The 54,471-nt window shown below is 64.6% G+C and carries 61 protein-coding genes, 1 tRNA gene and 1 pseudogene (1 of these 63 cut by a window edge); 43 read left to right on the top strand and 20 right to left on the bottom strand.

The window, feature by feature from the left end; all coding sequences use genetic code 11:
- From H535_RS0111815 to H535_RS0111775, 9 genes and pseudogenes are all read left to right on the top strand, one after another.
- The coding region (locus H535_RS0111815) for an HNH endonuclease signature motif containing protein (protein ID WP_211236580.1) at nucleotides 1-666 on the top strand (666 nt) is incomplete at its 5' end.
- A 158-nt stretch (nucleotides 667-824) separates the two neighbouring features.
- Entirely contained in the window at nucleotides 825-1,061 is a 237-nt protein-coding gene (locus H535_RS25035; protein ID WP_035769318.1) for a hypothetical protein, read from the top strand.
- An 8-nt stretch (nucleotides 1,062-1,069) separates the two neighbouring features.
- Nucleotides 1,070-1,900, top strand: coding sequence for a TlyA family RNA methyltransferase (locus H535_RS0111805; protein WP_026819712.1), 831 nt, complete (start codon nucleotides 1,070-1,072; stop codon nucleotides 1,898-1,900).
- A complete protein-coding gene (locus H535_RS25030) occupies nucleotides 1,897-2,901 on the top strand; it encodes an NAD kinase (RefSeq protein WP_081416629.1) in 1,005 nt (334 codons plus the stop codon). Before H535_RS0111805 ends, H535_RS25030 begins: the two co-directional genes overlap by 4 nt.
- Complete coding sequence (gene recN, locus H535_RS0111795; protein ID WP_026819711.1) at nucleotides 2,898-4,613, top strand: DNA repair protein RecN; 1,716 nt, start codon at nucleotides 2,898-2,900, stop codon at nucleotides 4,611-4,613. The genes H535_RS25030 and recN overlap by 4 nt, the downstream gene beginning before the upstream one ends.
- Before the next feature lie 101 nt (nucleotides 4,614-4,714).
- The gene (locus H535_RS0111790) at nucleotides 4,715-6,421 is read left to right on the top strand and encodes a CTP synthase (RefSeq protein ID WP_026819710.1); all 1,707 of its coding nucleotides are present in this window, start codon (nucleotides 4,715-4,717) and stop codon (nucleotides 6,419-6,421) included.
- Nucleotides 6,422-6,462: 41 nt separating this feature from the next.
- Nucleotides 6,463-7,128, top strand: a pseudogene (locus H535_RS25025) (NUDIX domain-containing protein); the annotation flags it as partial.
- A 123-nt stretch (nucleotides 7,129-7,251) separates the two neighbouring features.
- Entirely contained in the window at nucleotides 7,252-8,235 is a 984-nt protein-coding gene (gene xerD / locus H535_RS0111780; protein ID WP_026819709.1) for a site-specific tyrosine recombinase XerD, read from the top strand.
- 43 nt (nucleotides 8,236-8,278) lie between these two features.
- On the top strand, nucleotides 8,279-8,806 hold the full coding sequence (locus tag H535_RS0111775; RefSeq protein WP_035769316.1) for an 8-oxo-dGTP diphosphatase: 528 nt from the start codon (nucleotides 8,279-8,281) through the stop codon (nucleotides 8,804-8,806).
- Nucleotides 8,807-8,861: 55 nt separating this feature from the next.
- Here H535_RS0111775 and H535_RS0111770 read toward each other — a convergent pair whose 3' ends face one another.
- From H535_RS0111770 to H535_RS25020, 4 genes are read right to left on the bottom strand one after another with little or no spacing between them, the layout of a single operon-like run.
- Nucleotides 8,862-10,010, bottom strand: coding sequence for a bifunctional 2-methylcitrate synthase/citrate synthase (locus H535_RS0111770; RefSeq protein ID WP_026819707.1), 1,149 nt, complete (start codon nucleotides 10,008-10,010; stop codon nucleotides 8,862-8,864).
- Nucleotides 10,010-10,930, bottom strand: coding sequence for a methylisocitrate lyase (gene prpB / locus H535_RS0111765; protein ID WP_026819706.1), 921 nt, complete (start codon nucleotides 10,928-10,930; stop codon nucleotides 10,010-10,012). Before prpB ends, H535_RS0111770 begins: the two co-directional genes overlap by 1 nt.
- 28 nt (nucleotides 10,931-10,958) lie before the next feature.
- On the bottom strand, nucleotides 10,959-12,533 hold the full coding sequence (locus H535_RS0111760; protein ID WP_026819705.1) for an MmgE/PrpD family protein: 1,575 nt from the start codon (nucleotides 12,531-12,533) through the stop codon (nucleotides 10,959-10,961).
- Nucleotides 12,526-13,221 carry a GntR family transcriptional regulator gene (locus tag H535_RS25020; RefSeq protein WP_245580266.1) on the bottom strand — a complete coding sequence of 232 codons (696 nt, stop codon included), beginning with the start codon at nucleotides 13,219-13,221 and terminating at the stop codon, nucleotides 12,526-12,528. The genes H535_RS0111760 and H535_RS25020 overlap by 8 nt, the downstream gene beginning before the upstream one ends.
- 150 nt (nucleotides 13,222-13,371) lie before the next feature.
- Between H535_RS25020 and H535_RS0111750 the strand changes: the two genes are divergently transcribed.
- From H535_RS0111750 to H535_RS29015, 4 genes are all read left to right on the top strand, one after another.
- Nucleotides 13,372-15,291: an acetate--CoA ligase gene (locus H535_RS0111750; RefSeq protein ID WP_026819704.1), complete on the top strand. Its 1,920-nt coding sequence runs from the start codon at nucleotides 13,372-13,374 to the stop codon at nucleotides 15,289-15,291.
- 148 nt (nucleotides 15,292-15,439) lie between these two features.
- A complete protein-coding gene (locus H535_RS0111745; protein WP_026819703.1) occupies nucleotides 15,440-16,264 on the top strand; it encodes a CPBP family glutamic-type intramembrane protease in 825 nt (274 codons plus the stop codon).
- 27 nt (nucleotides 16,265-16,291) lie between these two features.
- Nucleotides 16,292-16,900 (top strand): YdeI/OmpD-associated family protein, encoded by a 609-nt coding sequence (locus tag H535_RS0111740; RefSeq protein WP_026819702.1) that lies wholly within the window; start codon nucleotides 16,292-16,294, stop codon nucleotides 16,898-16,900.
- A gap of 68 nt (nucleotides 16,901-16,968) precedes the next feature.
- Nucleotides 16,969-17,091: a hypothetical protein gene (locus H535_RS29015; RefSeq protein ID WP_425387274.1), complete on the top strand. Its 123-nt coding sequence runs from the start codon at nucleotides 16,969-16,971 to the stop codon at nucleotides 17,089-17,091.
- Nucleotides 17,092-17,131: 40 nt separating this feature from the next.
- Here the strand turns inward: H535_RS29015 and H535_RS0111730 are convergent, their stop codons facing one another.
- From H535_RS0111730 to H535_RS0111715, 4 genes are read right to left on the bottom strand one after another with little or no spacing between them, the layout of a single operon-like run.
- Nucleotides 17,132-18,817 (bottom strand): glycoside hydrolase family 13 protein, encoded by a 1,686-nt coding sequence (locus H535_RS0111730; RefSeq protein WP_051299090.1) that lies wholly within the window; start codon nucleotides 18,815-18,817, stop codon nucleotides 17,132-17,134.
- A gap of 31 nt (nucleotides 18,818-18,848) precedes the next feature.
- Complete coding sequence (locus tag H535_RS0111725; protein WP_026819700.1) at nucleotides 18,849-19,736, bottom strand: carbohydrate ABC transporter permease; 888 nt, start codon at nucleotides 19,734-19,736, stop codon at nucleotides 18,849-18,851.
- Entirely contained in the window at nucleotides 19,736-20,722 is a 987-nt protein-coding gene (locus H535_RS0111720; RefSeq protein WP_026819699.1) for a carbohydrate ABC transporter permease, read from the bottom strand. The genes H535_RS0111725 and H535_RS0111720 overlap by 1 nt, the downstream gene beginning before the upstream one ends.
- 26 nt (nucleotides 20,723-20,748) lie before the next feature.
- Nucleotides 20,749-21,972 (bottom strand): extracellular solute-binding protein, encoded by a 1,224-nt coding sequence (locus H535_RS0111715; RefSeq protein ID WP_051299105.1) that lies wholly within the window; start codon nucleotides 21,970-21,972, stop codon nucleotides 20,749-20,751.
- Nucleotides 21,973-22,161: 189 nt separating this feature from the next.
- On the opposite strand from H535_RS0111715, the gene H535_RS0111710 reads away from it, so the two are divergent.
- Nucleotides 22,162-23,391, top strand: coding sequence for an ROK family protein (locus tag H535_RS0111710; RefSeq protein ID WP_051299088.1), 1,230 nt, complete (start codon nucleotides 22,162-22,164; stop codon nucleotides 23,389-23,391).
- A 6-nt stretch (nucleotides 23,392-23,397) separates the two neighbouring features.
- Here H535_RS0111710 and H535_RS0111705 read toward each other — a convergent pair whose 3' ends face one another.
- On the bottom strand, nucleotides 23,398-24,471 hold the full coding sequence (locus tag H535_RS0111705) for a serine hydrolase domain-containing protein (RefSeq protein WP_026819696.1): 1,074 nt from the start codon (nucleotides 24,469-24,471) through the stop codon (nucleotides 23,398-23,400).
- A gap of 90 nt (nucleotides 24,472-24,561) precedes the next feature.
- Here H535_RS0111705 and H535_RS0111700 point away from each other — a divergent pair, with 90 nt between their 5' ends.
- A complete protein-coding gene (locus tag H535_RS0111700; protein WP_035769312.1) occupies nucleotides 24,562-24,945 on the top strand; it encodes a helix-turn-helix domain-containing protein in 384 nt (127 codons plus the stop codon).
- A 10-nt stretch (nucleotides 24,946-24,955) separates the two neighbouring features.
- Nucleotides 24,956-25,645, top strand: coding sequence for an MFS transporter (locus H535_RS25015; RefSeq protein WP_035769310.1), 690 nt, complete (start codon nucleotides 24,956-24,958; stop codon nucleotides 25,643-25,645).
- 152 nt (nucleotides 25,646-25,797) lie between these two features.
- Here the strand turns inward: H535_RS25015 and H535_RS0111690 are convergent, their stop codons facing one another.
- A complete protein-coding gene (locus tag H535_RS0111690; RefSeq protein WP_026819694.1) occupies nucleotides 25,798-27,120 on the bottom strand; it encodes an MFS transporter in 1,323 nt (440 codons plus the stop codon).
- A gap of 235 nt (nucleotides 27,121-27,355) precedes the next feature.
- Between H535_RS0111690 and H535_RS0111685 the strand changes: the two genes are divergently transcribed.
- On the top strand, nucleotides 27,356-28,078 hold the full coding sequence (locus tag H535_RS0111685) for a hypothetical protein (protein ID WP_026819693.1): 723 nt from the start codon (nucleotides 27,356-27,358) through the stop codon (nucleotides 28,076-28,078).
- Between the two features lie 10 nt (nucleotides 28,079-28,088).
- Nucleotides 28,089-28,847, top strand: a complete 759-nt coding sequence (locus H535_RS0111680) for an alpha/beta hydrolase (protein ID WP_155838666.1) — start codon at nucleotides 28,089-28,091, stop codon at nucleotides 28,845-28,847.
- Here the strand turns inward: H535_RS0111680 and H535_RS25010 are convergent.
- The 7 genes from H535_RS25010 to H535_RS0111645 all read right to left on the bottom strand — a co-directional run bounded on the left by H535_RS25010 (nucleotide 28,844) and on the right by H535_RS0111645 (nucleotide 34,337).
- Nucleotides 28,844-29,821: a COX15/CtaA family protein gene (locus tag H535_RS25010; protein ID WP_081416625.1), complete on the bottom strand. Its 978-nt coding sequence runs from the start codon at nucleotides 29,819-29,821 to the stop codon at nucleotides 28,844-28,846. The two genes, H535_RS0111680 and H535_RS25010, sit on opposite strands and share 4 nt — an antisense overlap.
- Nucleotides 29,822-29,925: 104 nt before the next feature.
- Nucleotides 29,926-30,519 carry a ClpP family protease gene (locus H535_RS0111670; RefSeq protein ID WP_026819691.1) on the bottom strand — a complete coding sequence of 198 codons (594 nt, stop codon included), beginning with the start codon at nucleotides 30,517-30,519 and terminating at the stop codon, nucleotides 29,926-29,928.
- Between the two features lie 2 nt (nucleotides 30,520-30,521).
- Complete coding sequence (locus H535_RS0111665) at nucleotides 30,522-31,133, bottom strand: ClpP family protease (protein ID WP_026819690.1); 612 nt, start codon at nucleotides 31,131-31,133, stop codon at nucleotides 30,522-30,524.
- 186 nt (nucleotides 31,134-31,319) lie between these two features.
- Nucleotides 31,320-32,273, bottom strand: a complete 954-nt coding sequence (locus tag H535_RS0111660) for a phosphotransferase family protein (RefSeq protein ID WP_026819689.1) — start codon at nucleotides 32,271-32,273, stop codon at nucleotides 31,320-31,322.
- A gap of 12 nt (nucleotides 32,274-32,285) precedes the next feature.
- The gene (locus tag H535_RS0111655) at nucleotides 32,286-32,774 is read right to left on the bottom strand and encodes a GNAT family N-acetyltransferase (RefSeq protein ID WP_026819688.1); all 489 of its coding nucleotides are present in this window, start codon (nucleotides 32,772-32,774) and stop codon (nucleotides 32,286-32,288) included.
- Nucleotides 32,775-32,897: 123 nt separating this feature from the next.
- Nucleotides 32,898-33,731: an aldo/keto reductase gene (locus H535_RS0111650; RefSeq protein WP_026819687.1), complete on the bottom strand. Its 834-nt coding sequence runs from the start codon at nucleotides 33,729-33,731 to the stop codon at nucleotides 32,898-32,900.
- 99 nt (nucleotides 33,732-33,830) lie between these two features.
- Nucleotides 33,831-34,337, bottom strand: a complete 507-nt coding sequence (locus H535_RS0111645; RefSeq protein ID WP_026819686.1) for a GNAT family N-acetyltransferase — start codon at nucleotides 34,335-34,337, stop codon at nucleotides 33,831-33,833.
- Nucleotides 34,338-34,433: 96 nt separating this feature from the next.
- Here H535_RS0111645 and H535_RS0111640 point away from each other — a divergent pair, with 96 nt between their 5' ends.
- The 18 genes from H535_RS0111640 (at nucleotide 34,434) to H535_RS0111555 (ending at nucleotide 48,454) form a co-directional block, all read left to right on the top strand.
- Nucleotides 34,434-35,543 carry a winged helix DNA-binding domain-containing protein gene (locus H535_RS0111640; protein ID WP_026819685.1) on the top strand — a complete coding sequence of 370 codons (1,110 nt, stop codon included), beginning with the start codon at nucleotides 34,434-34,436 and terminating at the stop codon, nucleotides 35,541-35,543.
- A 27-nt stretch (nucleotides 35,544-35,570) separates the two neighbouring features.
- Complete coding sequence (locus H535_RS0111635; RefSeq protein WP_035769306.1) at nucleotides 35,571-36,122, top strand: GNAT family N-acetyltransferase; 552 nt, start codon at nucleotides 35,571-35,573, stop codon at nucleotides 36,120-36,122.
- 165 nt (nucleotides 36,123-36,287) lie between these two features.
- Nucleotides 36,288-36,446 (top strand): hypothetical protein, encoded by a 159-nt coding sequence (locus H535_RS29010; protein ID WP_155838665.1) that lies wholly within the window; start codon nucleotides 36,288-36,290, stop codon nucleotides 36,444-36,446.
- 15 nt (nucleotides 36,447-36,461) lie between these two features.
- Nucleotides 36,462-37,235 (top strand): M50 family metallopeptidase, encoded by a 774-nt coding sequence (locus tag H535_RS0111625; protein ID WP_026819683.1) that lies wholly within the window; start codon nucleotides 36,462-36,464, stop codon nucleotides 37,233-37,235.
- Nucleotides 37,236-37,339: 104 nt separating this feature from the next.
- Nucleotides 37,340-38,236: a ParA family protein gene (locus H535_RS0111620; protein WP_026819682.1), complete on the top strand. Its 897-nt coding sequence runs from the start codon at nucleotides 37,340-37,342 to the stop codon at nucleotides 38,234-38,236.
- Nucleotides 38,237-38,250: 14 nt separating this feature from the next.
- Nucleotides 38,251-39,111, top strand: coding sequence for a segregation and condensation protein A (locus H535_RS0111615; protein WP_026819681.1), 861 nt, complete (start codon nucleotides 38,251-38,253; stop codon nucleotides 39,109-39,111).
- Nucleotides 39,111-39,836: an SMC-Scp complex subunit ScpB gene (gene scpB / locus H535_RS0111610; RefSeq protein WP_081416623.1), complete on the top strand. Its 726-nt coding sequence runs from the start codon at nucleotides 39,111-39,113 to the stop codon at nucleotides 39,834-39,836. Before H535_RS0111615 ends, scpB begins: the two co-directional genes overlap by 1 nt.
- A gap of 43 nt (nucleotides 39,837-39,879) precedes the next feature.
- Nucleotides 39,880-41,106, top strand: coding sequence for a pseudouridine synthase (locus H535_RS0111605; RefSeq protein ID WP_026819679.1), 1,227 nt, complete (start codon nucleotides 39,880-39,882; stop codon nucleotides 41,104-41,106).
- A 2-nt stretch (nucleotides 41,107-41,108) separates the two neighbouring features.
- Nucleotides 41,109-42,218 carry a prephenate dehydrogenase gene (locus tag H535_RS0111600; protein ID WP_026819678.1) on the top strand — a complete coding sequence of 370 codons (1,110 nt, stop codon included), beginning with the start codon at nucleotides 41,109-41,111 and terminating at the stop codon, nucleotides 42,216-42,218.
- Between the two features lie 13 nt (nucleotides 42,219-42,231).
- The gene (gene cmk, locus H535_RS0111595; RefSeq protein WP_026819677.1) at nucleotides 42,232-42,924 is read left to right on the top strand and encodes a (d)CMP kinase; all 693 of its coding nucleotides are present in this window, start codon (nucleotides 42,232-42,234) and stop codon (nucleotides 42,922-42,924) included.
- 3 nt (nucleotides 42,925-42,927) lie between these two features.
- Nucleotides 42,928-43,671, top strand: coding sequence for a lysophospholipid acyltransferase family protein (locus H535_RS0111590; protein ID WP_081416622.1), 744 nt, complete (start codon nucleotides 42,928-42,930; stop codon nucleotides 43,669-43,671).
- The gene (der, locus tag H535_RS0111585; protein WP_026819675.1) at nucleotides 43,671-45,227 is read left to right on the top strand and encodes a ribosome biogenesis GTPase Der; all 1,557 of its coding nucleotides are present in this window, start codon (nucleotides 43,671-43,673) and stop codon (nucleotides 45,225-45,227) included. Before H535_RS0111590 ends, der begins: the two co-directional genes overlap by 1 nt.
- A gap of 136 nt (nucleotides 45,228-45,363) precedes the next feature.
- A tRNA-Pro gene (locus H535_RS0111580) sits at nucleotides 45,364-45,437 on the top strand.
- A 118-nt stretch (nucleotides 45,438-45,555) separates the two neighbouring features.
- The gene (locus H535_RS30380) at nucleotides 45,556-45,903 is read left to right on the top strand and encodes a DUF433 domain-containing protein (protein ID WP_425387273.1); all 348 of its coding nucleotides are present in this window, start codon (nucleotides 45,556-45,558) and stop codon (nucleotides 45,901-45,903) included.
- Nucleotides 45,807-46,049 (top strand): DUF5615 family PIN-like protein, encoded by a 243-nt coding sequence (locus H535_RS30375; RefSeq protein WP_035769304.1) that lies wholly within the window; start codon nucleotides 45,807-45,809, stop codon nucleotides 46,047-46,049. The genes H535_RS30380 and H535_RS30375 overlap by 97 nt, the downstream gene beginning before the upstream one ends.
- Before the next feature lie 363 nt (nucleotides 46,050-46,412).
- Nucleotides 46,413-46,952, top strand: coding sequence for a histidine phosphatase family protein (locus H535_RS0111565; protein WP_026819674.1), 540 nt, complete (start codon nucleotides 46,413-46,415; stop codon nucleotides 46,950-46,952).
- Nucleotides 46,953-47,052: 100 nt separating this feature from the next.
- Nucleotides 47,053-47,511: a nuclear transport factor 2 family protein gene (locus tag H535_RS25000; RefSeq protein ID WP_081416620.1), complete on the top strand. Its 459-nt coding sequence runs from the start codon at nucleotides 47,053-47,055 to the stop codon at nucleotides 47,509-47,511.
- A gap of 106 nt (nucleotides 47,512-47,617) precedes the next feature.
- A complete protein-coding gene (locus H535_RS0111555) occupies nucleotides 47,618-48,454 on the top strand; it encodes an alpha/beta fold hydrolase (RefSeq protein ID WP_026819673.1) in 837 nt (278 codons plus the stop codon).
- 74 nt (nucleotides 48,455-48,528) lie between these two features.
- Here the strand turns inward: H535_RS0111555 and H535_RS24995 are convergent, their stop codons facing one another.
- Nucleotides 48,529-49,428, bottom strand: coding sequence for a slipin family protein (locus tag H535_RS24995; protein WP_081416619.1), 900 nt, complete (start codon nucleotides 49,426-49,428; stop codon nucleotides 48,529-48,531).
- A complete protein-coding gene (locus H535_RS0111545) occupies nucleotides 49,425-49,865 on the bottom strand; it encodes an NfeD family protein (RefSeq protein ID WP_026819672.1) in 441 nt (146 codons plus the stop codon). The genes H535_RS24995 and H535_RS0111545 overlap by 4 nt, the downstream gene beginning before the upstream one ends.
- Nucleotides 49,866-50,009: 144 nt before the next feature.
- On the opposite strand from H535_RS0111545, the gene H535_RS0111540 reads away from it, so the two are divergent.
- From H535_RS0111540 to H535_RS0111510, 7 genes are all read left to right on the top strand, one after another.
- Nucleotides 50,010-50,684, top strand: a complete 675-nt coding sequence (locus H535_RS0111540) for a hypothetical protein (protein WP_026819671.1) — start codon at nucleotides 50,010-50,012, stop codon at nucleotides 50,682-50,684.
- A gap of 113 nt (nucleotides 50,685-50,797) precedes the next feature.
- Nucleotides 50,798-51,184, top strand: a complete 387-nt coding sequence (gcvH, locus tag H535_RS0111535) for a glycine cleavage system protein GcvH (RefSeq protein WP_026819670.1) — start codon at nucleotides 50,798-50,800, stop codon at nucleotides 51,182-51,184.
- Between the two features lie 81 nt (nucleotides 51,185-51,265).
- A complete protein-coding gene (locus H535_RS0111530; protein ID WP_026819669.1) occupies nucleotides 51,266-51,751 on the top strand; it encodes an FHA domain-containing protein in 486 nt (161 codons plus the stop codon).
- Nucleotides 51,752-51,754: 3 nt separating this feature from the next.
- Nucleotides 51,755-52,513: a transcriptional regulator FtsR gene (gene ftsR / locus H535_RS0111525; protein WP_155838664.1), complete on the top strand. Its 759-nt coding sequence runs from the start codon at nucleotides 51,755-51,757 to the stop codon at nucleotides 52,511-52,513.
- Between the two features lie 10 nt (nucleotides 52,514-52,523).
- Nucleotides 52,524-53,024 (top strand): bifunctional nuclease family protein, encoded by a 501-nt coding sequence (locus H535_RS0111520; RefSeq protein ID WP_026819667.1) that lies wholly within the window; start codon nucleotides 52,524-52,526, stop codon nucleotides 53,022-53,024.
- 195 nt (nucleotides 53,025-53,219) lie between these two features.
- Complete coding sequence (locus H535_RS0111515) at nucleotides 53,220-53,813, top strand: MerR family transcriptional regulator (protein ID WP_026819666.1); 594 nt, start codon at nucleotides 53,220-53,222, stop codon at nucleotides 53,811-53,813.
- 132 nt (nucleotides 53,814-53,945) lie between these two features.
- The gene (locus H535_RS0111510; protein WP_026819665.1) at nucleotides 53,946-54,128 is read left to right on the top strand and encodes a PspC domain-containing protein; all 183 of its coding nucleotides are present in this window, start codon (nucleotides 53,946-53,948) and stop codon (nucleotides 54,126-54,128) included.
- Between the two features lie 236 nt (nucleotides 54,129-54,364).
- Here H535_RS0111510 and H535_RS0111505 read toward each other — a convergent pair whose 3' ends face one another.
- A protein-coding gene (locus tag H535_RS0111505) for a ParA family protein (RefSeq protein ID WP_026819664.1) crosses the window boundary here: on the bottom strand, nucleotides 54,365-54,471 show its end. 712 nt of this gene lie beyond the right edge of the window; the window shows 107 of its 819 coding nt (coding positions 713-819); the start codon falls outside the window, past its right edge — the gene reads right to left on this strand; the stop codon is at nucleotides 54,365-54,367.

Raw genomic sequence — 54,471 nt, 5'->3', positions numbered from 1 at the left:
CATCCGGAGACGGGGGCGCCGCTGTCGTACGGGCGGGACAGCTATGCGGTGCCGAAAGACTTGCAAAGAATGGTCCGGCTGCGCGACCGGACGTGTCGCGGGTACGGGTGCAACAAAGCCGCACGGTTCTGCGACCTCGACCACACTGTGCCGTACCCGACAGGGCAGACCGAACTGACGAATCTGAAACCGCTGTGCAAACCCGGCCATGCGCTCAAGACCGCGGGACTGTGGCGGGATATCCAGCACCGCGACGGCAGGGTGGACTGGACCTCACCGGCAGGCAGGAAATACTCCAACACTCCCGAAGGCCCGCTACCGGAGATGCGACCCGTACCCGACATCGCCACCCTGCTCAACAAAGCCAAACACCAGGCAAATCCGCGAAAGGGGCCGAGCAAGAAGCCGGCAAAGACGGCAAACGGCTCAAACCAGCGCGGAGCCGCGGGCCAAAAGCACGACACCGGGGTCAAACCGGCAAAGCAGGCCAACGGATCAAGCCGACGCGGCGCCGGCAACGAAAAGCGCGGCACCGGGCCCAAAACGACCCCGAAAGATCCGTGGCAAATACCCAATGCCAAGAAGGACAGCGCTGCCGGCGACGCGACGAACAGGCAGCCATCACAGAAACCACCCGATGACCCCGACGGGCCGCCGCCTTTCTGAATCCGGAGGCAGCAGACGGCGACTCCGGCCAGACCCCGGCCAGACTCCGGCCGGACTCCGGCCGGACGTGCTCAGCCCGACAGGCGGAGTATTGACGGATTTGGTCCCACTGTTGGATAAGCTGGTAACCGCACCCAGTTCGCGGAGAGGACAGCGATATGCACGAAGATGACGGAGCGGATGGCTCCCATGCTGGGCGCCCGTCGTCTGAGGGCCACGGCGGCGCCGGGGAGTGGCCGGAGGAAATCGACAAGACGGGAGATGCTTCCGTCGATGCGATACTCGACCGGTTGCAGGGACTGCCGGATATGCCCACCGCGTCACAGACGCAGGTCTATGGCGAGATTCATGAGTCGTTGCGTTCGGAGCTTGAAGCCGATGCGGACTCGGGCTGAACCTTTTCATGCCCCGACTCGACCAGGAATTGTTGCGCCGCGATCTGGCGCGTTCCAGGACCCACGCGGCCGCATTGATCGCCGAAGGCAGGGTGGTGCTCAGCGGCGGCACGGCTTCGAAGGCCGCGGTGCGAGTCGGCCCTGACGACGAAATCACTGTCTCCACGTCCGGTGCCGAATACGTCAGCCGCGCCGGATACAAACTGGAGGGCGCACTGGAAGCCTTTGACGCCCTTCGGGTCGCTGGGCGCCGTTGTTTGGATGCGGGAGCCTCAACGGGAGGGTTTACAGATGTGCTCCTGCGCAGAGGCGCTTCATCCGTCGTCGCCGTGGATGTGGGGCATGACCAACTGGCAGCGGGCTTGCGGGAGGATCCGCGGGTGCAGGTTTATGAAGGTTTCAATGTCCGGAACCTGCAACCATCCGATATCGGCGGGACCGTCGCATTATGCGTTGCCGACCTGTCCTTCATATCCCTGACTCTCGTGATGGAAGCTCTGGCACGTTCAACAGAACCGGGTGGTGATCTCGTCCTCATGGTTAAGCCGCAGTTCGAGGTTGGCCGGGCACGGCTCAGCAACACCGGGGTTGTTACGTCAGACGCCGAGCGGCTCCGGGCCGTGGGTATTGTTCTCGATTCCGCCCTGAACCAAGGGCTCGGTATCGTGAATCTTGTGCCCAGCACACTGTCTGGCCAGGATGGCAACCTTGAATTCTTTCTGTGGACAAAGGTGCCGAATGAGGAATCAGTCCCTAGGATCGAGACAGAACAGAACAAGACTGTAGCCGAATGGCTGGACGCCTTGGCTCAGAAGATGGCGAAGGGCAGGTGGGAATGAGCCGAAGGATCCTGGTTCTCACGCATACCGGGCGTGACGACGCGATGACCGCGGCTCAACAGGCCTGCACCCAGTTGCATGAATCCGGGCTGATTCCGGTCATGATGCAGGCTGAGCTCAACGAGATCCACGCCGTTTACGGCAACGGAACAGCGCCGGCAGAAGTGTTCGAGGAAGACGTCGAACTGTCCCGGATGGACCTGGTCATGGTTCTCGGCGGGGACGGCACGATACTGCGCGCGTCCGAATTGGTGCGCGGCACGGACGTGCCATTGCTCGGAGTGAACCTGGGCCATGTGGGTTTCCTCGCTGAAAGCGAACGTGCAGACCTCACCCAGACGGTGCAGTGGGTGGTCGAGCGGGCGTACACGGTTGAGGAACGCATGGCTATTGACGTGTCCGTGTGGCTGGGCCAGGACAAGGTGGCTCACACGTGGGCTTTGAACGAGGCCGCCGTGGAGAAGGGAAGCCGGGACCGGATGGTGGAAGTCGCCATCGAAGTCGACGAACGGCCGCTGAGCTCCTTCGGCTGCGACGGCGTCGTCATGGCCACCCCGACAGGTTCGACGGCCTACGCATTTTCTGCCGGGGGGCCGGTGGTGTGGCCGGAGGTGGCGGCACTGCTGATGGTGCCGATCAGCGCTCACGCCCTGTTCGCCAAGCCGCTGGTCGTTTCCCCTGAGTCGAGCATGGCGGTCGAGCTGCTTAATCGGACGGACGCGCCGGGCGTGCTGTGGTGTGATGGACGCCGAACTGTGGAATTGCCTCCCGGGTCCCGCGTGGAAGTCCGGCGTTCCCAAACACCGGTGCGACTGGCGCGCACGCGCCAGTCGCCTTTCTCCGAGCGTCTGGTGCGGAAGTTCGAATTGCCGACCACTGGCTGGCGCGGACCCGTTGAACACCAGCCAGGGGCCGACGACGCCGATGCACCCGCCATTGAACCGGTCACCACGATCGACCCATTCCACAACTTCGATGATTCCGGGGGAGAGGAACGATGATCGAACAGATTCAAATCCGCGATCTCGGGGTCATTACCGATGCCACGTTGCCGCTGGGGCCGGGGTTCAGCGTCGTGACTGGCGAGACGGGCGCGGGCAAGACGATGGTGGTGACCGCCTTGGGCCTGTTGCTCGGCGCGCGATCCGACGCCGGAGTGGTGCGCACCGATGCCAAGGCGGCAGTGGCTGAGGCGATCGTCAATGTCGCCCCGGACAGCGAAGCGGCTCGTACCGCCGTCGACGCCGGTGGCGAGCTGGAGGAGTACGACGGCGGTGCCGAACTGATGCTGGCCCGCACCGTGGGTGCGGATGGGCGCAGCCGGGCCCATGTTGGCGGCCGATCCGCACCGGTGGGAGTGCTGGGACGGATCGGTGGAAGCCTCGTCACCGTGCACGGCCAATCGGACCAGTTGCGCCTCAGAAGCACCGCCGCTCAACGTGAAGCGTTAGACAAATACGCCGGTCAAGAGCTGGAAGAGCTCCTGGGCGATTACACGGCGAAGTACACGCGCTGGCGGGACGCCGCGGCCGAAGTGGAAGAGCTCCGGGCCGCGTCGCGCGAACGGATCCGCGAGGCCGAATCCCTGCAGGCCGCGTTGGAAGAGATCGACAATCTCGATCCACAGCCCGGCGAAGATGAGGCGCTCAAGGCCGAGTCGATCAAGCTGTCCAATATCGAGGAACTCCGGGCCGCGGCGCTTGGGGCAGGGCAGTGCCTCACCGCCGACGTCGACGTTGACACCCCCGACGCCGCAACTCTAGTGGACACTGCGAAGCGCAGCCTCGAACAGGCCGGCCTCCACGATGAAGCCCTGCAGAACGCAGCCGAACGGCTGGCTGAAGTGGGCTACATTCTCGCCGACGTGGCCGGGGAGCTGTCGAGTTACGCCTCATCCGTGGACAGCGAGGGGCCCGGCAGGCAGGCCGAGGTGGAAGAACGCCGGGCCGGGCTATCCGGCTTGATCCGCAAGTATGCACCAACCATTGACGAGGTGCTGCAGTGGGCCGGGACAAGCCGGGAACGACTCGACGAACTGACTGGCGACGACGCCCGGATCGAAGCCCTCGATTCAGAAGTCCAGGATTTGGAGCGGCAGCTGAAGGTCACCTCGGAGAAGATGACGGCACTGCGGGTGGCAGCGGGCAACGAGTTGTCCGGCCGGGTGAGCAAGGAGCTGGCCGCTCTGGCCATGCCTGACGCGGAACTGAACGTCCGCGTTGAGGACGTCGGGCAGCTGGGTCCGCATGGTGCCGACACCGTCGAACTGCTGCTGCAGCCGCATCAGGGAGCCCCGCTGCGGACCCTGGGCAAGGGCGCGTCCGGCGGCGAACTCTCCCGGGTGATGCTCGCCATCGAGGTGGTGCTCGCCGAGGTCGACCCGGTTCCAACGTTTGTCTTCGACGAGGTCGACGCCGGCGTGGGGGGCCGGGCCGCCGTGGAAATAGGGCGTCGTCTCGCCATGCTGGCCAGGCACGTGCAGGTGATTGTGGTGACTCACCTGCCGCAGGTGGCTGCATTCGCCGACCGGCACGTTACGGTTATCAAGACTCCGGGCAATAACGACGACGGCGGAGTCACCGCCAGCGATGTGAGGTTGCTTGAGGATTCGGAGCGGGTGAAGGAACTGGCCAGGATGCTTGCAGGGCAGGAGGACTCCAGCTCCGCGCAGGCCCATGCACAGGAACTGCTCGAAGATGCCCGGGCCGGTTAGCGGCGAGGGGCGAGTCGGGACGACCGGCACTGTGCCGGTTTCATCGGGTTCGCGGTACCGGTGAGATTCCGCCTACAGAATCAAGGTCAACGACAGTAAAGGTGATAGGCTCGAATTCCGTGGCGCAGCAAATAAACTCCCGGTTCTTAAAGTCGTCCAGCACGACAAAACACATCTTCGTCACCGGCGGCGTGGCATCTTCTCTCGGTAAGGGGCTGTCGGCGTCGAGCCTGGGTCAGTTGCTTAAAGCCCGTGGTCTGTCGGTGACCATGCAGAAGCTGGATCCGTACCTGAACGTTGATCCCGGGACGATGAATCCCTTCCAGCACGGCGAGGTCTTCGTCACCGACGACGGTACCGAAACCGATCTGGACATCGGCCACTACGAGCGTTTCCTCGATGAGAATCTCGACGGCTCCGCCAATGTCACCACCGGGCAGGTTTACTCCACGGTGATCGCCAAGGAACGCCGGGGCGAGTACCTGGGCGACACCGTCCAGGTGATTCCGCACATTACCGACGAAATCAAAAACCGGATGCGGCTGCCGGCGACGGGCAGCACTCCGCCCGACGTCATTATCACCGAAATCGGCGGCACCGTCGGCGATATCGAATCCCAGCCGTTCCTGGAGGCCGCCCGGCAGGTCCGGCAGGACATCGGCCGGGGCAACGTGTTCTTCCTGCACGTTTCGCTGGTGCCCTACATTGGCCCGTCCGCGGAGCTGAAGACCAAACCGACACAGCATTCGGTGGCGGCGCTGCGTTCCATCGGTATCCAGCCCGACGCCATCGTGATCCGCTCCGACCGGGCTGTTCCGGACGCCATGCGCGAAAAGATCGGCCGGATGTGCGACGTCGATTCCGACGCCGTCGTCAACGCCGAGGACGCGCCGAGCATCTACGACATTCCCAAGAAGCTGCACGGGCAAATGCTCGATGCGTACATCATCCGTGCACTGGACCTGCCCTTCCAGGACGTGAATTGGACCAAGTGGGACCGGCTGCTCGACGCCGTCCATAATCCGGCGGAGCGGGTGGAGATTGCGCTGGTGGGCAAGTACATCGACCTGCCGGATGCCTACCTGTCCGTTTCGGAGGCGCTGCGGGCCGGCGGATTCGAGAAGAATGCGAAGGTCAGCCTCCGCTGGGTTCCCTCCGACGACTGCGCCACGGACGAAGGTGCGGCCAAGGCGCTGGACGGTGTCGATGCCGTATGCGTCCCCGGTGGTTTCGGTATCCGCGGGCTGGACGGGAAACTCGGGGCGTTGAAGCATGCCCGCGTGAACGAGCTGCCGTTGCTGGGACTCTGTCTCGGGCTGCAGTCCATGGTGATCGAGTTCGCGCGCAATGTCGCCGGGCTCGATGGTGCATCGTCAAGTGAATTCGACCCGGACACCGGGCACCCCGTCATCGCTACGATGGCCGAGCAGCTCGACATCGTGGCCGGCGAAGGGGACATGGGCGGGACCATGCGGCTGGGACTCTATGAGGCGAAACTCGCCGAAGGGTCGGTTGTCGCCGAAACATACGGCACCACGACGGTTCACGAACGGCACCGCCACCGCTACGAGGTCAGCAACCAGTACCGCGAGCAGCTCGCCGAGGCCGGGCTGGTGTTCTCCGGCACGTCTCCGGACGGGTCGCTGGTGGAATTCGTCGAACTGCCGCGCGAGGTCCACCCCTACTATGTGTCCACGCAGGCGCACCCGGAGCTGAGCTCACGCCCCACGCGCCCGCATCCGCTGTTCTCCGGCCTGGTGGAAGCCGCGCTGGAACGCCAACGGGCCGGACGGCTGGTGGAGGTCTAGACATGGTCAGTCAGCCGACGCCGGCCGGGGCCGGAGAGCACCTGACCGGGCCCGGGGACGTGGACCCGGCCGGGGCCGGGGATCACCTTGCCGACCATCACAACCCCCGGATCAAGGTCGACTCCGAGGTCGTCTATGAAGGTCGGATCTGGAACGTGGTCAAAGACCGGTTCCGGCTGACCGGCGACGGCAAGCCACTGGAGCGGGACTACATCGAGCATCCAGGTGCCGTGGCGGTGCTGGTGATGAACGACGACGACGAGATCCTGTTGATCAACCAGTACCGGCAGCCGACCGGCATGAACCTGTGGGAGATCCCGGCCGGGCTGCTGGATGTGACGGGCGAGGATTTCCAGCCCGCCGCCGCCCGCGAGCTGGCCGAAGAAACCGACCTGACGGCAGACACATGGCACGTACTGGTCGACTTCTTCAACTCCCCGGGCTCTTCCAGTGAGGCTATCCGGATTTACCTGGCGCGCGGTATTGGCACCGTGCCCCATCATGAACTGCACGAGCGGACCGACGAAGAGGCCGAGATCGAAGAGGCGTGGCTTCCGCTTGACGAGGCGCTCAACGCGGTGCTGGAGGGCCGGATCCACAATCCCTCGGCCGTGACCGGAATCCTGGCGGCGTCCGTGGCCCGGGGCCGTGGGTTCGCTGGCTTGCGGCCGGCCGACGCTCCGTGGAGCGCACACCCGAGTCAACGCCCCGAACGCCCCGCAGGCCCCGCACGGCCCGAACCGGCGCCCGGCCCCCGGGCTGCGGCTCAGGCAGATCCGGCTCAGGGCGCTTCGGCTGCGCATCCGGCCCAGGGGCAAGGAGACTGACACATGTCCACCGTGGCCGGTCAACAACCACCCGCAGCAGATGAACTGCGGGCGACCGCAGTGGGACGGGCCGTCGGCGAGTACCTGCAGCACATGGCCGTCGAACGGGGTCTGGCCGGGAATACCGTTGCCGCCTACCGCCGCGACTTGCTGCGTTATGTGCGGTTCATAACGAGCCAGGGCATCGACGACGTCAACGCCATAGCCCGCAAGGATGTCAGCACCTACGCCCAGGGTCTGGTGGACGGATCCGACGGCGGCGCCGCGTTGAGCATGCGGTCCGCGGCCCGGAATGTGGTCGCTGTGCGCGGGCTGCACAAGTACTGGGCGCTGGAGGGATATTCGACGGCGGATCCGGCCAGCGACATTCATCCTCCGATGCCGGGCAAGCGGCTGCCGAAGGCCATTTCCGTCGACGAAGTAACCCGGATCCTGGAGGCCGCAGGAGGCGAAACCCCGACCCGCCTGCGGGACCGGGCGCTGCTGGAATTCCTCTACTCGACCGGCGCCCGGATCAGCGAGGCGGTCGGCCTGGACGTCGACGACGTCGCACTCGACCGCGAGGCCGGAACCCCCGCCGTCGTGCGGCTGTTTGGAAAGGGGTCCAAGGAGCGGATGGTGCCGCTCGGTTCCTACGCCGCGGAGGCGATTGAGGCCTACCTGGTCCGCGGCCGCCCCACGCTGGCAGCGAAAGGAAGCGGGGCGCCGTCGTTGTTCCTCAACGCCCGGGGCGGGCAGATCAGCCGGCAGAGCGCGTGGACCATCCTGAAAACCGCCGCGGAGCGGGCCAAGATCTCCACCGACGTTTCGCCGCACACGCTGCGGCATTCGTTCGCCACGCATCTGCTCGAGGGCGGGGCGGATGTGCGGGTGGTCCAGGAGCTGCTGGGCCACGCGTCGGTGACCACCACCCAGGTGTATACGCTGGTCACCGCCGACACGTTGCGGGAAGTCTATGCCGCCGCGCATCCGCGGGCACTGGGATGAGAATAGTCGTGGGTCGGGCGCCGGCCGGGGCAGGCGGCGACCGATGAGCGCCGACGCCGGGAAGCGTCCGGCAGCTGCCGCCATCGCCTTGTGTTTCCTGCTGCGCACCGGCGAAACAGGGGGCCGGCAGGTGCTGATGGGCCGGAAGAAGAGAGGTTTCGGAGTTGGCAAAATGGTCGGGCTGGGCGGCCACGTCGAGCCCGGCGAAAGCGTGGCCGAAGCGGCCTGCCGCGAGGTGGCCGAAGAGTCATCCGTCGCGGTGCGGCAACAGGATTTGAACGACGTCGGCACGGTGGAGTTCGTGTTCCCCGCCCGCCCTCAGTGGAACATGAGCACCCGGGTCTTCACCGCTTCGGTCTTCGCCGGAGTACCGGTGGAGACCGACGAAATCGAACCGCACTGGTTCGCCCTCGACGACCTTCCCGTCTCACACATGTGGCAGGATGCCGAGCACTGGCTGCCGCCGATGCTCTCCGGCCGCAGGCTCGCTGTGACGATCACCCTGCGGCCGGATAACGAAACCGTGGCCGAGGTCTACCTGGAGGAACTGGCAGCGCTGGCGGAGGACTGAGCAGGAGCCCGGGTCTCCACGCCGGGTCTCCACGCGGGGAGACCCGCGTGCAGACCTACTTCTCGACGTGGCGTTCGTCGGTTCCGTTGTACACACTCAGCGGACGGATCAGCGCATTGTCCGCCGCCTGTTCCATGATGTGCGCGGTCCATCCGGTGATCCGGCTGGCCACGAACAGCGGGGTGAACATCTGTGTGTCGAAACCCATCAGGTGATACGTGGGGCCGGCGGGGTAGTCCAGGTTCGGCAGGATGTCCTTGGCTTCCTGCATCGCCGACTGCAGACCGTTGTACAGACCCAGCAGCTCGCCGCGGCCGTAGTATTCGACCATGTCGTCCAGTGCGGCCTTCATGGTCGGCACCCGGGAGTCACCGTGCTTGTACACGCGGTGGCCGAAGCCCATGACCTTCTTCTTCTGCGCCAGCGCATCTTCCATCCAGGACTTCGCGCGGGCGGCGGCTTCCTCCTTGGACTCGTCCGTGCGGATGCCGATGGTCTGGAAGGTCTCCATCACCGCCTCGTTGGCCCCGCCGTGCAGCGCTCCCTTTAACGCGCCGATGGCGCCGGTGATGGCCGAATGCAGATCCGCCTGGGTGGAGGTGATGACACGGGCCGTGAAGGTCGAGGCATTGAACGAGTGCTCGGCGTACAGCACCATTGACACCTTGAACGCTTCGACGACCTCGGGCGGCTGCTCCTCGCCGAAGGTCATGTAGAGGAAGTTCGCGGAGTAGTCCAGGTCTTCCCGCGGCTCCACCAGGTCCTGGCCACGGCGGCGGCGCTGGTCATAAGCGACGACGGCGGGGAAGGCAGCGAACAGGCTGATGGCCTTCTCCAGATTCGCCTCGGGGGAGGAATCGTCGGCCTGTGGGTGGGTTCCCCCCATCGAAGAGGCAGCGGTGCGGCAGACATCCATGGGATGGCAGCTCGTCGGCAGCTGGTCAATCAGCGCCTTGACCCGCGGGTCAAGTGCCCGCTGCGAACGTTCGGACTTGGTGAATTCGTCCAGCTGCGCTTCGGAGGGAAGTTCGCCATTCCACATCAGGTAGGCGACCTCTTCGAAGCTGCACTCTTTGGCCAGCTCCTGGACCGGGTAGCCGCGGTACAGCAAGGAGTTGGTCTCCGGATTCACCTTGGAAACGGCGGTGGTATCGGCGACAACACCATCGAGGCCCTTGTGAATCTCTGGTTCCTGCGTGTTCATTACGCCTCCTCGCGCTGGTTCCTGCCCGGCACCTGAAAGTTGAATACTGAAGTGTCGAACTGGTTGTACGACTCATAGTCGACTAATTCGTAGAGCCGGGACCTCGTCTGCATCCTATCGACAATGCCTTCCTGAGTGCCCTCAGCCGTAATCTGCTCAAGTCCAGCTTCCACTGCTCCCATGGCTATCCGCAATAAGGTTACCGGGTATATGACCATATTCATCCCGACGCCTTCCAGCTCGTCCTGGGTGAACAGCCGGCTCTTGCCGAATTCGGTCATGTTGGCCAGCAGCGGGACGTCGACGGCCTTGCGCACCGCCTCGAACTCGCTCAAATCGCGCATCGCCTCGGGGAAGATGGCGTCGGCTCCGGCGTCGACCAGGGCCTTGATCCGCTCGATGGTGGTGTCCATATCTTCGACGGCGCGCACGTCGGTGCGGGCCATGATCAGGAAATCGGGGTCCCGCCGGGCATCGGCCGCGGCACGGATGCGCTTGACTGCGGTGTCCAGGTCGACGACGGCCTTGCCGTCCAGGTGCCCGCAGCGCTTGGGATTGATCTGGTCTTCGATATGGCAGCCGGCCAGGCCGGCGTCTTCGAATTCCTGGATGGTCCGCGCCAGGTTAAGCGGCTCCCCGAAGCCCGTATCGGCGTCGACGATGGCCGGCAGGTCACTCATCCGGGCCATCTGCCTGGCCCTGGTGGCCACTTCGGTCAGCGTGGTCAGGCCGATGTCCGGCAGGCCAAGGTCGGCCGCGAGCACGGCACCGGATATGTAGACGCCGTCGAATCCTTTGTCCTGGATCAGGCTGGCCGACAGCGGGTTGAAGGCCCCGGGGAACTTCAGCAGCCTGCCCGAAGCCAGCGCCTCGCGGAAGTTGCGGCGCTTCTGCTCAACGGTGGTCTTGGAATACAGCATGGAAATCCTTTCTACGAACAACGTTGCGTTAGAACAACCCGTGCGGGGCGCCGGCGGCTTCGATGACGGCGGCCGGGGCGAGCACGTTCAGCGCGTCGAGTTCGCCCGCGCCCAGCCGCGGCAGCCGCTGCACGGTGTCGAGGAACCGCTCGATTTCGGCCGGATCCAGCACGCCTTCGGCCAGCGAGCGGAACTTGCCGATGTACTCCTGGCGGGCGAACGGGCGGGCGCCGAGGGGGTGGGCATCGGCGACGGCGATTTCGTCGGTGATGGTGCGTCCGTCGGCCAGGGCGATCTCCACCCGGCCGCCGAATGCCTTTTCCTGCGGGTCCAGCGAGTGGTAGCGGCGAGTCCATTCGGCGTCCTCCGCCGTCGTCACCTTCTGCCACAGTGCGATGGTGTCCGGCCGCCCGGCCCGCTCCGAGGCGTAGGAGCCGACGTGGTGCCACTGGCCGTCCTGCAGCGCCACGGTGAAGATGTACGGAATGGAATGGTCAAGTGTCTCGCGGGAGGCCTTCGGGTCGTACTTCTGCGGATCGTTGGCGCCGGATCCGATCACGTAATGGGTGTGGTGCGAAGTGTGCAGCACCACCGAGGCGACCTGGTCAGGGTCGGCCAACTCCGGATGCTCCGAATGCAGCTTCCGGGCCAGGTCGATCCACGCCTGGGCCTGGTATTCGGCCGAGTGTTCCTTGGTGTAGGTGTCCAGGATCGCCCGCTTGGCCTCGCCGTTCTCCGGCAGCGGCACCTGGTAGGCGGCGTCCGGACCGTCAAGCATCCAGGCGATGACGCCGTCTTCGCCCTCGTAGATCGGCACCGGGGAGGTCTGGCCGCGCATCGCCCGGTCCACCGCCTCGATGGCCATCTTGGACGCGAATGCCGGCGCGTGCGCCTTCCACGTGGAGATCTCGCCCTTGCGGGACTGCCGGGTCGCCGTCGTCGTGTGCAGCGCCTGACCCACAGCTTGGAAGATGGTTTCGACGTTGAGGCCGAGCAGGGTGCCGATGCCGGCCGCGGCCGACGGTCCCAGGTGCGCCACGTGGTCGATCTTGTGCTTGTGCAGGCTGATCGCCTTGACCAGGTCCACCTGGATTTCGTAGCCGGTGGCGATCCCGCGGATCAGGTCCGCTCCGGTGCACCCCTTGTGCTGGGCGGCCGCCAGGATCGGCGGGATATTGTCACCGGGGTGGGAATACTCGGCCGCCAGGAAGGTGTCGTGGTAATCGAGCTCGCGCACGGCCACTCCGTTGGCCCAGGCGGCCCACTCCGGTGAGGCCTTGGTGTCGATCCCGTAGATAGTTGAACCCAGCCGTTGGCCAGGGGCCACGTCCACGGAGTTCCCTGGCCGGGCTTGCGAGGTCAGGGGGCGGGTGATGAATGGATGGGATGTCGCCTGGGCACGGGCGGCGGCGATGGGTCCGCGGGCCAGCGACGCGACGGCGACGGCGGTGTTGTCGATGATCCGGTTGATCACCATGTCGGTCACGTCGTCGCCCACCGCTACGGAGTCGGCCGCCACCTGGGCGATCTTGTAGGCCAGTTGGTCGTCGCGCTGCAGGTTCTCTTCGCTGCGGTAGACCCGGACCGGGTGCTCTTTAACCATTGATGGATTCCTCTCGTGGGATGACTGGTTCCTCGGCGGAAAGTACGTGTTCAAGGCTGTTGTGCAGGTGCACCTGGGTGGCCGCGACGGCCAGCGGGCCGTCCCGGGCTTCAATCGCCGTGGCAATCAGCGCGTGTTCCGATGCGGCAGCAAGCAGCCGCTCCGGGTGATCAGTGGCCAACCGCCTCACCCGGACCAGATGGGTGCGCAGGTTCCGCTGCGCCTGCAGCAGGTACTGATTGTCGGCCGCTTCATCGATGGCGTCATCCATGCGGGCGACCAGATCGAAATAACCTTGGCGGGAAGGATCCGCCCCGTGCAGCAATGTCCCTGCATTGGCCAGTTCGGCCCGCAAGGACTCAAAGACGCCGTCGGCCCGCCGTTCAGCGGCCAGGGCAGCAGCCCGGCAGTCGAGCGCCTGGCGGACATCGAACAGTTCGTGGACGTTCTCCAGTGAGATATCGGTGACGACGACGCCGCGGCCGCCCGCCGGAGCGGCGAGGCCTTCGGTGGTCAACCGGGCCAAGGCCTCACGCAGTGGCGTGCGCGAGACACCCAGTCGACGTGATTGTTCCACTTCCGCCAGCATCGATCCCGGTGGAAGCCGCCACTCGATAATGTCGGCGCGCAACGCCTGGTAGGCTCGTTCGCCGGCCCTGGCCGGGGCGCCTGTCTGTCCATCAATCACGGTACCAGTGTATACACAGATCGCGACTTTAGGGTCAACGTTGCGGTAAACAGCTGGAAATGAGTGTTCAGCGTATACATAACTCTTGTGTCCTCTCCGTTCGTGTGATTAGGATTACGTCATCTGTAACCTGCGACAGGGAGTGTTCGAATGAACCGGCCGACGTACCAGGAATGCTACGACCACTCGCGGAGGGACTCCGCCGGATTCTGGCTCCAATCCGCCGAAGCCATCGATTGGAAGGTGCAGCCGCACACCGGCGTCGACACCAGCGCCCCACCCAAGGCGCGCTGGTTTCCCGACGGAGTGCTTAATACCAGCTACAACGCGCTGGACCGCCACGTGCTGGCGGGCCTCGGCGATACGGCGGCGCTGATCTACGACTCGGCCATGCTGGACACCCGGCACAGCTATACCTACCGGCAACTGCTGGCAGAGGTGGAACAATTCGCAGGGGCGCTGCGGCAGGCCGGCGTCGGTAAGGGCGACCGGGTGGTGATCTACATGCCGATGATCCCCGAAGCCCTGATCGCCATGCTGGCCACCGCCCGCCTCGGCGCAGTGCATTCGGTGGTCTTTGGCGGATTTGCCGCCAACGAGCTGGCCGTGCGGATCACCGACGCCGAACCGACGGCCGTGGTGACAGCCTCCGGCGGGCTGGAAGTCACCCGGAAGGTGGAGTACCTGCCCACAGTCGCCGAGGCGTTGTCGGCCAGTACGCACGACGTCGGCACGGTGATCGTCAAGCAGCGGGAGGGTTTCGACACCTCCCTTGAGAGCTGCCGCGCCGACGCGCCGACCGGCCGGTCGTGGTTGGACTGGGAGGAAGCCGCGGCTGCCGCTGAGCCGGCGCAGGCCGTTCCGGTTGCGGCGACAGATCCGCTGTACATCCTGTATACCTCCGGCACCACCGGCACGCCGAAAGGCGTGGTCCGGGATAACGGTGGCCATGCCGTGGCCCTGGCGTGGTCGATGGCCAACATCTACGGCATCGGCGCCGGCGACGTGATGTGGACGGCGTCCGACGTCGGCTGGGTCGTGGGACATTCCTACATCGTCTACGGTCCGCTGCTGGCCGGTGCCGCCACTGTCCTCTATGAGGGCAAGCCGGTGGGGACTCCGGACGCCGGTGCTTTTTGGCGGGTGATCGCCGACCATAAGGTGGACGTGTTGTTCACCGCGCCTACGGCGCTTCGGGCGATCCGCAAGGCCGACCCGGAAGCGGCTGAATTGGCCAACTACGACACCTCGAGCCTGCGTGCCTTGTTTGCCGCAGGGGAGCGGCTGGACCCGGAGACTTTCGATTGGATTTCGGGCAAGCTGCCGGTCCCGGTGATCGACCACTGGTGGCAGACAGAGACCGGCTGGGCGGTCTGCGCCAATCCAATCGGTCTTGAACAATTGCCGGTTAAGGCGGGCTCGCCAACCGTGCCGATGCCCGGTTACGCCATCGATATCCTGGACGCGGCGGGCCAGCCGGCCGGTCCCGGCGTCGAAGGCAACATCGTGCTGGGGTATCCGCTGCCGCCGGGAACACTGCAGACACTGTGGCACGACGACGAGCGCTACGTTTCCTCCTACTGGTCTGCCTTCGAGGGGTACTACGCCACGGGCGACTCGGGGTACCGGGACGAGGACGGATACGTGTTCGTTATGGGCCGCACCGATGACGTCATCAACGTGGCCGGGCACCGGCTCTCCACCGGATCCATCGAGCAGGTTATCGGCCGGCACCCGGCGGTCGCCGAATGCGCGGTGATCGGAGTGGCCGACCAGCTCAAGGGACAGCGGCCCATCGCCTACGTGGTGCTCAAATCCGGCAGCGGCATCGAGGCCGAACAGCTGCGCGGCGAATTGGTGGCGTTGGTCCGCGAGCAGATCGGGCCGGTGGCGGACTTCAAGACCGCCGCAGTGGTCGACGGGCTGCCCAAGACCCGGTCCGGCAAGATCCTGCGGAAAACCATGCGCCAGATGGCCGACGGCGACGAGTATGCAGTGCCCTCCACCATTGAGGATCCTGCGGTGCTGGAGGCGCTCGGTCCGGTTCTCCGGCCGGTGGGTGGACGCTAGTTGCACCTGGCACGGGTGGGACGGGCGTAAACCGGTCGTTGTGTCCCGGCCGGGTTGATGCGCCGTAAACTTGTTGCATGAGTAGAAGGACATGGCGCGGATGAGCCAGAGGCGTGGAGTTGCCCCGGTCGATTCCGGCGCTTCCGGTATGTCCGGCGCTTCCATTGAGGGCGTTGGGAACGCTTCGACCACGTCGGTCAAGCTGCTGCCGGCGGTGCTGCTGGCCGCCTCGGCGGTTGCGCTCTTCGCCGGTCAGCTCGACCTGCCCGGTTATGCCCTGCTGCTGGCAGCAGTCGTCACCGCGTTCTTTATCGACAAGTCCCTTTTCCGCGACTTGCTGCTGATCGCCGGCGGCATGACCATCATCAGCGCCGTGCCGATCACCACCGACATCGGCTTCGCCCATATGCTGCAGATGGGCACCGCCATGGTGCTCGCCGTCGGGTTGCCGTACCTGGTGTCCCGGTTTGGATTCGGCGAGCACGCGGTCCGTTTTCCGGTGCTGACCGGGCAGAAGTGGACCCGGCTGGAGTGGTGGTACCTGGCCGCCGTCGTCGTCATCGGCTATTTCCTGCTGCCCGTCTACATGATCAACACCGGCGTCTACCAGAACTGGCCGGACGTCTCCGATCCGGGTGGCATCGCCCGGCTGTTCCTGGGCACGAACGCGCTGGGAATCTGGGACGAATTGTTCTTTATCTGCACGTGTTTCGCGCTGTTCCGCCGGCACTTCCCCGACTGGCAGTCCAATGTGTTCCAGGCCGTGCTGTTCACGTCGTTCCTGTATGAGCTGGGCTTCCAGAGCTGGGGTCCGCTGATCATCTTCCCGTTTGCGTTGGTCCAGGCCTGGATTTTCAAGCTGACGAAGTCGCTGTCCTATATCGTCAGCGTGCATTTGCTGTTTGACTTCGTGCTGTTCCTGGTGCTTGTCCATGCCCATAATCGTGCCTGGCTGGATATTTTCCTCTACTAGCGACGCCGCGTTTCGTATACTTCCCTTATGGCGACTGAATTGCCCGAACTGCTGATGGCTGATGCCGACCAATGGCGCAACTGGCTTGAAAAGCACCACGCTTCATCCACCGGCGTGCGGCTGGTGCTGCACAAGAAGGGCGGTGCCGTCACGGAGCTGACCTACGCCGGCGCCTTGGACGAGGCGTTGTGTTTCGGCTGGATCGACGGGCAGGCGGGCAAGCGTGACGACGGCAGTTACCTGGTCCGGTTCACGCCCCGGACGCGGCGCGGCATCTGGTCGATGAGGAACGTCGAATACATCGGCCGGTTGGAGACTGAAGGCAGGATGCACGACGCCGGATGGGCCGCCGTTGAAAGTGCCAAGGCAGACGGACGCTGGGAGCGGGCCTACGCGGGGCCGGCATCGGCGGAAGTTCCCGATGACCTGGCAGCGGCGGTGGCGGCGGTGCCGGCGGCGCAGGCGATGTTCGATGTGCTGACGTCGACCAACCGCTTCGCCTTGATCCACCGGCTGAACACGGTCAAGACGGAGAAGACACGGGCGCGGAAAATCGACACCTTCGTGGACATGCTGGCCCGCGGCGAGGCGCCCTATCTGCAGCGGCGGCGCCCGGAAGCGGTTGACGGCCGGTAGGTGAAGCGGCCGGTAGGTGAAGGGGCTCAGCTCCGGGATCGCTTGATGGCAGCTGGCGTCATGACGGGATGGGGCCGGCAGCACGGGTACTGGGGTGGACGGCGAACATCCTGGAGCAGTCGGCGGATCCGAAGATCATCCGCCCGTCGGCCCGGTATGTTGGCCCGGAGGCGCCGCAGCCGATGCCGTGATCGAGCGGGCGGCTGCGGCGCGCGGGGCGGATTGGCGTGGTTACCGCTTCAGCCAGACCGTCGTCTCTGCCGGCAGCGTGCCGTCGCCGAGCGGGCTGCTGGCTGCCAGCACTTCGCCTTCCGGCAATGGGCGGGACCGGGTACTGAAATTGGTCACTGACTCCCATCCGTTGGGCCGACGATAATGCAGCACGTCGGTCGACCCGGCGTCGATCCATTCGAGTTCCTCGTCCGTCTGCAGGGTGCCGCGCAGTGCCAGGGCCTGGCGGTAGAAGGCCAGGGTCGACGTCGGATCAGCGTCCTCGCGCTCAACGGAGTAGTCACCGAACCAGGCGGGCTGGGGCAGGTGCGATGTGGTATCGCTGAATCCGAATGACGGGCCGGCGGAGGTCCATGGCAGCGGCACCCGGCAGCCGTCCCGGCCGATGTCCTTGCCCGGATTGCGGAAGAAGGAGGGGTCCTGCCGCTCCGCCTCTGGAATATCGGCGACCTCGTTCAGCCCCAGTTCCTCGCCCTGGTACAGGTAGGCCGAGCCGGGCAGGGCGAGCATGAGCAGCGTTGCCGCACGGGCGCGTCGCAGTCCTGTTTCGGCATCCAGCTGCGGCACCGTTCCCCCGGACAGCAGCCAATCGGTGCCCTGCTTGGTGCCCGCCCCGCCCCGCGGCGGCAGGCCATAGCGGGTGGCATGCCGGACGACGTCGTGGTTCGAGAATACCCAGGTGGTGGAAGAACCTGCCTCTTTGGCCTGGCCCAGATTGGAGGAAATGATCTCCCGGAACTGGTCCGCCTCGAAGTCGGCCTCGAGCAGATCGAAGTTGAAGGCCTGCCCGAGTCCTTCGGCGCTGGCGTAGCGATGGCGTCGCTGCGGGGTGGGGACCCACGCTTCGGCGACGGCGGTCCTGGGGGGATCGTATTCGTTGAAGACTTCCCGCCACTGGGCATAAATCTCGTGCACCTCATCGCGGTCCCACAGCGGATGGGTGCCGTCAGCATTCTCCATCGCGTCCAGCTCGGCCTGCGACGGCAGCACTTCAGGCAGCTCCTTGGCGCAGCCGTGGGCGACGTCGACCCGGAAGCCATCGACACCTCTATCGGACCAGAAGCGCAGCGTCTTGAGGAAGTCCGAGCGCACCTCCTGGTTCTTCCAGTTCAGGTCGGGCTGCTCGGTGGCGAAGTGGTGCATGTACCACTGCCCGTCGCCGACGGGCTCCCAGGCCGGCCCGCCGAAGATGGACTGCCAGTCGGCCGGTGGCTGTTCGCCGTTGTCGCCCAGTCCGTCGCGGAAGATGTACCGGTCGCGTTCCGCCGACCCCTTCGGCGCTGCCAGCGCGGCCTTGAACCACTCGTGCCGGTCGGAGGTGTGGTTGGGCACGATGTCGACGATCAGCTTGATCCCCGCCTCATGCAGTGCTGTGACCATCGCATCGAAGTCCTGCAGAGTGCCCAGTTTCGGATCGACGTCGCGGTAGTCGTCGACGTCGTACCCGCCGTCGGCCAGGGCGGAAGGGTAGAACGGGCTGAGCCACACCGCGTCGATGCCAAGCCGGCGAAGATAAGGAACCTTGGCGGTGATGCCGGGCAGGTCACCGATGCCGTCGCCGTTCGAATCGGCGAAGCTGCGCGGGTAGATCTGGTAAACGGCCGCTTGCCGCCACCACGTGGCGTCCGCGCCGCCGGGATTTGCGCTGTCCACGGCGGGCCAGCGGGCGTCGAGGATATCGGTCATTGGATGAAGCACCTTTCTGGTTGGGATTTGCTTACTTGATCGCGCCCTGCGTCACGCCGGACATCACCCAGCGCTGCGTAAACAGATAGACGATGATGGCGGGCGCCATGGCCATCAGGTAGGACGCGAAGGCGACGTTGTAGCTGTTGCTGAACTGGGTCTGGAAAATGTTCTGCAGCACGGGCAGGGTCTGCAGCGAAGGATCCGAGGTGATCAGCGACGGCATCATGAAGTCGTTCCACGAGATGAGGAAGGCGAAGATTCCCACGGTGGCGCTCATGGGGGCCAGCAGCGGGAAGATCAGCTTCCAGAACGTCTGCCACGTGCTGGCTCCATCCAGTTTCGCACTCTCTTCCAGCTCGTCTGGAATCGAGCGGAGGAACGCTGTGTACAGCAGGATGCTGAACGACAGTTGGAACATGATGTGCAGCAGCGCGACGCCGGCGGGATTATCCAGTCCAACGATGCCGGTCAATTTGATCTGCGGCAGCGCCACTACCGGGAACGGGAGGAACATGGTCGCCAGCAGGTAGAAGAATGACCACCGGAAGAGCCTGCGGTCCCAGTTGCGCACAATGGCGTACGAAGCCAGCGACGCCAGCACGATGGTGCCGGCCACCGTGGCCACCGTGACGAGCACCGAGATGGTGAAGGCCCTCGGGAAGTCCGTCATCGCCCACGCCTGGGCGAAGCTGGAGAAATTGATGGGCCACGGCAGGCTGAAAGCGTTTCCGCTGACGGCTTGCTCCGTCGTCTTCAATGACATCGACACGGTGACATACAGCGGCACCAGTACGGTCAGCGAAGCAACGATCAGCACAATCGTGATGGGCCAGTTCGCGCGGTCCCGGCGGTTCTTGCCGCCGTGCTTGGGCGTGGACTGGTCACGTGGGGTGGCTGGGGTTGTCGTGTTGCTCATCAGAGGGCTGCCTTTCCACGGGTGACGCGCAGTTGGAGCAGGGCGAGCGCGACGGCGATGATAAAGAAGATCGTTGCATTGGCCATTTGGTAGGCGTAGTCGCCGCCTTCGAAGCCGGAGAAAATTGTCATCGCGATGCTGCGGGTGGCGGTGCCAGGTCCGCCATTGGTGAGGCCGACAATAATGTCATAGGCGTTGAGGAAGTTCTTGAAGCTGACGATCGTATTTATCACCACGTACCCCGCAACCAGGGGCAGGGTGATCGTCCACAGCTGCTTCCAGCCGGAAGCACCGTCAATGGAACTCGCCTCATACACCTCGGCCGGGATGGCCAGCAGGCCGGCAATGTAGATCAGCATTGACATGGGCATGGCCTGCCAGGCTGTGACGAACACAATCGACAGCCAGGCCAGATTGGGGTTGGCCAGGATGCTGGTCGCCAGCGGTTCGAATCCGATCGCCTGGCCGAACGCGGGCAGCGAATTGGAAAAGAGATACTGGAAGACGTAGGCGATGATGATTCCGGACACGACCATGGGAATCACGAAGACCGCACGCAGCGCCACCTTCATCCGGATCCTCGATGTCAGTCCGACCGCGAGCAGGAAAGAGATCACGTTGACCACGATGACGGTGACCAGCGAGAAGCCGAGCGTGAAGCCGTAGGAAGCCAGGATCGCCGGGTCGGAGAAGGCAGCTATGTAATTGGTAAACCCGATAACGTCGAACTCGCCGAAACCGATGGAATCAGTGAAGCTGTATAGAAAACCCATCACGGCGGGCAAGGTGATCGCCAAGGTGAAGACCACCAAAGTCGGGACCAGGAAGAGATAGTACATCGGGTCGATGCGATGCTTCTTCGTATTTGGGATCCTCCGGACGCGGCGTTCCTTTCCGGGTTTACCCGCAGTTGTGCCTGTTGCATGGGACTGGCCGCCGTCGACCGGGTCGCTGGCTCCGGGCTGGATGCTGGTTGTCGATGACATGTGCTGTTCCTTCGTCTCTGCGGGACCTACTGCCGGAACGCGAGCCGCGCCCAGTCCTGATCGAGCCTGCGCAAGGTGCCCTCAATGCTGGCGCCGTTGGCAATTGCCTGAATGTAGTTCTCTGCCGGGATGGTGCGCGGAATGAACTGTGAGGCGCCCATATAGAAGCGCCCCTTGTCGTAATAGTCCTGCATCTGCGCGATGCGCGGGTCGGTGGCGGGTGGCGCGTCCTTTGTGGTGCCGAACGCGAGGAATTCCTTGTTGTAGGCGTTCTGGATCTTCGGCTGCATCAGGAAGGACAAGAACTTCCGTGCCTCTTCCTTGACCGTGGACATTTCGGGAATCCAGAGCGAGAGGTCGATATTGACCCGGACTTTGCGGTCGGCAGGATCATCGGTCATGGGCAGCGGGAAGGTCCCAAGGTCGACGTCGGTGCCCGCCTTGGCAATCTCGCCGAAGGCCCAGGGGCCCTGCATATACATGGCGGCCTTGCCATGTGCCATAGCGGTGTTTCCCTCGCCGTAACCGCGTGCCGGGGCGTCCTTATTTGAATATCCGGCCAGCTTCATCATGCGGGTGACCGGCTGCAGCAACGTCTTCTGGAACGAGACGTCGGATTGGGGCCCGACTTCGGTGCCCAGTTCGTCCATCCGGTCGTAGAAGGCCGCCACGTCCACCATGCCGCCGACGGTGTAGTCGAACAGGCCTTGGGCTACGGTCCAGGGATCGCGGAAGGTGCTGTAGATCGGGGTGACGCCGGCAGCGGTGAGTTTCTCGCACACTTCGATCATGTCCTCCCAGGTGGCCGGGACCGACAGATTGTGCTCGGCAAAGATCCGCTTGTTATAAATCACCGAGGCCGCTGCTACGGAGTATGGCAGCACACTGGTGCGTCCGGGGTAGATCGCATACTGGTTGACCAACTGCTGCACATTCGGACGCATGCGGCTGGTCGCGGGCATGTCGCTGAGGTCGGACAATGCACCACGTTCCATGAAGCGTGCCATCTCGAGGTTGTAGTTGAGACATCCGAGGTCGGGTGGATTCCTGCGTACGAAGCTGGCCGAGAGGCTCGATGATGCGTCATGGATAACGCGGATGCGTTCCTGCGATGAGGTGAAATTCTTGGCCAGACCGGTGAAGTAGGGGATCGCCTCAGGTTTCGTTTCGTAGAACGTCACTTCCGTGCGGGCAGAGCCGGCAGACGTGCCGCAGCCGGACAGTGCGGCGAGCGCACCGGCCGCGCCCATGCCGGCCAGGAACCGGCGCCGGGACGGCGGGCTGCTCGGGTTCAGGTTCGTCGTTGTCACAATGGGGCCTCCCCGGAGTGCGTTGCCGGACGAATGGGCCGACATTGAATGATTCGATGACTAAATCTAATTGCAAAATAAACTAGCTGACAGACATACTGGAACGTGGAGAGCGAGGTGTCAAGACCCATGGTGAATCAGTCCACGACTCGGGCCATGCCGGTGCCGTACTCGCAGCGGCGCTCGAACGCGGCTGCCATTCTGCAATTGGCATGGGACGTTCCAGCCTTCACGGCCTCGGATGGGATGCGCGAAACCGGGCTCACCAGATCCACTGTGATCGCTTTATGCGATGATCTCGTGGAGAGCGGATGGTTGGCGGAGTTGGCCGATGCGCGCGCGGCGGGGGAGTACCGGAAGGGGCGCCCGGCACGGCGGTATGCGCTGCGCGCCGATGCCGGCGTGGTGATTGGCGTGGATGCTGGGCCCCACCGGATCACGGCAACAGTGGCCGACTTGTTCGGAGCGGAATTGGGCCATGCCGTCGAGCATGTGTCCCGGGATAAGGCTGAATCCGCCGATCGCATGGCCTTGACCGATGGCGTGGTGGATGCTGCGCTGACGGGCGCAGGCATCGAAGCCTCACGGGTGCTGTGCATTACGCTCGGCGTCCCGGCTCCAACCGACCTGAACGGCACCTCTCCGGCGGCCGAAAATGCCTTCTGGCGTGTAATGAACCCGGGTTTTGCCCAACACTTCGTCGCCCGGGGATGGGCCGCTGTAGTGGAAAATGATGCCAACCTTGCCGCCGTGGCGGAAGGCCGCCTGGGAGCCGGGGCTGGGGTGCCGTCCTACATTGCGCTACTCTCCGGTGAACGGTTTGGCGCGGGGTACGTGGTCAACGGGCAATTGATCCGCGGCACGCGGGGCGGCGCCGGGGAAATGCGGCTGCTGAACCTGGTGGAGAACGTGGGCTCTGCCGACGGGATTGGCGCGTTGCTGCGTGACTGGGTGCGGACTGCGAAGCGCTCAGGAAATATTCCTGCGGGAAGCGTATTGCACAAATGCCCATTGACGAACCTGGACGCGCCCGAGGTGTTTCAAGCCGCCGACGGCGGGGATGTCTATGCCGTGCAGCTGATCGACTGGATGGCGGAACGCCTCGCGAGGATCTGCGCAATTCTTGCCGGATTGCTCGACGTCGACAGGATTGTCATCGCCGGAGCCGTCGCCGAAGCCATTGATCTGCTGTTGGAACGTACTCTTGCCCGGCTGGCCGAGCTGACCCACCCACCTGCACCGGACGTGGTTGCCTCGAAGCTCGGAAGCGACGTCGTCAGTGCCGGGGCAGTCACCAAGGCGTTGGCCTACACGCGGGACAACGCTCTCGACTTGGTGCTCGAAGACGCTGTCGGCTAATCGCACTTAGGCAGCGTCTTGGAGCGCCTCGTCGACGAGTCGCGCCGGCGCCCACGCCCCGTCCTCCGAGTTGCTCAGGATGGCGGTTGTAATCCCCGTCGCCGGATAGTGGCGCAACAGCGCACTGGCGCCGGCATTGACGCCGTCTTTGTAGAACGACCGGACGCGGCCGCCGTCGTCGAGCTCAAACTCGAGGCCGAACCCATAGTGGATGCTGCCGCCGTCGTCCTGATGATGATGCGTGACCTGCGGCGTAAAGAACGCTTGGGTCAGGGCCGGCGAAAGCAGTTCGCCGGCGCGCAGTTCGTCCAGAAACCGGATCAGGTCCGCCGCCGTGCAGTGCGCACCGCCGTCAGGTGAGCCGATGGGAGGGTAGCTGTAGATGTTCTGCCGCCAGCCGGTGATGGCGCCGTCGTCATCGTGGACCGGGTCCCAGCCTTCGGCCACGTCGGGGACGGCGTCGCGCATGTGGAAGAAGCCCGACGACGTCATCCCGGCTGGCTCGAACAGCCGGCTTTGGACGTGCTCCCGGTATCCGGCGCCGGTGACTTTCTCCAATGCGAGTCCGGCGAGGACATAGCCGCAATTGCAGTAGCGGCAGCCGGCTCCCGGCTCGAAGTTTGGCGGCTTATGGGCGAACTGCGGCAGGAAATCCGCAGTATGCATGACCGAGTAGTTCGGCTTGTCCTCCCAGAGCGCCTCATACGATTCGCCGGCCTCCTCGTCGGCGTCGTCTGCTATTCCGGAGGTGTGGGTTAGAAGCTGCCGTATGGTGATGCTGCCGCTGATCGTGGTGCCATCCAAATCCAGCACGGTGGACAGCTCTTGGTCCAGCCCCAGCGATCCGGCGTCGACGAGCTGCAGCACGGCCACCGAGGTGAACAGCTTGGTCACTGACGCCAGGTCGAACCGGGTGTCCACGGTAACCGGGACATTCCAGCGGCGCGAGGCGGTTCCGTAGCTGCGCTCGAACAGGCTCTGCCCGGTCTGCCAGATGCTTACGACGCCGGAGAAGGAATGGGCTTCCTCTTCGGCGGTGAGTTCGGCCCCAAGCTGGAGCAGGTTGCCGCGCAGGTTCATGACTTCACCATAGCTTCTGCCCGCAGCAGATCCTGTTCACCAACTGCCGCCGGTTCCGTAGGCTGAAGGCAACCCGGAGGGAGTTCGACGATGACCGATTCGAAAGTGGTGCCGTTGCGGGCGTCAAGGCAGTGGCCGGAGCCGGTGCTGCTCAGGCATGCTGTCGGCTCAGTGCTGCGGCGCGAACGCAAGCGTCAACGGCGCACGCTTGACGACGTCGCCGTCCGCGCCGGGGTCTCGGTGCAATACCTGTCCGAAATCGAACGCGGGCGCAAGGAACCGTCGTCGGAAGTCATCGCCGCCGTCTGCGGCGCACTCGGCGGGCAGCTGGTCGACCTGGTGGGGGCTGTGCAGCTTGAGCTGAGCAGTGGTGGAACGAGGAGTGTTGGAGCTCCGATGTCCAGTGTTCCCGAGCCCGGAGCTCCCATGTCCGGTGTTCCCGAGTCCGGGCAGCCACAACTGTTGGCCGTATAACCGGCTTGCCATGTGCGCGCTCGGCGTGCTGCTACTGGTGAAGGGGAACTTCCGGATCGCCCGTGAGGAACCGACGACGATGCACGCCGACATCGCCGAAGGCCTGCGGTTCCTGGTCAGACACCGGATCCTTCGGACCATGGCCGTGTTGACCGGTGGATTCAACTTTGCCTCCAACGCCGCTTTCGCGGTGATGGTGCTCTTCGCCGTCGGCCCCACCTCTGCGATGGGACTGTCGGAGGCCGGATTTGGCCTGCTGCTCACGGCAACCGCGGCGGGCAGCCTGGTGGGGTCGTTCATCGCCGAACGCATCGAGGAATACCTGGGGCGCGCGCGTTCGTTGGTGGTCGCCATTGTGGCCGGAGCATTGCTGATTGGCGCACCGGCGCTGACCAGCAACCCGTATTGGATTGGCGCTGCCTTCTTCGTCGGCGGAATGTCGATCGTGCTCGCGAACGTCATCATGGTGTCGCTGCGACAGCGCATCACACCGGACCGGCTGCTGGGACGCGTCAACAGTGGCTACCGGCTGGTGGCGTGGGGGACGATGCCGCTCGGTGCGGCCGCCGGTGGCCTGCTGGCGGAGCTGTTCGGGCTGCAGATCATGTACGCGATCATGGGACTGCTGGCGCTGGGCCTGCTCGGCCTGATGCCGATCCTGACCGACAAGGCGCTGGACGACGCCGAACGGGGAACTTAAGCACCGGCCCGCACCGCTCAGCACCGGCCGGCACCGGCCAGCACCGACCGAAGCACCGCCGTCGTTCCGCCGAGGAGTAAAGGGGACGCCTTCAGGTACAAAGTGCGGCGAATTCGCGGCTTCGTACTCCCCGGACGAACACCGATCATTCACTAAGACCGGGCTTCCTGGTCCGTCAACTGGTCTACTTCCACGCGGGCGGACGAAAATCCGTACAGCAGCAGCGCCAGCCCGGCGACCAGCATGATGCCCGACGCGGCCCATAACGCAGCACCAACACCGGCGGTGGTGGCAATGACGCCCCCGACGGGTGCGCCGACCACGATCATGCCCCGGTTGGCCGAACGCATGGTGGCGCTTACCCGGGCGATCAGCCGGTCGGGGGTCACTGCTTGTTGGTACCCCATTTCCAGCGGGCTTTCGGCACCCATCGCAAAGCCGAAGAGGAACTGGCCGCCGGCCGCCAGGACAAATGCGCCCCACAGCGCGACCGGCCACTCTCCGGGGGAACCGTATGCCCTCCCGGTGGCCGGTCCATCGGCTGCTGCGGCCGCTACCGCCGGAGACAGAGCGATCAGCGCCACGGCCACGGGCTGGACCAGATCTGAAACGACGACGGCGCGGCCTGTGCCCCAGCGTTCTCCGGTCCAGTTGGAAATGAGGGTGCCGAGGACGGCGCCGACCCCGGCGCATCCCATCGTCAGGCCAAGCCCGAGCGCTCCGAGCCGGAGTTCATTCAAGATCAGCGCGGGAAACACGGCTCCCATCATGGCCGAGCCGATAAACCAGATGTGGCTCTTCCAGGCCAGCGGTCCCAGCCGCGGGTGCCCGTAGATCCAGCGCAGGCCCTCGGCGATCTTGCTGCCCGTCGACCCAGTGTGGTCCAGCGGTGGCTTATCCGGCGCAGATCGCTTTAACGAGATCAGGACCGCACCGGAAAAGAAGTAGGAGAATGCATCGACCAACAACGCGAATGGGGCCGTCACCAGCGCGACCAAGGTGCCGGCCACCGCGCCTCCGGTCGTTTGTGCGACGGTCATGCTCTGTTGCAAACGCGCGTTCGCCCGGACGAGCAGGGGCCTGGGTACTAAATCCGTCAGAAAGGAGCGATACGCCGCGTCGCTCATCAGCGCCAGCGTTCCAAAACCGAACATCAACGCCATCACGGCGGGCACGGTGAGAACGCCTAAAGCACCGAACAGGGCCAGCGACGCCAGCAGGACGCCGCAGCCCAGGTCAGCGGCAATGAGCACGGCCCGACGTCGAAACCGGTCCACCCAGATGCCCGCGAGCAGGCCGAACACCAGGTACGGCGTCCAGCGGGCGGCGTTGACCAGGCCCTGATCGAATGCTGTGCCGTCCATGGCGACGAGGATGAGTACGGAGAGCGCCACGGTGGTGATGTAGGTGCCGAAATCCGACACAGTGGAGGCCAGCCAGAACCGTACGAACGGTGCATTATGGCGCAGTCGCATTGTCTGTCGGGTCCGGGTCGGGCCGGCCCCTTTCCCTTCCGTGTGCTGTTCAGGGTTCACATTACAGATCTGATCCTGCAGTGAGGGTGGTGACGACCCGGCGTGCTCAGTGGCAATTTCTTCCGCTTGAGTGCGAACACAGCGTCAAATTCTTCCGCTGCCAAGGGTTCCCCTTTGTCAACAGGTGGGGAATTATGGGGCGGTGACAGCAACATGATGCATTAAGGAGATATCAATGTCTGTCGCATCCGTAGTATCACGCACGCTCGCCACCGGAGCTGCCGCGGCATTGGTCGCCGGCGGTGCGACGGCGGCCAGCGCCGGAACCGGGACGACGACGTCCCCTTCCGAAAACTCGTATCAGATCTACCGGCAAGTGCAACACAGTGGCCAGTTCGCAGCGTCGAATTCCGACGCCGGCCACACCGGGAGCCCGCGATCGACAACCGTCACGACACCTGATGGACTCTACAGTTTCCAGGTTCCGCACGCCTGGCAGGCATCCGCGGTGCCGCCGCCCACCCTGCCCGGGTCGGGATTGAGCGAATCCGCCTACAGGATCGACAACGCCCACGGGCAGGTTCGGGCACACTTCATCGGTGGCTTCTATGGAGACGGAGCCAGCGGACCACCCGTGCACCATACGGTGCTGGATACCGCAGCACTGCCGGAGCTGACGACGCCCGCCGGCAACCCGGTGCATTATGTCTTCGAGGCATATGGCGGCGGAGATCGGCTGACGTTCGCTGCCCGGATCGAGGTCGGACCTGTTCCGGACGATGGCACCTACCCGACGTCGAAGGGCCAGGTTCCCCTGGGCGAAAACGGTGTCACCATGTTTGGCAGCACATTGAACCCGGCGGGTGTTTCAACCCTGTCCGAAGCCCGGGCCTGGATGGAAACGGCCGAGTATGACAAGTTGAAGTCCATGCTCACCTCGCTCCGCTTCCATGGATAGGTGAATGTCAATGCGGACACAGAAGAGGTCCGCCGTCAGGCTGCTCGAAGCGCTGGCCGCATGCGCGATGGCGGGAAGTCTCCTGGCCGGATGCGCGGGAGCAGATACCGCGGGGGCCAAGCCAACCGATGCCTCCAGCCCGTCACCGCAGTCAACGTGGCCCAGTGGCTGCACGCTGGACGACGACGCTCGGCACCTGCGAATCACCGACGGCGGTTTCACCATCGATGTTGCGGTGCTGGGCAACCCGGGCGCAACGGCCGCGGTGGTGATGTCCAACCAATCCCTGTCGAACCTGTGTTCATGGCTGCCGCTGGCGGAACGGGTGGCCGATGCCGGATTCGCCGTCGCACTGTACAACTATGCCGGTGCACCGACTGACGACATTGAACGGGTCTCGGCCCGGATGCGCGCGGATGGCGCCCGTCATCTGGCTTTGGTCGGTGCATCGCAAGGCGCCAAGGCAACGATTATCGCCGCCGCTTCGGCGACGAAGCCTCCCGACGCCGTCGTCAGCCTGTCCGCGGAGGAGATGTTGGGCACCACACCGGTGATTCGCTCTGCCAAGCGGCTGCATGTGCCGACGCTTTACGTCACCGCCGCCGACGATCCCCTCGGAGCCACTGCCGCCACACGCGAATTCGCGGCCAAGGCACCCGCCACGATCAAACCCTTGGTGGTGTTGCCCGGCCAGGAGCACGGAGTGGATATGCTCGACGACAAGCTCATCACCCGGGTGGTGGGCTTCCTGGACACATACGGGCGCTAGGTGTGCTTGGTCGGGCGTGGATGCGTGGCGGCCGGATCGGTGCCTGCCGTATCCGTGACGGTGCTGTGGACGGGGCGCCGGGTATCGAGCAGCAGCCGCAGGGCGCCGATCCACACGAGCGCCGCCCCCACCACGTGCAGGACAACCATCAGTTCGGGCAGGTTGGTCAGGCTCTGGACGATGCCGATGACGCCCTGGGCTGCGATCACCGCCACGAACATCTTGCTCCGTTTCAGCGCCGCCGGATTGGAACCGTCGCGCAGCGAACTCCAGATCACGAGTCCTATAACCGTTGCGAGGACGGCCACGGTGCCATGGATGACCGTGATGATGCTCCAGTCCAACGGAATGCGGTGGATCTCGGCGGAGTCGCCGGCGTGCGGGCCCGTTCCGGTGACGACGGTGCCGATGATGATCAGCACAGCGGTCACGAACACCAGCAGCTGGGACATGATGACGGGGTCGCTGTCCGGCGCCGCCGTTCCGGTCGTCGAATCCACCTTGCGTGCCTTGTCCCACGTGATGGTCGCGGCCGTCAGCAACAGTGTCGCGGCGATGAAGTGGCCTGCCACCACATAGGGGCTCAGCTCCGCCCAGACAGTCATACCGCCGACGACGGCGTTGAGGACGACCACCCAGAACTGGATCCAGCCCCATTTGGTGATGTTCTTCTGTCGGTCACGCTGTAGCCGGGCGGCGACGATCGCCCATCCCACCGCGGCACAGAGGACGAAGGTCAGCAGCCGGTTGGCGAACTCGATGATCCCGTGGATGCCCATCTCATGGGTCGGGGACAGCGAATTTTCGGTGCACGCGGGCCACTCCGGACAGCCCAGTCCGGATCCGGTGACCCTGACCACGGAGCCGCCCACGACGATCAGCACGGACATGACCAGCGCCGTCGTCGTCGCCCATCGCAACGTGCGGCGGCTCAGGTCGACGCGACGGTCCATCCAGACAAATGGAGTGCTCATCGGCCGACGAGGTTGGAGGCAGCACTTCGCTGCTTGAAACGAGAGGTCATGGACCCCAGTTTACCGTTGGTGTTTAGGCGTATCGGACGGGGCCATCCGCATTTTTACGACGGACGAGTGGTGATGATTTCGTCCACCAGTCCGTACTCCACCGCCTCCCGGGGATCGAAGATCTTGTCGCGGTCGGTGTCGGCCCGCAGCCGCGCCACCGACTGGCCGGTGTGCCGGCTGAGCACTTCTTCGACCTGCGACCGCACCCGCAGCACCTCGGCGGCCTGCAGATTCAGGTCGGAGATGGTGCCTTCGCCGCCGCCGGAAGGCTGATGCAGCAGCACCCTGGCGTGGTTGAGGATAAAGCGCTTACCGGAGGTTCCGGCGGCCAGCAGGATCGCCGCGGCGGAGGCGGCCTGGCCCATGCAGATCGTCGATACGTCTGTCTTGACGAACTGCATGGTGTCGTAGATGGCCATCAACGCGGTGTGCGAGCCGCCGGGGGAGTTGATGTACAACCCGATTTCCTGGTCGGGATTCTCCGACTCCAAGTGAATCAGCTGCGCCATGATCACGTTGGCGACGTCGTCGTCGATCTCCGTTCCCACGAAAATGATGCGTTCGCGCAGCAGCCGGCTGAACACATCGAAGGTGCGCTCGCCGAGCGGGGTCTTCTCCACTACATGGGGGATGGTGTACTGGCTCATGATTAAACTCCTGCCGTTGGGTGGGTGCCCGATGGCCGCACGTTCGCGAGGGACTCCAGCACGTGGTCGACCATTCCGTAGCCCCGTGCTTCTTCGGCGGTGAACCACCGGTCACGGTCGCTGTCGGCGGCGATTGCCTCGGCCGGCTGGCCGGTGTGTTCGGCGAGCAGTTCGTGCATCAGCCGCTTGGTGTAGGTGAGGTTTTCGGCCTGGATCTCGATATCGACGGCGGTGCCGCGGATGCCGGCCGAGGGCTGGTGCATCATGATCCGGGTGTGGGGCAGCGAGTGCCGCTTGCCGGCGGTGCCTGCGCACAGCAGGAACTGGCCCATACTGGCGGCAAATCCCATGGCGAGGGTGCCGACGTCGTTGGGGATCAGCCGCATGGTGTCGTAGATGGCGAGCCCGGCCGGAACCGAACCGCCGGGGGAGTTGATGTAGAGGCTGATGTCCGCGCGGGGGTCTTCGGCGGAGAGCAGCAGCAGCTGGGAATTGATCCGGTTGGCGACGGCGTCGTCCACCTCCGTGCCGAGCACCACGATGCGCTGGTGCAGCAGGCGCAGCGACAGTTGGTCGTCGAAGGCTCCGGGGCTGGAATCGATTTGTTGTGTCATGTCTCCAGCGTTGCCGCCGACGACGCCGGGAACCACATTTCTCTGCCGTGGGCAGATCTGCCCTGGGCGGATCTGCCGGGGACGGGCAGGCCGGGCGGCGCAACAGGGATTAACACCAACAAATCCCCAAAGCGCTCATGCCCCGGCGCGTCGGTTACGACACGCCGGGCGGTGCGGGCATTGGTGTTACATCGTGCTTTGCGGCGCCCACCCCATCCGGCGGCCCAGCCATCCGAGCACCACATCACCCTGGTCGAGCTGGAATTGGCGCACCGTCGGCAGCCTGGGAGGCGGCGGACTACGGGCGGCGTCATAGAAATACCCGCACAGCCCGGCCAGCACCGCGTTGACCCTGTCATCCGGGACCCGTGCGAGCCGAGGCGTTGCCGCCAGGAGTTGTTCGACGTCGTGGCCGCCGTAGAGTTCGACGTTGATCAACAAGGTCAGCATGTCGAACCAGTCGCACCCCTTGGATGCGAACGGCCAGTCGACCAACACCACTCGTCCGTCGGGACGTATCAGCAAGTTGTCCGCCCGCAGGTCGGAGTGAACCAGCGAGTCTCCGGCAAGCGCCGGCAACCCTCGCTGCGCGAGGTCGACGAGCTCGGGGAGGTGTTCGGCAGCGAGCGGGTCCAACCCCGGCCACGGATCATCGGTGAGCCGTTGCCAGCCGCTGAACTCGCCTTTAAGGTCCTCCGCGGTCCAGGCAAGACCCGGTCCCGTCGGGACGGTCGTGTCCGCGAGTTCGTCCAGCATCTGCAGGGTCGCCATCACGTCCCCGCGCTGCCATGGGGTGTGTGGGTGGCGGCCCTCAATGTCCTCGAACACCAAGGCCACCCAGTCGCCGTCGTCGAAGCCGTCCACCAACCGCGGCACCGGGGCGTTGGCAGGAACCCGGGCCGCAACTGCAAGCTCCCTGCGGTGCAGCGACGGGCTGATGCTATTGAGCCCGGGGTGCACCGCCTTGATGAAGTACCGCCGCCCGTCCTGCAGCTGTACACGGTCTGCGGTGCCTGGGGAGAAGCCGCCGCTCTGCGAGACAGCCTGCACGACGGTGCCGTCGAGGATCCGCTCAACACCGGCTTGAACATGGTCCGGAACATCCGTCCAACTGATGCGTACCCCCGAAGCGTTGACCATGGACCGAGTCTCTCACGCGGGCGGAATGGCGCGGCTGAGCTTCACTTCCTCGTCCTCGTACCCAAGGGCGGCGTAGAAATCCCTGGCACCGGTGTTGCGGGCACCCGTGTCGAGGATGACGCGGGAGAGCCCTTGGTCCTGCGCCCAGGCTTCGACCCGGTTCATCAGGGCGCGACCTACGCCATTGCCGGCTTCCATCTCAGATACGACCAGCTCGCCGACATAACAGTCGTGCTGGCCTGAGAAGTGGGTGGAGCGCGACGCCGACGCGAATCCGATCACGCGCCCGCCCCTGTCGGCGACGAAAAACGCTGCATCGGCAAACGCGGCATCGGCCGACGTGGCAGCATCGATCGAACCGGAGACCCATTGGCTGACGATGTCGTTAAGGTTCCCGTTGTCCCGCCAGGGCGCCATGCCGTCCTTGAGCCGGTGCGACAGCTCCAGGCAGGCGGAGCGGTCCCGTTCCTCGTATCGTCGGATCCGAATGGTGTCGTCCATGACCTACAGTCAAGCACCGGAGCCCCGGCATAAAAAAGGGCCACAGGGACGCAAAATGACGACGGCGGCAGGCACACTGGATGCCTGCCGCCGTCGTGCATGTCGCAGTCGTGATAGCGGAAACTACGGAATGTAGTTGAAGGTGTCCGGATCGGGGCCGGTGCGCTCATTCCGGTTGAGGGACGAGATGGCCGCCATGTCGTCGGCGGCGAGGTCGAAGTCGAAGATATTCAAGTTCTCTTCCACCCTCGAGCGGGTGACCGACTTCGGGAACACAATGTCGCCGCGCTGGACGTGCCAGCGGAGGGTGACCTGTGCCGTGGTCTTGCCATGGCGGCCGGCGATGTCCTTCAGCACGTCTTCGCCAAGCACGTTGCCCTTTGCGATTGGCGACCAGGCCTCCGTGACAATGTTGTTCTGCTCATTGAAGGCACGGACCTCATCCTGGGTCAGGTAGGGGTGTACCTCAACCTGGTTGACGGACGGAACGGTGCCGGTCTCGTCCAGCAGGCGCTTGAGGTGGTGCGGCTGGAAATTGGAAACCCCGATGGAGCGAGCCCGGCCGGAGGAGGCGATCTCTTCCATGGCCTTCCACGTGTCAACGTAGTCGCCGACGTCGGGCATCGGCCAGTGGATCAGGAACAGGTCCAGGTAGTCGAAGCCCAGGTCTTCCAACGACTGGTCGAACGCGCGCAGTGCATCCTCTCGGGCGTGGAAGGGGTTGTTCAGCTTGCTGGTGACAAAGAGCTCGCTGCGGTCGATGCCGGACTCGCGCACCGCCTCGCCGACCTGCTTCTCGTTGCCGTACATCTGGGCGGTGTCGATGTGGCGGTAGCCGGTCTCCAACGCGGCCAACGTAGCGTCCTTGGTGTCCTCCGGCTTGATCTGGAAGACGCCGAACCCCAGCTGGGGGATGACCGTTCCGTCGTTGAGCGTGATGTTGGGTACTGCTGTCATGGATCGCGCTTCCTTCCTGTTCACTGCTGTAGGTGAGTGCTGGTTCGAGAACCTCATTAAGCGCAAGTGATCGCCATTAAGCGCAAGTCACCGGCGTCGTCACGTATTCCTGCTGTATTGAACCTGGGCAGGGCTCCACGGCGTTGCCCGCCATAGAATCCCGAGGCCGCCAGCGAATGTTGTGGTGTGGAACCGGGACGCGCGGGCCACTTCTTCGAAGCCATATCGGCGATGCAAGGCGATGGAGGCGTGGTTCCGGGCGTTGGTGACATACCAGGCTTCCGGGGCCTGCTGCCAGATCCATTCCAACCGGGCCTGAGTCAGCGCTGACCCAATCCCACCGCGCCGTAACGCAGACGCCACGGTGAGACCGCCCAGATAGTGGCCGGCAGGAGCCACACCATCGCCGTCGGACCAGTAGTGGGTCTTCGCCCAACCCGCCATCTGGCCACCCACCTCAGCGACGACGACGAACCGGCCCGGGTCGGCAATGGCAGCTTCCAGCTGCGCGTGATCACCCCGGAGCAAGCCCGCGTCGTGGTGGACCTGATCGATGGCGGGAAGATCGGCCGACTCTGCCTCCCGGACTCCAAGACCATTTTGCATGGAACCTACGTTATGCCACGAAGCGCAGCCAGTGCCGTGCGGCGAAGTTGCTCCGGGCCCTCCCATTCCACGTGGTGCCCGGGCCATACTGAATGCATGGCTCAGCGGATTGACCGAAGGCGGTTATTGCAGCTGCGGCTGTCCAACCAACTCATCGAAGGGGAGGGTCTGTCCGAGGGACACCGGTCAGTGGCCGACGTCGTCAGCCGGCTTTTGGCGATGCAGGCCCAGGACTTCGGGCAGGCATTGTGGGCGGTCGGTCTGCGCGCCCCGGGCGCCATCCGTGCCGATGTGCTCAGTGCCCTGTCCACCGGTGAGGTCATACGATCCTGGCCGATGCGCGGAACGCTGTTCTTCGTGCTGCCTTCCGATCTGCGGTGGATACTCGCCCTGACCGCGGAGCGAACGCTCGCCAGCGCCAGGAGGCGTCATCGGGAATTGGGACTGGACGAGTCGACGCTCAGCCATGCCCGCGATATCGCCCTGAGCACCTTGGAAGGCCAAACAGAGGTGGGCCGCAAGGAGTTTATGGCCGCGCTGGAACAAGCAGGCATCCCGACGTCGAACCAGCGGGGTTATCACATCATCTGGCACCTCGCCCACACCGGGGTTGTCTGCTGGGGGCCGCCGTACGGGACCCAGCAGGCACTGGTGCTCCTTGACGAGTGGGTTCCGGCGGGATGTCAGCCGGACCGCGACCAGGCACTGCGCGAATTTGCCGTCCGCTACTTTACCGGGCATGGCCCCGCGTCTCTGAATGACTTCGCCTGGTGGGCGAAACTGACCTTGGGGGATGCCAGGACCGGCCTGCAGTTGGCCCGGGACGAACTGACCGAACTGGTCCACGAGGAAACGAGCTATTGGGTTGCGAGCCGGAGCCTGGAGGAGCCGTTACCGGCTGAAACGGATGCGGTGCATGCGCTGCCCGGATTCGATGAGTATCTCATTGGTTATCAGGATCGGGTGCACACCCTTGCCCCCGAACACGTTCCACGCGTTATTCCCGGGAAGAACGGGATTTTCAAGCCAACCATGGTCAGTGATGCACGGGTGACCGGAACCTGGCGGCGAGCGAAGGGGCGGGCCGACGGACGAGGCGGCGTGACTGCCGCGGCCGAGCCATTCGAGGAAATGACAACGGAGGAGACGGAGGCCTTCGCCCATTCGGCAAAAGCCTACGAATGGTTCATGAGCGCCGGAGACTGAGCGCTGTCCCGACCATAGACTTGGGAAATGGAAACCATACCCGCCGGAAGCGTTTCGCCGTTGTGGCTGCGACCGCTGGCCCTTTCCGACGAGGCAGAGGCAAACCAGGCGCACCGGGAACTGCAGCGCGAGGACTTCGATTTCCTGCTCGGTTTCGACCCGGACACGGCGTGGAGCGGCTATCTGCGGCGCCTGGACGAACGACGGCATGGAGTGAATGTGCCGGCCGGGTGGGCGCCGTCGTCGTTCCTCGTTGCGGAAGCCGCTGGCGAGATCGTGGGACGGGTGTCCATCCGCCACGAGTTGAACTCCTTCCTCCGGAACGTCGGCGGGCACATCGGTTATGCTGTCCGGCCGCAGTTCCGCCGCCGGGGCTATGCCACGGAAATCTTCCGTCAGTCCCTTCGGGCCGCCGCGGACCTGGGCATCGACCCGGCGCTTGTGACGTGCGACGACGACAATGCAGCGTCTGCCAGGACGATTGAACGCGGCGGTGGGGTGCTGGAGGATGTAGTCGAGACCGGGAACGGTGCTGTGGCCAAACGCCGCTATTGGGTTCCTACTGGACTGCACGGCTAAAGGCGGGACGGGCGGGGCAGGCACCCGTGGTCCGGTGCACGGAAAAACACCAATGGCCGGTTCAACCCGCGCCACGCCGGTGATTTTTCCTCGACACGCCGTCGCGGTGGTCTCATTGTGTTAATGCGTGGCCGCCCGGAGCTCGAAACCAGCCATACTGTAGGTATGAGAGTCCTGCTTGCCATCCTTGCCGTGCTGGCCATTGCCATGCTGCTTGCGGGCATCATCGCCGAGACCGTGGAGTTCCTGTTCTCGGTCGGCGTGGCGCTGCTCGTGCTCGCCGGCGTGGTGCTGCTGCTGCGCCAGCTGGTCAGCAAGCGGTAGGGGCGACGGCGGAACGTGGATAGCGCTCCAAGCTTGGCCGGGCAGTGGTTCGACCGGCTGCTCGATGGATTTACCCAGGCAACCCCGGTGGTTCCGTCCCAGGTGACGTTGCTCGCCATTGTGGCCGCCGCCGTCGTACTTGCAGTGCCGAAGGCCACCTGGCGCTACTTCGGCCTGTTCGTCACGGTGATTCATGAGCTGGGGCATGCCTTCGCCGGCCTGTTCACGGGGCAGCGGCTGACCGGCATCAGGATCCACAGCGACCAGTCCGGCTCTACACACAGCCTCGGACGCGGCGGATGGAGGCTGGTCTGGACGGGATTCTGGGGGTACCCGGCTCCGGCGCTGGTGGGGGCGGCGCTGATCTGGTGCGCGCTGAGCGGCTGGCATCCGGCGGCACTGTCGGTCAGCGCGGTCGTCATCGCCGTGACGCTGCTCTTCATCCGCAACTGGTACGGAGTGCTGGTGATTCTGGGCTGCGTGCTTGCCTCCGCAGCGCTGCTCATCTACGTTGACCGGTCGACGCTGGGTTACATTACCCTGATGCTGGGAGTGGCGCTGGTGGTGGGGGCGGTGCGGGATTGGCTCAACGTGGCTGCAGTGCACGTGCGACGACGGCGGGAGCTGGCCTCTTCGGATGCCTACATTTTGTACCGGCGCACCGGGGTCGCCGCCGGGGTGTGGCTTGCAATGTTCGGAGCGGTCATCGCGGCCGCGGCAGGATTCAGCGTATGGTCGTTAAAGCCTGTGCTCGCATCGGGTCAGCTGTTTGGCAACACACCCGGCTGACGGCGGCATATCGCGGCACGGGCGCAAATGGAAATGGCGTTATCGTTACATCACGGTAACCTAGGGGCTAAAGGCTCCATCGAAACGAAAGTGTGGATCGATACGTGAGTAGCGAACAGAGTTCGACGACTCTGGCGGGCACCGAACAGGACGGCAACTCCGTGCTGGGGCCCACCGGCCGTCCGCTAACCGAGTTTCCTGAACCGCCCGCGTTGAGTTCACACGGCCCCGCGCGCATTATCGCCATGGTGAACCAGAAGGGCGGGGTGGGCAAGACGACGTCGACCATCAACCTGGGTGCCGCCCTCGCCGAAGCCGGCCGCAAAGTGCTGCTGGTGGACTTCGATCCGCAGGGCGCGTTGTCTGCGGGACTGGGCACCAACCCGCACGAGCTCGACGTGACCGTCTATAACGTGCTGATGGACCGCAAGGTGGATGTCCACGAGGCGCTGCGTCCCACCTCCATCGACGGCATCGACCTGCTGCCGGCCAACATCGACTTGTCAGCCGCCGAAGTCCAGCTGGTCAACGAGGTGGCTCGCGAACAGGTGCTGGACCGTGCGCTGCGCAACCTTGCCGACGAGTACGACGTGATCCTGGTCGATTGCCAGCCGTCGCTGGGTCTGCTCACCGTCAACGCCCTCACTGCAGCCCACGGCGTCATCATCCCGCTGATCTGCGAATTCTTCGCACTGCGCGCGGTCGCCCTGCTGGTGGAGACCATCGAGAAGGTGCAGGACCGGCTGAACCCGCGGCTGCACGTCGACGGCGTGCTGGCCACCATGTATGACGCGCGCACCCTGCATGGCAAAGAGGTGATCAACCGGCTGGTGGAAGCATTCGGCGACCAAGTGTTCGAAACCGTGATCCGCCGGACCATTAAATTCGCCGATGCCACGGTCGCCTCGGAGCCGATCACCACCTACGCCGGCACCCATTCCGGCGCGGATGCGTACCGTCAGCTGGCAAGGGAACTGGTGGCCCGCGGCAGCGCTCCGTAAATGCGAAGCTGATCATGACTGTGACCGGGCCGGACATCGAAGAATCGACATCATCCGGTTTTGAAGTAACCCTTGACAACTTCACCGGTCCCTTCGACCTGCTGCTCGGCCTCATCTCCAAGCACGAGATGGACATCACCGAGATTGCCCTGGCGCGGGTGACCGACGAGTTCATCTCCTACATCCGCAAGCTGCAGGAAAGCGGGCAGGAGTCGGCGCTGGATGAGGCCAGCGAATTCCTGGTGGTGGCCGCGACCCTGCTGGATCTCAAAACCGCCCGGCTGCTGCCGGCCGGTGAGGTGGAGGACGAAGAGGATATCGCGCTGCTGGAGGCGCGCGACCTGCTGTTCGCCCGGCTGCTGCAGTACAAGGCGTTCAAACAGATTGCCGCCATTATCGACGACCGGCTCACCGCAGAGAGCGCCCGCTACCCCCGGCAGGTCAGCCTGGAGCCGCAGTTCGCGGCGCTGCTGCCCGAGCTCATCTGGAAGGCGACCCCGGACGATTTCGCCGCGCTGGCCGCCAAGGCGCTGGAGCCGAAGGAGCCGGTGCCGACGGAGGTGGGGTTGGCGCATCTGCACGCTCCGGAGGTCAGCGTCAGGGAACAGGCAGGTGTGCTGGGTGAACGGCTGAAGAACGCCACGGCGCTTTCGTTCCGGGTGTTGACCGAGGATGCGGAAAATACGCTGACGGTGGTGGCGCGGTTCCTGGCGCTGCTGGAAATGTTCCGCGACTCGGTGATCAGCTTTGACCAGGTCGCGCCGCTGGGGGAGCTGACGGTGCGCTGGGCGGCCTCGGACGGATCATGGAACAACGAGGGGATCAGCGGCGAGTTTGATGACGGGCCGGTTCCGGACACGGCGGAGGACGAGTGATGGCTGAGAACAACGACGACGGTGTGGCGGCCGGGCAGGATGAGCAGAACGGCGCGGCCGGGCAGGATGAGCAGTCGGGGCAGCAGGAGTCGACCGGCCACCGCGAAGAAACCGTGGACCCGGACCTGCTGCCGGGCGGCGCCAAGGCGGCCCTGGAAGCAGTGCTGATGGTGATCGACGAACCGGCCACCGAAATCGAACTGGCCACGGCATTGGAGATTCCGGTCGACCGGGTGCGGACGCTGCTCGCGGACCTGAAAGCCGAGTATGACGGATATACTGGACAGGACCTTTCATCGGATCCAGTGTCAGCAGGTTCTGCGCCGCGCGGGTTCGAACTGCGCAGCGTGGCCGGCGGCTGGCGGATATTCTCCCGCAGCACTTTCGCCGGCGTGGTCTCGCGGTTCGTCCTCGAAGGCCAGACCGCCAGGCTGACGCAGGCGTCATTGGAGACGCTGGCGGTGATTGCCTATCGGCAGCCCGTGCCCCGCGCACGGGTCGCGGCCATCCGTGGTGTTAACGTCGACTCGGTGGTCCGTACGCTGACTCAGCGTGGACTGATCGAGGATGCGGGCACCGATCCGGAGTTCGGCGCCGTGCTGTACCAGACGACGTCGTACTTCCTGGAACGGATGGGCATTGGCAGCGTGGCCGAACTGCCCGACCTGGCTCCGCACCTGCCCGGACTGGACAACCTCGACGAATATGAAGACCTGACTTACTAATCTGTACTGACCTGTACGATAACGCTAGCTTTAAGGACGTGCAATGAAACAACCACCCCGTTCAGGACCCGGCGGCCAGGGCGGCCAGTCAGGCCGCGGCGGTGGTCACGGCAGTGGTCACGGCAAGGGAGGACCGCCAGGTAAAGGCGGCAAAGGCGGCCAGTCCGGCCCGTCCCGGCCCAACCGGCAGGACAAGTTCAGCAAACCAGCACCCTCGAACAAGCCGGCTAAACCCGGCAATCCGACGGGGCCGGCCAAGCCGGGCAGGCCCGCCGGGACCGGTAAGTCAACACAGGGCAAGCCTTCGCAGGGCAAGCCGGCGCCCGGTAAGTCAACGCAGGGCAAGCCTTGGCAGGGTAAACCGGCGTCTGGTAAGCCAACGCCCGGTAAGCCTTCGCAGGGCAAGCCTTCGCAGGGCCGCCCGCAGAAGGGTCCCAAGCCGTTTGGCAACGAGCGGTTCGGCAAGGACCTGGGACCGGTGTCTGGCAAGCACAGGCCGCGCCGTCCCACCGCGCGTCCGGCCGACGAATCGGACGTTTACGATCCCGATGGCGTGCGGCTGCAGAAGGTGATGGCCAACGCCGGCGTTGCTTCGCGGCGGGTGTGCGAGGAAATGATCTCCGCGGGCCGGGTCGAGGTGGACGGACAGCTAGTCACCGAGCTCGGGGTGCGGGTGAACCCTCAGACGGTGGCGATCCATGTCGACGGCATCCGCGTGCAATTGAACGAGTCCCTGACCTACTACATCTTCAACAAGCCCAAGGGCGTGGTGTCCTCCATGGAGGATCCCGAGGGCCGCCCCTGCATCAGCGACTACCTGAAGAAGCGCACCGAGCGGCTCTTCCACGTGGGCCGCCTGGATGTGGGAACCGAGGGCCTGCTGCTGTTGACCAACGATGGTGAACTCGCCAACCGGCTGACCCACCCGTCCTACGAAGTTCCCAAGACGTACCTGGTCAAGGTGCGCGGACCGATGGCACACGGGGTCGGCGCCCAAATGCGGGCCGGTATCGAGCTCGACGACGGCACTGCCACCTTGGATTCCTTCAAGCTGGTCGACTCCACACCCGGGCATGTGCTGGTGGAAGTGGCGCTTCATTCCGGCCGGAATCGGATCGTCCGCCGGATGTTCGACGCCGTCGGCCACCCGGTGGAGCGGTTGGTGCGGATCGAGATCGGCCCCATCAAGCTCGGCGACCAGCGCCAGGGCACTATCCGTGCGCTGGGACGGCAGGAAGTCGGGCATCTGCTCGCCTCGGTGGGGATGTAGCGATGACCGCAGTGGATAACGGGCATACGCACCTGCGCGGACCGGTGCTGGTCATCGGCACCGGGCTGCTGGGCGCCAGCATCGGGCTCGGCCTGCGCCGGTGGGGGATCGACACGGTGTTGTCGGATCCGTCGCCGTCGGCAGAGGCGGTGGCGCGGGACATCGGCGCCGGGCGGCTGCTGCGCGACGCGGAGCCCGGATTCGCCCCGGAACTGGTGGTCTCGGCGGCACCTCCGGACGTGACGGCCGACGTCGTCGCCGGCGCGCTGACCGACTACCCGGCCGCCGTCGTCGTCGACATTGCCAGCGTCAAGGCGTCCGTCGCGGCAGACCTGGCCACCTCCGGCGCCGACCTGAGCCGGTACGTTGGCACCCACCCGATGGCCGGGCGGGAAAAAACCGGTCCCGTGGCCGCCCGCGCCGAGCTGTTCACCTCGATGCCGTGGGTGCTGTGTGCTCCGGAAGCGGCGACCGGGACAGCTGTCAAAACCGCCCAGGCGCTGGCGCTGGACTTGGGCGCGGTCGTGTCCAGGATGAGTGTCGAGGAGCATGACCAGACCGTGGCGATGATCTCGCATCTGCCGCAGGTGGTTTCCTCGCTGGTGGCCAGCCGGCTGCAGTCCACGGCGCCGCAGGCGTTGTCGCTGTCGGGGCAGGGGCTGCGCGATGTCACCCGGATCGCGGCCAGCGACCCGTCGATGTGGGTGCAGATCCTGGGTGCCAACGCCTCCCGGGTGGTGGACATTCTCTACGGGGTCCGCGAGGATTTGAACCGGTTGATCAACACGCTGGAGCATCCCCGGGCCGACGGCGCCCGGCTGGACCTGGCGCAGCTGATGAGCGAAGGCAACGCCGGGCAGGCACGGATTCCGGGCAAACACGGCGCCCCGCCGAAGGCGTTTGCGGAATTGACCGTGCTGGTGGACGATATACCCGGTCAGATTGCCAAACTGTTGACCGAGATCGGCACCATCGGCGTGAACCTGGAGGACCTGCGGCTGGATCACTCACCGGGACAGCCGGTGGGGCTGGCTGAAATCTCCGTGGTGCCCAACCGGCGGACGGAACTGATTGAGGCGCTCACCGAGCGCGGATGGAAAGTGGTGTCATGAGAAAGGCAGACCAGTGAGCAAGCCAACACCGGTGCGGCTGGGCAAGTCCCTGGTCGTGGCAATCGACGGGCCCTCGGGCTCCGGCAAGTCGTCCGTGAGCCAGGAAGTGGCCCGGCGGCTGGGGCTGGCCTACCTGGACACCGGCGCGATGTACCGGGCGGTCACCTGGCACTGCGTGAACCTGGGCCTCGACCTCGACGACGCCGTCGCCGTCGAACAGGCCACCCGCTCCGTCGAGCTGAGCCTGAGCACCGACCCGGATGCGGACTTCGTGGCGGTCGGTGGCGCCGATGTCACCGCCGCCATCCGCGAACCGGACGTCTCAACCGCCGTCAGCGCCATCGCCACCAAACTCGGAGCGCGCGCAGAGCTGATCCGGATGCAGCAGCAAATGATCTCCGACGCCGGCCACCGCATGGTGGTCGAAGGACGGGACATCACTACCGTCGTCGCGCCCGATGCCGAGGTGCGGTTGCTGCTCACGGCCAGCGAGGAAGCGCGGATGGCCCGCCGCGGAATGCAGCTCGGCGGCACCCAGAACTCTCGGCAGCTGAGCACCCAGGTCCTCGAACGGGACAAGAAAGACTCAACGGTGGTGAACTTCCACCAGGCCGCCGACGGCGTCGTCACCGTCGATTCATCCGACCTGGACTTCGAAGAGACGGTCCAAGCCGTGCTCGACGCCGTCCACTCCATCGCGGACTGAACCATGCTGCGCAAGGCAGCGGCAGATCTGCAGCACCGCGTTTTCCCGCCCGCCGGGCGGCCACCGGTGTGGGGTCCGTGGTGGGGCAGGCCCGTGGGACGGGTGCTGGACCACGCCATCTACAACACCGAAGTGCACGGCAAGGACCGGGTTCCGGAGCGCGGACCTGTGATTTTCGCCGCCAACCACCTCAGCTACCTGGACGGTCCGGTGATGGTCGGCGCGGCGCCGCGGTACATGCATGTGCTGGTCAGGCACGACATGTTCAAGGGGTTCCTGGGAGGCGTGCTGACCGCGTCCGGGCAGGTCAGTATCGACCGCGCCGGCGATCGTCGGGCCCTGCAGCGGGCGAAGCTGGTGCTGGACTCGGGCTCCTGCATCGGCATTCTGCCGGAGGGGACCCGCGGGTCGGGAGCTGCCGCGTCGGTGAGCTCCGGGGTGGCCTGGCTGGCGCTGGCTTCGGCCGCGCCCGTGGTTCCTGTTGCGCTGCTGGGCACCCGGCATCCCGGTGAGCACCGGGATAAAATACCTCCGCTGCGGCGGAAAATCCATGTCAGCTTCGGCGAGCCGGCGCTGATTGAGCGCGAACCGGGTGTTTCCGGGCGTGTTTCAATGGATAGAGCGGCAGAACGCATTCGGGCGCTCCTCGCCGGACATGTCCGGTCCGCCATCGATCTCACCGGCCAGCCGCTGCCGGAGGATGAAACGGATCAGTTGAACGCCAATCCCACTGAAGGAACAGATTAATGAGCAACACACCGTCCCAGCACGAGTACGCCGGCGACGGGGTTTCCGATCAGGAATACGTTCCGGACGGCGAAGACCAAGTCGCCGAACGTTACGCCTCCATTGACGACGCCGAGGCGGACCAGCGTGCCGAGTCGTTGCGTGCGGGGTTGGCCGACTACGAACTCGACGAGGAAGACGCCGCCCTGCTGGACGGCATGGGCGACGATTTCGACGACGAAGCTGCCGGCCGAATGGACCCGGTGCTGGCTATTGTCGGCCGGCCCAACGTCGGCAAGTCGACCCTGGTGAACCGGATCCTCGGCCGCCGCGAGGCCGTCGTCGAAGACACCCCTGGCGTGACCCGTGACCGGGTCAGCTATTCCGCGCACTGGAACGGCCGGAACTTTACCCTGGTCGACACCGGCGGCTGGGAACATGACGCCAAGGGTATCCAGGAGCAGGTCGCCGAAAAGGCCGAGGCCGCCGTCGAACTCGCCGACGCCGTGCTGCTCGTGGTGGACGCCAGGGTGGGCGTCACCGCGACCGACGAAGCAGTGGTGCGGAAGCTGCGCCGGGTGAAGAAGCCCATCATTCTCGCGGCGAACAAAGTGGACGGCATCCAGCAGGAAGCCGACGCGGCCGTGCTGTGGGCGCTCGGACTGGGGGAGCCGTACCCGGTTTCGGGGCTGCACGGGCGCGGAACCGCCGACATCCTCGATACCGCCATGGACAAGCTCCCCGAATTCTCCGCCGTCGAAGGCCTGCAGCGCACCGGCGGTCCCCGGCGCGTGGCGCTGATCGGCCGCCCGAACGTGGGCAAGTCCTCGCTGCTGAACAAGCTCGCCGGAACCGAACGCGTGGTGGTCGACCCGATCGCCGGCACCACCCGGGATCCGGTGGACGAGATGATCGATCTCGGCGGACGGACCTGGCGGTTCGTGGACACCGCCGGCATCCGGAAACGGGTGCACATGCAGCAGGGTGCTGACTTCTACGCCTCGCTGCGGACCCAGTCCGCGCTGGAGAAGGCCGAAGTCGCCGTCGTGCTGCTGGGCGTCGATGAAGTGCTGTCCGAGCAGGACGTGCGGATCCTGCAGATGGCCATTGATTCCGGCCGGGCGCTGGTGCTGGCCTTCAACAAGTGGGACCTGCTCGATGATGAACGACGGCGGTACCTGGAGAAGGAGATCGACAAGGACCTGTCGCACGTCTCCTGGGCGCCGCGGGTGAACCTTTCGGCGAAGACCGGGTGGCACAAGGACAAGCTCGTGCCCGCCCTGGACCGGGCACTGGAGTCCTGGGATCGGCGCATCCCCACCGGTCGGCTCAATGCCTTCCTCGGCGAGCTCGTGTCCGCTCACCCGCACCCCGTCCGCGGCGGCAAGCAGCCCCGCATCCTGTTCGGCACGCAGGCCTCGTCCCGCCCGCCGAAGTTCGTGCTGTTCACCACAGGGTTCCTGGATCCCGGCTACCGCCGGTTCATCCAGCGCCGGCTGCGGGAAACCTTCGGCTTCGACGGCACCCCCATCGAAGTCACCATGCGCGTGCGGGAAAAACGCTCCCGCCGCCGGTGATCGAGCCGGTGGTCGAGCTTGCCGAGACCCGGTGATCGACCAAGGCGCCCCGCGCCGCGCGGAGACCCAGTTCGTCCCCATCACACAGATGCGATAAGATCTTTCAGGTGGTTCAGCCGGTACGGAAACCACCAATCGGGATGTGGCGCAGCTTGGTAGCGCACCTCACTGGGGGTGAGGGGGTCGCAGGTTCAAATCCTGTCATCCCGACAGTCAAGCCATGGTGAAACGACGAAACCTCACCATGGCTTCGTCGTGTCTCAGGAGGGTTTCTCGTTGGTCCACCCGGCACGTTCGTCCACTTTGTCTGTGACCGTCCAGCCGGCTCGTGCATCGAGCGGCCACCGTCTATGCTTGCAGTTTGTCCCTTCTTGAGCGCATCACGGTCGACCCTGACGTCGTACACGGCCGTCTTGTTGTGCGTGGCACGCGCATACGCGTGACCGATGTGCTGTCACTGCTCGCTGCGGGCGCACCTGAAGAAGAAATCATTGAGGACGACCCGCTCCTCACCCAGGAAGACATTAAGTCCTACCTTGAGTATGCCGCAGGGCAAGCCGACCACGCGGTCCTGACAGCATCGCCTTCGACGACGCGCGGGATCGCGAAATTTGGGGCTACGCCGTGGAGCACGAGGCTGTGCTTGTCACGAAGGACGAGGACTTCTCTGACATGATGCCATTCGTCGTTCCTGCTCCCGTCGTGGTCTGGGTGCGGATTGGGAACACGCGTAGACGGGCACTTCTTGCATGGTTCAGTCCGTTGATCGATCGGATCGTTGCGATGGTAGGTGCAGGACACCGGTTGATCGAGCTTCGCTGACTCGTGCAAGCCGGTCTACATTGCAAATGGCGGAGTTGAATGACTCTCTATCCTTGTCGGCGCTGGCTGACCACGAAAGGCCTCTCTCGGCACGTGCCGGAAGGCCGACTTCGGCCTGCCGGCCTCCCCGCTGGTAGCCTGTCTATTGAAGATGCCCGGGCGAAGACGACAGCAAGTCCAATGGACATCACAGTCCCGCCTTTGGACGCATCTTCAGATGACGGCGCAGTCATTACCTCCACGTTCTTCGGCCCATGCGGGCCCACGCATGCTGCCCCGCAACCCCGCAGGCGCAGCGGCCGGAGAACCTATTCCTGCAGCGACGCCAGCTGCGGCAGACACGAGAGATGGCAGGTCACACTCATGAGTACGGCGTTGGCACTGGTGCGGCACGGACAAACCGCTTGGAATGAAGAAGGCCGTCTGCAGGGAAGTGCGGATATTCCACTCGACGCAACGGGTCGTGAGCAGGCCGCGGCAGGTGGCGCCGAACTCGCCGGACGACAGTGGGACGTGCTCGTATCCTCCCCGCTGGGCCGCGCCGTGGAAACTGCGCACATTTTTGGACAACGGATCGGCCTGGAACCCGCAACGCCCATGGCCGGACTGCGGGAACGGAATTACGGACCGCTCGAGGGGCAGCCTCTGAAAGGCTTGTCAGAGCCGGAATACAATCGCCTGCATGCCGGGGCGGAGCCAGAGGACGAAGTGGCCGAGCGCGGGCTGGCCGCGTTGCGCGACGTCTTGGAGGAATACCCCGGGCAGCGGATCGTCGTCGTCGCGCACGGCACGTTGATCCGGCTGACGATGTCGGCTTTGCTCGGCCAGCCGCATCCGAGGCTCGCGAATTGCGAAGTCGTCGACGTCGAACCGGAGATGCTGCTCAACCTGCAGGCGGCGTAGCCGCTGCAACTTGCCCTCGGTGGGCAGCCCGCCACCGTCTGGGTGTGGGCGGGAAGATGGCGGAGCGTCTGCCGTCCGCGCGGTTCACTACGATAAGCACATGTCGGAGAATTCAGGAACACGAAGCGTCGAATCAAGGCTCGACGAGTTGGAAAGCCGGAACGAAATTACACGGCTGATTCATGAGTACTGTCACGGAGCTGATAAGCGCGATTTAGAGAGATTCAGCGCGGTTTGGGCGATCGACGGAGTATGGATTGCCGGCGATGATCCTGTAGTCGGCATCGGCGACATTCGCGCCACGATACAGCGACAGTGGGAGCTCATACCTGATTATCATCACTGGTCATCCAACGTTGTCATCAGTATTGACGGGGAAAGGGCGACGGCCGAATCCGATGTGAGTGTTGCAGCCCGGTTTGACGATGGTTCGTGGGCTCGGTCCGGCGGTACCTACCTGGATATCTTTAAGAGAATTAAGGGTCGGTGGTACTTGGCGGAGCGGGATATTGGTGTTGGCTTTAATCTCGATCCCCTCCCGGAAGGCTTTGAGCCCTAAGAACACGCAAGCTGTGCAGAATGGCAGCAACGTGGGCCGGTCTTGCCGTGCGGCTTCAGCGTTACTGGTCAGTGTGGGGCGTGACCGGAGGGGATATCCTCGCTGCATGAAGCCTTCACGCAGCGGTCATCTGCCCATCAATGGTCTGTCGCTCTACTACGAAGCCTATGGTGAACTTGGCGCCTCCGAGACGGTGCCGTTGCTGATCATTCCGGGGGCCTTCCTGTCCACCGACTCGATGACACAGTGGGTGACGGCGTTCGTCGCCGAGCGGCCAGTGATCGTCTTTGATCAACAGGGACACGGCCGGACGGCGGATACGCCGCGTGCTATGTCCTACGAGCAGTTCGGCGACGATGCCGCGGCGTTGCTGCACGCCCTGGAGGTCGAGCGTGCCGATGTGATCGGCTGGTCGCAGGGCGGGGGCGTCGCATTGCAGCTGGCGCTGCGGCACCCGCAGCTGGTGAGCAAGCTCGTCACCTTGTCCGCCACCTACCGCCGGGACGGCTGGTACCCGTCGGTCGCCCAAGAGCTCGAAGGGCTGTCTGCCGACTCCTTCGCGGACACGCCAGTCGATGAGGCTTTCCGCCGGCACACTACCGATCCTGAAGCGTTCGATGCCTACGTCGAGAAGGTGAGGGTGCTGAACATCGAGGACCAGAACATCAGCGACGCGCAGATTCGATCGATCCGAGCCAAGACGATGGTCGTCGTGGGGGATGCCGACGACGTGAAGCCCGAGCACGCCGTGTCGATGTTCAAACTGCTCGGTGGTGGCGATGTCGAGGCGGCGATGGCAGGGGTATCCAATGTCCCTCAGGCCAGACTCGTCATCCTGCCTGCGGCGTCCCACATCTCGATCCCGGCAGCGGTGCCGGTCCTCGAGCCGATGATCGCCGCGTTCCTGGACGACGTGCCTCCAACCGAGCCATCGCTTTGGTGATCTAACGGGTGGAACATCGGCCGGTGCCGGCCACGGGCGTGAACGACGGACTTACTCGCCGCCGATCCAGCCCGTCAGGGACGATTCCCGCCGTCGTCGCCCGGCCCGGGCACTTCCGTCTCGCCGTCGTCGTCGGACCCGGGCGGCTTTGGAAAGCCGTCGGCCTGCGCGGAATCTGTCGGGGTTGTACGCTGCCCGTCGTTCTTGGCCGGCGCGGCCCCGCCGTGTGCCTCGAACAGCCGCAGCAGTTCCATCGGCACCGGGAAGACCACCGTGGAGTTTTGCTCCGCGCCCAGCTCCAGCATCGAGGACAGGGTCCGTAACTGCATCGCGGCCGGGTGTTCCTCGAGGACCTCCGCAGCCCTTCCGAGGTTTTCGGCGGCTTCCTGCTCCCCGATGGCGTGGATGACCTTGGCCCGCCGGTCCCGCTCGGACTCCGCCTGCCGGGCCATCGCCCGCCGCATGCTCTCCGGCAGCAGGACGTCTTTGACCTCCACAATGGTGACCTTGACGCCCCACGGGTCGGTGACCTCGTCGATGACTTGCTGCAGCCGCTGGTTGATTTCATCTCGCTTGGTCAGCAGGTTGTCCAGGCTGGTCTGGCCGATAATGCTGCGCAACGTCGTCTGGGCGACCTGCTGGGTGCCCACACGGAAGTCCTCGATGGAGATCACCGCACGTACTGGATCCACCACATTGAAGTATGCGACAGCGTTGACATGGACCGTGACGTTATCCCAGGTAATCACGTCCTGGGTAGGCACATCGTAGGTGTGCGTGCGCAGGTCCACGCGCTGCATGCGATCGAGGAGCGGGGCAATCACGAAGATCCCCGGGCCCTTGGGGTCCTGGATGCGCCCCAGGCGGAAGATGACGCCTCGTTCGTATTCCGGGACGATCTTGACGGCTTGGACGATGATGAAGAGGATCACCAGTGCCGCTACGATCAGACCGATCAGGGTGAAATCTATCATGTCTCCTCCTCATTTGGCGGTTCCGCGGTCAGCGGCTCGACGATCAGGAACAGCCCGTCAACTGCCCGGACCCGCACCCGCTCCTCGTTCCGCAGGGGCCTGCCGTTGCTGTGCAGCGACCACCAGCTGCCCTCCACGAAGGCTTGCCCGTGCGTCCCTTCGGCCGATTTTACGGTGACGATCTGTCCGGTGAAATGGTCCGTTCCGATACTGCTCGACGTTCTGCGGGAGCGCCGCCATAACCACACGGACAGGAACGCCCCGCCGACGGCGACGATCAGAGTGGGCAGGATCAGATCCAGGAACAGGTCCCACCCCAGGCCGAGTGCCTCGACCAGGGAGGACAGGGCAGAACCAAGCGTGTCGAGCAGGCCGGATCCATTCGCGTCAGATCCGGCCGCGGCAGTGCCCCTGGGATGTGCTCCACTCGCGATCATGCTCGGTCCCTCGGCTGCCTCATGTGATACTCGTGCCGCTGTACATGAGCGTAGCCGTCGGGCCACGGGAGATAAAGGTTCGTCGATTCAGGTCCAGCCATTCCCACCGGTCACAAACGGCAGATTTCGGAATAGGATGTAGCGGTGGATGCCTTGCTGGAATTCGCTGGCAATTACTGGTGGCTGGCCTTTCCCCTGAGCGGCGTATTTGCCGCTTGGGGTGATTCGTGGCGCAAAGCCAGCAAGCGCCGGCATCAGCGGAAGGTGGAACTGTACAAACTCCGGTATCAGGGCCAGCTGGCGGAACAAACCCAGGCCGGCGAAGTGGAAGCGCTCATCCAGGCCCATGACGCGGTGAACCAACGATGGTTGGACTACGAACTCGACGTCGGGAAGCTCATTGACTATCCGATGATGACCGATGTCCGGGAGCCACTCACCGTGGCCTTCCACAGGGCGAAGCGCGACGCCGATGCCCTCCGGCCGGTGAAACCGGATTCTGTGAGCGCCTCACGATGCGCTGAGTACCGTGCTGCGGTAAACGATTATGAAGTTGCCTTCAGCATGGCTGAAACCGAGGCACGGCGCCTTAAAGCAGGCAGCTTCTCGGAGAACGAACGACAGCGTCTGGCCACTGCACGGAAACTGGTCACCATCGCCGTGGATAACGCTGCCACCCCGAACGAGAGACAGACGGCATACCGGCGTGCCCGCCGTGAGCTGGACGGGCTCATCGTGCTGCCCGACCGTGCCGTGAACCTGCTGGAGGAGCAGGTCGCGCGCCCTCTGGAAGGCGGCCGCGGCCAGGCTGCTATCTGATCGTTGCCCAATTAACTTCCGCCTCAATTGTCACCGCTGGCATCACCGCGCACTTCCCATATAGAGTTCTTATCCAGAGTCTCTATTACGCAGCACACGGAAAGGCGCCCTTCGTGAGCAATATCCCAGCAGATCTGTACTACACCGCCGAACACGAGTGGATTACCGCTCCCGATGGCGACGGCGTGGTTCGCGTTGGTATCACAGACTTCGCCCAGGATGCGCTGGGAGACGTGGTCTACGCCCAGCTTCCGGAGGCCGGGTCGAGCTACTCCGCTTCGGAGGCCATTGGCGAGGTGGAATCGACCAAGAGCGTGAGCGACATTTTCGCTCCGCTTCAAGGGGAAATCGTCAGGGTCAACGACGCCCTGGACGCCGATCCCGGCCTGATCAATTCCGACCCCTACGGTGGAGGCTGGTTGATGGAAATGCGGCCGTCCGATGCGGACGCTGTTCAGGGACTGCTCAGTGCCGACGACTACAGTCAGCAGGTAGGCTAGCAGTACCACATATTTTTGGGGGGCTTCGGGTGACTGAGCCCTGCCAAATGGGGATTTACGACATTCGAAGGAGCGGTAATCATGGCTGGCGACGAGCGCGGCACCGTATCCAACCAGCAGGCGGGGATACAAGGTGAGCCTGCACCTGAGACGACGACTATCAGCGTGCCGAATCTCGACAAGCCATCGCCCGCTCCGAAGCTCAACCAGGAAGAAATGGCCGCCGTCGAGGCGCTGCCGTCCGGCTCCGCATTGCTCATCGCACATTCCGGGCCGAACGCAGGCGCCCGGTTCCTGCTGGACTCGGATGTCACCCAGGCAGGCCGCCACCCGAACGCGGATATCTTCCTCGACGATGTGACTGTCAGCCGCCGGCATGCCGAATTCCGCCGCACTGGCCGGGGGTTCGAAGTTGTCGACACCGGCAGCCTCAACGGCACGTATGTGAACCAGGACCGCGTGGACCATGTGCTGCTGCGCCAGCTGAACGAAGTGCAGATCGGTAAGTTCCGGCTGACGTTCTATCTCGGCCCGGCCAGTTCGGGTGAAGTCCCGGTACAGGGTTAATCTGTGTCGCCGGCCCAGCCCGCGCGTCGACAGATCGGCCGCAGCAGCGCGGAAGATTCGCAGCCGCCGCCTGAGGCGCTGAACATCGGCCAAGTGCTGGCCCAGCTGAACGCTGACTTTCCGCAGATCACTGCCTCCAAGATCCGCTTCCTGGAGGAAAAGGGCCTCCTCAGCCCGCAACGCACCCCGGCGGGCTACCGCAAATACTCGATTGCCGACGTCGAACGCCTCCGCTTCATCCTGGCGCTGCAGCGCGACCAGTACCTGCCGCTGAAGGTGATCCGCGATTATCTGGACGCGATCGACCGCGGGGAGCGGCCGGAGCACCTGCCCGGCGGTATCAGTATCTCCCCGCGCATGGTGTCGGACGAACTGGCGACCGAGCTGAGCGGCCGGGCCGGGAACCTCACGCTGGACGAGCTGAAGGCGGAGACCAACGCCGGCTCGGCGCTGATTCAGGAGCTGGTCAGCTTCGGCCTGATCAGCGATGACGACGGGCGGTACGACGATTACGCTCTGAAAGTCACCAAGGCGTGCGTAGAGTTGCAGGAGCACGGTATTGAACCGCGGCACCTGAGACCCTTCCGGGCCGCGGCCGACCGGGAAATTTCGCTGGTGGAGACCGCGATCACTCCGTTGGCTTCGCGCAAGGATGTGGCGTCCCGAGCGCGGGCGACGGACACGGCCCACCAGATCAGCGAGATTTGCCTGTCCCTGCATAGTGCGTTGGTGCACGGGCAGATTGCCCGGATGGACCGGTAGGAGGAGTGCAGTGATTGAAGTGGAAATTGTGGGCGTCAGGTTGGAACTGCCCTCGAATCAGCCTCTTGTCCTCCTCAAGGAATCGAGCGGGGAGCGGCATGTGCCCATCTGGATCGGCACGCCCGAAGCCAGCGCCATCGCCCTGGCCCAGCAGGGAATCGTTCCCGCGCGTCCGATGACTCACGATCTTTTGTGCGACGTCGTCGAATCCCTCGGCCGGTCCATTAAGACAGTGCATCTGACGTCGGTGGAAGACTCGGTGTTCTTTGCGCAGTTGGTGTTCGACGACGATTCGACTGTCTCTGCCCGGGCGTCGGACGCGATTGCCATCGCGTTGCGGATTCCCTGCCCGGTGTTGTGCGCTGAGGCTGTGCTGGACGAGGCCGGCGTCGAAATTGCCGAATCGGATGACGAGGACGACGAGTCCGTTTCGGGGGAAAGTGCCGAGAAGGAAATGCGCAAATTCCGCGAATTCCTCGATGACGTGGAGCCTGAAGACTTCGACAATTAGGCAAGGTTATGCCTGCCAAGCGGCGACACGCCAACAACGAACGAGCCAACATCTTTGACCATTGACCGGCGCCGCTCTAACGTCGAAGCATAAGTTCCCATTGCACCGGCCGCCATTGACGGGCTTTAATGAAGATAGCTCGCGTCACAGGGGTCGGACTACCTTCCCCGGGGAGCTGCGACAAGGAGGAACCACGTGAGTCCGAAAGGTGATGGCGGTGAGCTGTCGCAGGCAGCCGCCCACGGCAGGTCCGTTCCGGAGAGTGCCCAGGGGCTGCTTTTCACCGAAGACTTGCCTGTGCTCGATGAGGACGCCGGCTACCGCGGCCCCATCGTCTGCAAGGCGGCAGGCATTACCTACCGCCAACTGGATTACTGGGCGCGCACGGGCCTGGTAAAGCCCGGTGTGCGCAACGCTGCCGGATCCGGGTCACAACGTCTCTATGGCTTCCGGGACATCCTTGTGGTCAAGGTCGTCAAACGTCTGCTGGACACAGGGGTTTCCCTGCAGCAGATTCGTTCGGCCATTGAACATCTCCGTGAACGCGGGATCGAGGATCTGGCGCAGATTACCTTGATGAGTGATGGCGCGAGTGTGTATGAGTGCACTTCGGCCGACGAGGTCATTGACCTGGTTCAGGGCGGCCAGGGTGTCTTTGGCATCGCGGTCGGCCGGGTCTGGCGCGAGGTTGAGGGAAGCCTCTCCCAGCTGCCCAGTGAACACACCGAGGTGGAGGAATTCCCCGAAGACGAACTCAGCAAGCGCCGGGCGGAGCGGAAGATCGGCTGATTGGCCCGGACGCCACGTCCGAAGGTAAGGCCCCGAATCATGGCGATCCGGGGCCTTTGCTATGTCAACGACGTCGGCTCTCCAGGTCCGGCGGGGCTGTTTGAGCACCACCGATCAGGGTACAGTGCGGGCATGTCTTCCGTATTAGTACGTCCCCGTCAGGGCAAGTGGATCGCCGGCGTGTGCGCCGGCATCGCCAACAGGTTTGGCATTCCTAAATGGCTGGTGCGTATCGGCTTCATCATCTTCGGCCTGGTCGGTATCGGCGAGATCGTCTACATCGTGCTCTGGATCCTGATCCCCAAACAAGGCTGAGCCCGGATTTCCGGTGGTCGACACCGGCCGGTGCCCCGCCCCGGATGGAGACCCCTCCGGTGGGCCGGTGCCCCGTCCGCCCGGATTCCCTCCGGTTTGGGACATTTCGCCCCCGGCGCCGGCGGCAGTTTGTCCCAAACCGGAGCGGAAGCAGTTCCGGCGGCGGCCCAAACGGGAAGTCCCGCGCCCACGCACTCCCTCGCGGGCGCTCACGCGGGCCAGCGCACCCACGCCTACTACCGGCGGACGCGGTCCCGTACCTGGCCGCTCGAAATCAGTCCGTCCAACAACTGGTCGAACACCCCGGCTGCGTTCCGGGCGGATTCGCCGGGCCAGTGGTGGA

It is taken from the genome of Arthrobacter castelli DSM 16402 (genome assembly GCF_000430705.1).
Lineage (GTDB): Bacteria > Actinomycetota > Actinomycetes > Actinomycetales > Micrococcaceae > Arthrobacter_C > Arthrobacter_C castelli.
The sequence above is the reverse complement of the archived record's forward strand: the minus strand, read 5'-3'. Positions and strand labels throughout refer to the sequence as shown.

Excerpts from the sequence above, each read along its gene's own strand:
- H535_RS25035 (WP_035769318.1), top strand. The coding sequence starts at position 825 with ATGCACGAAGATGACGGAGCGGATGGCTCCCATGCTGGGCGCCCGTCG.
- H535_RS0111805 (WP_026819712.1), top strand. The coding sequence starts at position 1,070 with ATGCCCCGACTCGACCAGGAATTGTTGCGCCGCGATCTGGCGCGTTCC.
- H535_RS25030 (WP_081416629.1), top strand. The coding sequence starts at position 1,897 with ATGAGCCGAAGGATCCTGGTTCTCACGCATACCGGGCGTGACGACGCG.
- recN (WP_026819711.1), top strand. The coding sequence starts at position 2,898 with ATGATCGAACAGATTCAAATCCGCGATCTCGGGGTCATTACCGATGCC.
- xerD (WP_026819709.1), top strand. The coding sequence starts at position 7,252 with ATGTCCACCGTGGCCGGTCAACAACCACCCGCAGCAGATGAACTGCGG.
- H535_RS0111775 (WP_035769316.1), top strand. The coding sequence starts at position 8,279 with ATGAGCGCCGACGCCGGGAAGCGTCCGGCAGCTGCCGCCATCGCCTTG.
- H535_RS0111770 (WP_026819707.1), bottom strand. The coding sequence starts at position 10,010 with ATGAACACGCAGGAACCAGAGATTCACAAGGGCCTCGATGGTGTTGTC.
- prpB (WP_026819706.1), bottom strand. The coding sequence starts at position 10,930 with ATGCTGTATTCCAAGACCACCGTTGAGCAGAAGCGCCGCAACTTCCGC.
- H535_RS0111760 (WP_026819705.1), bottom strand. The coding sequence starts at position 12,533 with ATGGTTAAAGAGCACCCGGTCCGGGTCTACCGCAGCGAAGAGAACCTG.
- H535_RS0111750 (WP_026819704.1), top strand. The coding sequence starts at position 13,372 with ATGAACCGGCCGACGTACCAGGAATGCTACGACCACTCGCGGAGGGAC.
- H535_RS0111745 (WP_026819703.1), top strand. The coding sequence starts at position 15,440 with ATGTCCGGCGCTTCCATTGAGGGCGTTGGGAACGCTTCGACCACGTCG.
- H535_RS0111740 (WP_026819702.1), top strand. The coding sequence starts at position 16,292 with ATGGCGACTGAATTGCCCGAACTGCTGATGGCTGATGCCGACCAATGG.
- H535_RS29015 (WP_425387274.1), top strand. The coding sequence starts at position 16,969 with ATGGGGCCGGCAGCACGGGTACTGGGGTGGACGGCGAACATCCTGGAG.
- H535_RS0111730 (WP_051299090.1), bottom strand. The coding sequence starts at position 18,817 with ATGACCGATATCCTCGACGCCCGCTGGCCCGCCGTGGACAGCGCAAAT.
- H535_RS0111725 (WP_026819700.1), bottom strand. The coding sequence starts at position 19,736 with ATGAGCAACACGACAACCCCAGCCACCCCACGTGACCAGTCCACGCCC.
- H535_RS0111720 (WP_026819699.1), bottom strand. The coding sequence starts at position 20,722 with ATGTCATCGACAACCAGCATCCAGCCCGGAGCCAGCGACCCGGTCGAC.
- H535_RS0111715 (WP_051299105.1), bottom strand. The coding sequence starts at position 21,972 with ATGGGCGCGGCCGGTGCGCTCGCCGCACTGTCCGGCTGCGGCACGTCT.
- H535_RS0111710 (WP_051299088.1), top strand. The coding sequence starts at position 22,162 with ATGGTGAATCAGTCCACGACTCGGGCCATGCCGGTGCCGTACTCGCAG.
- H535_RS0111705 (WP_026819696.1), bottom strand. The coding sequence starts at position 24,471 with ATGAACCTGCGCGGCAACCTGCTCCAGCTTGGGGCCGAACTCACCGCC.
- H535_RS0111700 (WP_035769312.1), top strand. The coding sequence starts at position 24,562 with ATGACCGATTCGAAAGTGGTGCCGTTGCGGGCGTCAAGGCAGTGGCCG.
- H535_RS25015 (WP_035769310.1), top strand. The coding sequence starts at position 24,956 with ATGTGCGCGCTCGGCGTGCTGCTACTGGTGAAGGGGAACTTCCGGATC.
- H535_RS0111690 (WP_026819694.1), bottom strand. The coding sequence starts at position 27,120 with ATGCGACTGCGCCATAATGCACCGTTCGTACGGTTCTGGCTGGCCTCC.
- H535_RS0111685 (WP_026819693.1), top strand. The coding sequence starts at position 27,356 with ATGTCTGTCGCATCCGTAGTATCACGCACGCTCGCCACCGGAGCTGCC.
- H535_RS0111680 (WP_155838666.1), top strand. The coding sequence starts at position 28,089 with ATGCGGACACAGAAGAGGTCCGCCGTCAGGCTGCTCGAAGCGCTGGCC.
- H535_RS25010 (WP_081416625.1), bottom strand. The coding sequence starts at position 29,821 with ATGAGCACTCCATTTGTCTGGATGGACCGTCGCGTCGACCTGAGCCGC.
- H535_RS0111670 (WP_026819691.1), bottom strand. The coding sequence starts at position 30,519 with ATGAGCCAGTACACCATCCCCCATGTAGTGGAGAAGACCCCGCTCGGC.
- H535_RS0111665 (WP_026819690.1), bottom strand. The coding sequence starts at position 31,133 with ATGACACAACAAATCGATTCCAGCCCCGGAGCCTTCGACGACCAACTG.
- H535_RS0111660 (WP_026819689.1), bottom strand. The coding sequence starts at position 32,273 with ATGGTCAACGCTTCGGGGGTACGCATCAGTTGGACGGATGTTCCGGAC.
- H535_RS0111655 (WP_026819688.1), bottom strand. The coding sequence starts at position 32,774 with ATGGACGACACCATTCGGATCCGACGATACGAGGAACGGGACCGCTCC.
- H535_RS0111650 (WP_026819687.1), bottom strand. The coding sequence starts at position 33,731 with ATGACAGCAGTACCCAACATCACGCTCAACGACGGAACGGTCATCCCC.
- H535_RS0111645 (WP_026819686.1), bottom strand. The coding sequence starts at position 34,337 with ATGCAAAATGGTCTTGGAGTCCGGGAGGCAGAGTCGGCCGATCTTCCC.
- H535_RS0111640 (WP_026819685.1), top strand. The coding sequence starts at position 34,434 with ATGGCTCAGCGGATTGACCGAAGGCGGTTATTGCAGCTGCGGCTGTCC.
- H535_RS0111635 (WP_035769306.1), top strand. The coding sequence starts at position 35,571 with ATGGAAACCATACCCGCCGGAAGCGTTTCGCCGTTGTGGCTGCGACCG.
- H535_RS29010 (WP_155838665.1), top strand. The coding sequence starts at position 36,288 with ATGAGAGTCCTGCTTGCCATCCTTGCCGTGCTGGCCATTGCCATGCTG.
- H535_RS0111615 (WP_026819681.1), top strand. The coding sequence starts at position 38,251 with ATGACTGTGACCGGGCCGGACATCGAAGAATCGACATCATCCGGTTTT.
- scpB (WP_081416623.1), top strand. The coding sequence starts at position 39,111 with ATGGCTGAGAACAACGACGACGGTGTGGCGGCCGGGCAGGATGAGCAG.
- H535_RS0111605 (WP_026819679.1), top strand. The coding sequence starts at position 39,880 with ATGAAACAACCACCCCGTTCAGGACCCGGCGGCCAGGGCGGCCAGTCA.
- H535_RS0111600 (WP_026819678.1), top strand. The coding sequence starts at position 41,109 with ATGACCGCAGTGGATAACGGGCATACGCACCTGCGCGGACCGGTGCTG.
- H535_RS0111590 (WP_081416622.1), top strand. The coding sequence starts at position 42,928 with ATGCTGCGCAAGGCAGCGGCAGATCTGCAGCACCGCGTTTTCCCGCCC.
- der (WP_026819675.1), top strand. The coding sequence starts at position 43,671 with ATGAGCAACACACCGTCCCAGCACGAGTACGCCGGCGACGGGGTTTCC.
- H535_RS0111565 (WP_026819674.1), top strand. The coding sequence starts at position 46,413 with ATGAGTACGGCGTTGGCACTGGTGCGGCACGGACAAACCGCTTGGAAT.
- H535_RS25000 (WP_081416620.1), top strand. The coding sequence starts at position 47,053 with ATGTCGGAGAATTCAGGAACACGAAGCGTCGAATCAAGGCTCGACGAG.
- H535_RS0111555 (WP_026819673.1), top strand. The coding sequence starts at position 47,618 with ATGAAGCCTTCACGCAGCGGTCATCTGCCCATCAATGGTCTGTCGCTC.
- H535_RS24995 (WP_081416619.1), bottom strand. The coding sequence starts at position 49,428 with ATGATAGATTTCACCCTGATCGGTCTGATCGTAGCGGCACTGGTGATC.
- H535_RS0111545 (WP_026819672.1), bottom strand. The coding sequence starts at position 49,865 with ATGATCGCGAGTGGAGCACATCCCAGGGGCACTGCCGCGGCCGGATCT.
- H535_RS0111530 (WP_026819669.1), top strand. The coding sequence starts at position 51,266 with ATGGCTGGCGACGAGCGCGGCACCGTATCCAACCAGCAGGCGGGGATA.
- H535_RS0111510 (WP_026819665.1), top strand. The coding sequence starts at position 53,946 with ATGTCTTCCGTATTAGTACGTCCCCGTCAGGGCAAGTGGATCGCCGGC.